Raw genomic sequence first — 57,671 nt, 5'->3', positions numbered from 1 at the left:
CCCATGCTCCCGGCGATGTGCTCAAGGCCAACGCGGCGTTGGCGGATATCCTGGTGCCAGAGTGGGCTGCTGCGCAGACAGAATTTCTTGCCTTGAAGCGCAACGGGGATGCTGACCTGTTAGCTGCGGCCCGCCAACGACTGCTGCTCACGGGGATGCCGGCATCACTGATTACTCAGGTAGGGCGTAGCGGCAAGGTTCAACCTTACCTGACTCTCACCAGTCCCATTGGTGGTGTGTTGCAAGAACTGAATGTCCGTGCCGGCATGACCGTGGCGATTGGCGACACTCTGGCACGTGTGAATGGCTTGAGCAGTATCTGGCTAGCCGTGGCCATTCCAGAATCGGAAACCGGAGCTATCACCGTAGGACAGACAGTCGAAGCGCGCTTACCTGCCTTTCCAGGGACAACACTCAATGGCAAGGTCAGCGCAATTTTGCCCGAGACCAATCCGGACAGTCGCACGATTCGTGTACGGGTGGAACTCCCGAATCTGGACGGTCGCCTGAGACCAGGTATGACAGCGGGGGTGAGCCTGAATCGTTCGACCGAGCAAAGTGTGATGTGGGTGCCAAGCGAAGCCGTCATTCGTACCGGTCGACGTGCCCTGGTGATGCTCGCCGAAGACGCCGGACGCTACCGTCCCGTGGAGGTACAAATCGGGCAGGAAAACGATGGCAGAACGGCAATCCTGAAGGGTCTGGAAGAAGGCCAGAAGGTAGTTACTTCTGGACAGTTCCTGCTCGACTCGGAGGCCAGTCTTAAGGGCATTATTGCAAGCTCAGAGGAAGCGTCACCACCCAGCGCAGCAGCCTCCAGTTTTCATGAGGCGGATGGGCAGATCGTGGAGATCAACGACAAAGAAGTCACGCTTGCCCATGGCCCTTTCAAGACGCTGGGCATGCCTGGCATGACGATGACGTTCCCGCTCGGCAATCCGGCGCTGATGCAGGGCCTCAAAACGGGCGACAAGGTTCGGATCGCGGTGAGCCAGACCGACGATGGTTTGCGGGTTGAGCGTTTGGATAAATCGGGGGGGCAGCCATGATCGCGGCCCTGATTCGTTGGTCAGTGGCCAACCGATTCCTGGTAATACTGGCGACACTGTTCGTCACGGCGTGGGGCATTTGGTCGGTGCAGAGCACGCCCATCGACGCGCTGCCGGATCTCTCCGATGTGCAGGTGATCATCCGGACACCTTACGCAGGCCAGGCGCCGCAGATTGTCGAGAACCAGGTGACATATCCGTTAGCCACCACCATGCTCTCGGTGCCGGGCGCCAGAACGGTACGTGGTTACTCCTTTTTTGGTGACAGCTTCGTTTACGTGTTGTTCGAAGAGGGCACTGACTTGTACTGGGCCCGTTCGCGGGTGTTGGAGTACCTAAGCCAAATACAAAGTCGGTTACCAGCCAGTGCCAAGCCGGCGTTGGGGCCGGATGCGACAGGGGTGGGTTGGATCTATCAATATGCACTGGTAGATCGCAGTGGGGGGCACGACCTGGCACAGCTTCGCGCACTCCAGGACTGGTTCCTCAAGTTCGAACTCAAGACTTTGCCCAACGTTGCGGAAGTGGCTACGGTGGGAGGCATGGTCAAGCAGTACCAAGTGCAGCTTGATCCGCTCAAACTGGCTAACCTCGGTATCACTCAAGTCGAGGTGAGCGAGGCTATTGGTAAGGCCAACCAGGAAACCGGTGGTGCCGTGTTGGAGATGGCAGAGACCGAGTTCATCGTGCGTGCGTCGGGCTACTTAAATACACTCAATGACTTTCGGGCGATCCCGCTGAAGTTGGGTGCGGGTGGCGTGCCAGTAACCCTTGGTGATGTCGCCACGATTCAGTTAGGGCCGGAAATGCGGCGGGGCATCTCCGAACTCGACGGCGAAGGTGAGACGGTCGGCGGCGTGGTGATTTTGCGCAGCGGCAAGAACGCTCGCGAAACCATTGCGGCGGTCAAGACAAAGCTCGATGAACTGAAAAGCAGTTTGCCGGCAGGTGTGGAAATCGTCACCACCTACGACCGCAGTAAGCTGATTGACCGCGCCGTGGAAAATCTCAGCCACAAGCTCATTGAAGAGTTTATCGTCGTCGCATTGGTTTGCGGGATCTTCCTCTGGCACTTGCGCTCATCGCTGGTGGCGATCATCTCCTTGCCGGTTGGTGTGTTGATTGCCTTCATCGTCATGCGCTACCAGGGACTCAACGCCAACATCATGTCCTTGGGTGGGATTGCCATCGCCATCGGCGCCATGGTTGATGCCGCCGTGGTGATGATCGAGAACGCTCACAAGAAGATTGAGGTCTGGCACCTAGCCAATCCTGGGGAGGAGTTGCAGGGTGAGCGTCATTGGCACGTGATGACCGAAGCAGCGGCAGAGGTAGGCCCGGCACTGTTCTTCTGCCTGTTGATCATCACCTTGTCGTTCATTCCGGTGTTCACGCTGGAAGCACAGGAAGGACGGCTGTTCGGCCCTTTGGCTTTCACCAAGACCTACGCGATGGCCGCAGCGGCGGGATTGTCAGTGACCCTGGTGCCAGTGCTGATGGGTTATTGGATTCGGGGGCGAATCCCCAGTGAGCAACAGAACCCGTTGAATCGGTGGTTGATTCGGATGTATCAGCCTGCCCTGGACGTAGTCTTGCGTCGACCAAAGATCACGCTACTGGTGGCACTCTTGGTTTTTGTCAGTGCGCTATGGCCAATATCGCGCCTGGGTGGTGAGTTTCTCCCCCCGTTGGACGAAGGCGACCTGCTCTATATGCCCTCAGCTCTGCCGGGATTGTCGGTGCATAAAGCGGCGCAGCTGCTGCAACAGACCGACCGCCTGATCAAAACCGTGCCCGAAGTCGAACACGTCTTCGGTAAAGCGGGACGCGCTGAAACCGCCACCGACCCCGCGCCGCTGGAGATGTTCGAAACCACCATTCAGTTCAAGCCATACGCGCAATGGCGCCCAGGCATGACCCAGGAGAAACTGGTGGAAGAACTGGATCGGGTGGTGCGGGTTCCCGGGCTGACGAATATTTGGATACCGCCGATTCGCAACCGAATCGACATGCTGGCCACGGGGATTAAGAGCCCCATCGGGGTGAAGGTTGCTGGCACCAACCTGACGGAGATTGACGCCGCGACTCAGGCGGTCGAGCGGGTGGCCAAGGATGTGCCGGGTGTCAGTTCGGCTCTGGCCGAGCGACTGACCGGGGGCCGCTATATCGACGTGGATATCGACCGCAAGGCGGCCGCGCGCTACGGACTGAATATCGCCGATGTGCAGTCCATCGTGGCTGGCGCTATCGGCGGTGAAAACGTCGGGGAGACCATCGAAGGTCTTGCACGTTTCCCGATCAACGTCCGTTACCCTCGGGAGTGGCGTGACTCGCTCGGTGCCTTGGAGCAATTGCCAATCTATACCCCGCTAGGTAGCCAGATCACCCTCGGCACAGTGGCGAAGGTCAAAGTCACGGACGGGCCGCCGATGCTCAAGAGCGAGAATGCACGGCCTTCAGGCTGGGTGTATATCGATGTGCGTGGTCGGGACATTGCTTCCGTGGTCGCCGATCTACGCCAAGTTGTCAATGAACAGGTCAAGTTGCAGCCCGGCATGAGCCTGAGCTACTCAGGACAGTTCGAATTTCTCGAAAGGGCCAACGCACGCCTCAAACTGGTGGTGCCGGCCACGCTGTTGATCATCTTAGTGCTGCTCTACCTGACTTTCGCCCGCTTCGATGAGGCGTTGCTGATCATGGCCACGCTGCCATTCGCACTGACTGGTGGAGCATGGTTCCTCTATCTGTTGGGATTCAACCTGTCGGTCGCCACCGGAGTCGGCTTTATCGCCTTGGCCGGGGTTTCTGCCGAGTTCGGCGTGATCATGCTGCTCTATCTGAAGAACGCCTGGGCCGAACGTGAAGACCTCGGCGACAGCACTGAGCGCGGGCTGGTTGCAGCGATTCGTGAAGGCGCTGTGCAGCGCGTTCGACCCAAGGCCATGACCGTGGCCGTCATCATTGCCGGTCTGTTGCCGATCCTATTGGGCAGCGGTACCGGCAGCGAAGTGATGAGCCGCATTGCCGCGCCTATGGTCGGCGGCATGGTTACGGCACCCCTGCTTTCCCTGTTCGTCATTCCGGCAGCCTATCGTCTGATGCGTCGTCGGCACCTCTCAGTTGCCCCCCTCAACCCTCAAGGATAAGTCGCATGAAACTGACCATGATTGCAGTTGCAAGCACCGTATTTTCGCTTTCACTTTTTGCCCACGCCGAGGACATGCCGGGCATGAAAATGGACGGTATGGAAGGCATGCAGATGGAGCAGGAAACCAAACAGTCTCCAGTCGCTAACACCGAGGGGACGATCAAGGCTATAGATACTACGAAGCAAACAGTGACCATCTCCCACGGCGCTGTTCCCGCCATGCAATGGCCGCCAATGACGATGGCTTTTTCCGTAACAGAGAAGCAGATGACAGGTCTGACTGTCGGCGACCATGTATCGTTTTCCTTTAGAGTAAAGGATGGCAAAGCCGAAATTGTTTCCATTAATAAATGAGACTGTAATGATGAAAAAACCGGCACGCATTGTCGTGCCGGTTTTTTCCGTCTACGCAGAAAAAATCTTGATGGAGATACGGCATTCCCGAAGTACTTCATAGTAAGCGGCAACGCTATGCAAATCGGCGAGTCATGGTGGTTGGCGGCGGCCATTTGGCGTTCAATGTCTTGCAAGACTTGGCTCGGCTTGCCCTACAGGAGCCGCGCACGAAAGTCTTTTGGGTGATTCGCGGCGCCTCCTTGGATCGCATATTGGGCGGTGGGGCAAACGACATGCTGGAGGAGCGAGGGAAACTGGGGCAGACGGTTCGCCAGCTGTTGAATGATGGGGGCATTGAGCTGTTCACCAACATCGCCATCGATAGGGTTACCGCAACCGACAATGGCATCGTTGTTGAGGCGGGCGGTCAAGCGCTCCCCGCAGTGGATGAGGTAGTGGTAGCAACGGGCTGCCGACCTAAATTGGAGCTGCTTGCCGAACTGCGTTTGGCGCTAGATTCGGCGACCCAGAGCCCCATTCATCTTGCTCCGCTGATTGATCCGAATGAGCATAGTTGCGGCACTGTTCGCCCAAATGAGCTGGTTCACCCCGATGAAGGGGTCTTCATCGTAGGAATGAAGAGCTATGGCCGTGCCCCGACTTTCCTGCTCATAACAGGCTATGAGCAGGTGCGTTCGGTGGTAGCGGCCCTGGCCGGTGATTGGGATGCGGCCAAGCGGTTGAATTGGTCTTGCCAGAGATGGGCGTGTGCAGTACGCAGCTCGATGATTCTGACTGCTGCGAGCGTGCCGCCAACTCAGACTGCTGCGAGCCAAGTTGTTGCACCGATGCGGCTGAGACTGCCGAAGTTGCGGCTGCGTCAACGGGTTCTTGCTGCTCGTGGCTGTGTGCAAATCTACATGCATTAGCCAGGCATTTGCATTCGTCCTGACCACCTATAGTTCGGTTCAATGGAGCCGGTCAGTGAGTCCGGACAGGATGCGCTGCTGGCACAGCTGGCACTGGCGAATTTTGCCTCAGTATTTGCCTTGAGCTACTCAAGCCCTTCCAGTGATGCGCTGGAAGTCTCATCGTTGTATCGACGCAAAGCATAAATAGTCCTCCGCAACTTTAAAGAGGGCTGCTCGAATCAAGTTGCACGCAGCTGATGTACTTACGAAGTCATCGACACAATTTGCGATTTTTTGCGCCAAACGAGAGCAGGTATTGCCCGGATGTAGATCAGTTCACCAACCAACTCAACCAATGTCTGGGTAATCACCGCAGCGGCAGCAAGCCCTCGAATTTCTTCAGGCAATGCCAGAGCCAGCGGAAGAACCACCAAAGAGTTACGCGTTGACGAGCTGAAGGTGACCGCTCTGGCCGTCGTGGAGGGCAGCTTGAAAACTCTTGAAGCCAAAGCGCCCATCAGCGGAGCCAACAACATGAAGCCGAGGTACACAGGGATGACTGGAGCAAGCTTGTCGATGTCGCGAACTACCGAGGAGATTTGGGAACCAACCACCGCGATCAGAACCGCTGCCATTGCTGGGACGGGTAGCCAGGCCCAGGCGGCGTTCCAGCCACCGACGATTTTCGACTTTTTGGCCAGGGCTGCTGTAACCACGGCCAACAACAAAGGCGCGACAATCAGCACGAGAAAGGCTTCGACAAAGGGGCCCACTGAGATCACGACTTCGGACTGCCCACCCAGCATGAAGGCCAAGTACACGGGTAGTAGTACAAGCTGAAGCAGCAACAAAATCGGTGTTGCCGCAAGGATCCCGCGAGAGTCGCCCTTGCCAATGTGCGTAAAAACCACCACGTAATCGATGCAGGGGGTCAGCAGCACCAGGAGTGCGCCGACAAGGATTGCCGGGTGATCCGTAAGACCTCTGGTGAGCCCCCACACCAGCAGCGGAATCAACACGAAGTTGGCGATAAGCAAAGCGGAAATGAAGCGTTTGTTGCTGAGGCCTTCGCGCAGGTCAAGAAAGGGGATCTGTAGGAACATCGCGTACATCAGCACGGCAATAGTCGGGGTCACCAACGCGTTCAGGCCTTGAGCTGCTGTAGGCGCCACCAACCCACCAATTGCAGCCGCTATCACTGCAACCAAGTAGATCGGTATCTGGTTCTGTTCAAGTGCATCCCTATCCATAGTGCTCTCCTCGGATATCAAAAAAGGCCGTCAGCCTAAACGGGCGCCCAAGTCAACGCGCTGTCATTCACCTGACCACCTGTTTGCATTCGACTTGACCAGCCATTTGCATCGGTCATGACTGCATTGCAATGAGCATATTCATGTGCGTTGTACGTGCAGATCGGATGGTCACGGCCTATTACTGGTCATGGTCGCGTAAATGATGCCCCTTGCAGCGATAGGAGGCTGCTGTACAGCGTCGAGTGTTCATTGGCGGGCTGTGCCTGTTCACTGCGGACTCTTTGGCGTCCGGCGTAAACAGCGAACTTCGGAGATCACCTCAGTAATGACATAAGTCAAGGTGGTTTTGGGCAGACCTGCTAATTATTGAGTGTAAACAGGCGATTGTCATGCTGAAGTCTATAATTCTCGGTGAGTGCGCTTGAACCCAAGCACCGCAATCGGTTGGCACATTAGATTTTGGTTCAGCTCACCTTCACAAAGGCAGCTCGAAATGAAAAATATCAAATTGGCCGTGCTTTTTCTCGCCGCATCGCTTTCCCCCATGTGGGCGTTAGCAGCAGAGCAACCTCAAACGACGCAGACGCAGCAACAAGCTCCGAATGTTGCCGAATTCGATAAGCAGATGACTCAGGCGCAAGAAACCTTCCAGAAGATGCAGACGCAGATGGAGAAAATTCAGCAGACCCAAGATCCCCAGCAGCGCCAGAAGCTCCTTCAGGAGCATTGGAATACGATGCAAAGCGGCATGGGCATGATGAACAACATGTGGGGGCCGGGAATGATGGGCTGCTGCGGAGGCGGCAGGATGGGCAATGGACACATGATGGGCGGCCATATGATGGGGTGGCAGGACTACTCAAAGTTGACCCCAGAGCAAAAAAGTCAACGCCAGTACATGATGGACAGGTACACAGGTATGCAACAGATGATGATGGATCACATGATGTGGCATCAAAACTATATGCAAGGGCCGTTACCGGCGAAGCCTTGAAAGTAAGTATTTGCTAGCTATTTAGATCGCAGAGTACGTTCTCCGCTGTTCGGACGTACTCCTAACTCGCCCTTTCGCCTAAGGCTTGCAGCTGGCCCGGCAGTGCCCTCTGCGGTTAAGGAAGCCACTTGCCTAGCGAAGGCAATTAGCCATACGCTGCGAAGCGTGAGAGGTCTCACGGATGTAAAAACATGAGCATGGAGCAAGCCCTGATGAAACTGTCCGCCATTTTGATCGCCGCTTTACTTTCGATTACGTCCGTTGCTGCCTTCGCGCACAGCGGCGGCACTGATTCAAAAGGTTGCCATCGCAACCATAAAACGAACGACTACCACTGCCACTAAACGGCAAAAGCCCAGCTTGAAGCTGGGCTTTAATGCAAACTGGCTTTCTCACATTTGTGGAGGCCAGTTAGACGTTCGCGATGAGTGTCCGGTGTTGGCCGATTACTTCATGTTTTGATGGCTGATAACCCAAAACGGACATTCTTAGAGAGCTTGAGTCCCTGTTTTCGGACAATAATCCATTGCCGAGCTAATCACGTTTCGACAATGACTCAATGATCCGGCATTGCTCGATCACACCACCCTGACAACAGACGGTCAGATGCTCCAGTTCAGCCTCCAGGCCCTGCAAGTCGCGAATACGCATTCGCACCTGCTCCAATTGTCCTTCGACTTTTGCGTCTACCCCGGCACAGGAAGCATCACGTCGGTCAGCAAAGCCCAATAATTCACGAATGTCATCCAAGCTGAATCCCAGTGAACGACTGCGGCGGATGAACAAAAGGCGGTCGCGCTCCTCATCGGTGTAGAAGCGATAGCCTGATGGCGATCTTCCGGCGGAGGGCAGCAGCCCCAGCTGTTCGTAATAACGGATGGTCACCGCTTTGGTGTCGGTTTCTTTCGCCAAGGTACCGACCGTGTACGTGGCCGCATTCATTTCGCTTGACCTTATAGTCGCTAGAACCTTCATTCTACCCAGATCAGGCGATAAGCAAATCCGTGCGCACGCCCTACCACGTCTAAAAAGGGCTTTACACCTATGCGAACCTCACATCAAAAGCCTCAATCCAAAGGCTGGGCGATCCTGCTCTGTGCCTGGCTGCTGGCCCTTGTTTCAACCATCGCCGTGTTATTCGTGGGTGAAGTCATGGGGCAAGAACCCTGCGTGCTTTGCTGGTTTCAGCGTGCCTTCATGTTTCCTATGGTGATTGTGCTGGGTGTGGCTTGCTGTATTTCGGACACGAGCGTCTGGCGATACGCATTGCCTTTGGCAGTTATGGGGTGGCTGATCGCCCTGTACCACAACCTGCTTTATTTCGGGCTGATCCCGGAAAGCATTAAACCCTGTGGATCGGGCCCGTCTTGCTCTGGCGCGGATATGACCATCCTCGGCGGTGCGCCGTTGCCATTGTTATCGCTGGGTGTATTTAGTCTTCTGATCCTTCTTTTCGTTCTTATCCGCCGGAGATTCACCCTATGAGCCGACGCATCCTTGTCCTCGCTATCAGTGTCATGGCCGTGATTGGCTTCGCAGTCGCTGCATTCTTTTATGACCGTGCCTCCACAGTGCCTCAGGCGACTGCTCCCGTGCAGGAAGCTGGCGCTTTGGTGCGATTCAATTCGCCAAGCTTTGGCCCTGCCAAGGCACCGGTCACTATTGTCGAATTCTTTGACCCATCGTGTGAGAGCTGTCGCGCCTTCTATCCCATTGTCAAAAAGATGATGTCCCAGCATCCAGGCGATGTTCGTCTGGTGCTGCGTTATGTTCGACTTCACGTCGGGTCTGAAGAGGCCATCCGTATCCTGGAAACCGCACGCAAACAAGGCGTGTTTGTGCCGGTGCTGGAAGCTGTCCTTGAGTCGCAGCCGCAATGGCATGATGACGCCAAGGCTATGGCGGCGTGGGACGCTGCCGACCAGGCAGGCTTGGATGTGGCCAAGGCACGCGAGGACATGATGTCTCCCGAGATCACCGCCACCATTGAACGAGACGCCGCCGATGCGAAAAAGGTTGGCGTAAGTGGTACGCCGACCTTCTTCGTCAACGGTAAGCCACTGACCAACTTCGGTGCCCAACAGCTTTATGACTTGATCTGGACTGAGATCAAACAGTCGCGATAAGCACAGTTAGTGATGCTAAGAACGGGTCAAAGCGCTTCACGAAGTGCTTGACCTTATAGTGGCTATAGGGTGTTCACTCTTCGCCATGACTTGCCGAGAGTGCACTTATGAAAAGCTGTTGCGGTGACAAACCAACGCCGGAAACTCAGGCTTGTGTCGAAGTTTTTGATCCATCCGCAGGCTCGGGCTGCTGTGCACCTGCCCCCACGGCTTGCGATCCTGGCGCAGCCAAAGTTCAGTCCGCAAGCAGTTGTTGTGCTCCGGAAGCTGCAGACGGGAGTACAACCCGCTCCAGACCAGAAGACGCAGGTCGTTGCGCGTCTTTGCCGGATGCCGGCAAATCATACTGCTCGGCTAAAACTGCTCCGTCCAACCTGCATGCCCTGGCGGAGCCGAGCAAATCTGTCGCTCTGGTCGGCAACGATCTTTTTACTGACGTGTGCTGCTCGCCATCTGACTTACAATCTCGTGAGGCGGAGGAGCTTCAGGTTGGTGTCGGGGACACGGCGCGCTTCAGTAGTTTCTGGATCGGACAAATGTGCTGTCCTTCCGAGCAGACTATGATCGAGGGCAAGCTCGCTCGAATGAGCGGCATTCGAAAGCTCGAATTCAACATGATGAACCGCACGCTGGGCGTCTGGCACGAACTGCCGGATACCTTGGGTATCGAAGCGGCGGTGCTGTCGTTGGGTATGCATGCAGAGCCACAAACGTCTGAGAGCAACGCACCTGTCGCCAATTCAGCGCAAGCCAAGTCGCAAGCTCCACACAAACCAAAAAGCACTTGGTGGCCATTAGCGCTATCCGGTATCGCTGCGGTGATCGCAGAAGTCTTGCACTTCACCCAATCGGCCCCGGAATGGGTGATTGCCGTCGTCGCCTTGTTCGCCATCGCACTCTGTGGGCCGACGACTTACAAGAAGGGCTGGGTTGCGCTCAAACACCTGAACCTCAACATCAATGCCCTGATGAGCATCGCGGTGACCGGCGCCGTATTGATCGGCCAGTGGCCAGAAGCGGCGATGGTCATGGTGCTGTTCACCATTGCCGAAATGGTCGAGGCGAAGTCGCTGGATCGTGCCCGCCACGCCATCAAAGGTTTGCTGGATTTGAGTCCCGAACGAGCGACAGTCCGTCAACTCGACGGCTCCTGGCTGGAAGTCGATGTGAAGTCGGTCGGGATCGGGGCTCTGGTCAGGGTGCGTCCCGGTGAGCGTATCGGCCTGGATGGTGACGTAATTTCTGGCACCTCCACTGTTAATCAGGCACCAATCACGGGGGAGAGCCTGCCCATCGAGAAGGCGGTCGATGATCCTGTGTATGCCGGTACCATTAATGAGTCGGGATCTTTTGAGTACCAGGTAACGGCTGAGTCCAACAATACGACGCTGGCTCGGATCATTCACGCGGTGGAAGAAGCCCAAAGTTCGCGAGCACCTACCCAGCGATTCGTCGACCAGTTCGCCAAGATTTATACACCGGGGGTGTTCTTCTTTGCCCTCGCCATTGCGGTCTTGCCACCTTTGTTCATGGGCGGGGTATGGACGGACTGGATCTATCGCGCCTTGGTGCTGCTGGTCGTTGCTTGCCCGTGTGCCTTGGTTATTTCCACACCGGTGTCCATCGTCAGCGGGCTGGCGGCAGCGGCCCGAAAAGGGATTCTGGTCAAGGGCGGTGTCTACCTGGAAATTGGTGCCAGGCTGAGTTTTGTCGCGCTGGATAAAACCGGCACCATCACTCACGGCAAACCGGTTCAAACCGATTACTTGCCGTTGACCGAGGTTTCAGACGCTACACCTCAATTGCTGGCCGCCAGTTTGGGGGCTCGTTCAGATCACCCGGTGTCGCAGGCAATCGCCAAGCACGTAGGACTGGATACCTCAACGCTCAGACAAGTGGAGAGCTTTGAAGCTATTCCTGGGCGTGGGGTGAAAGGCTTGATCGGGGGGCAGCTTTATCACCTCGGCAATCATCGCCTGGTCGATGAACTGGGGCTTGGAACACCGCAGTTGGAAGCCTCACTGAGTCGACTGGAGCGTCAGGGAAAAACGGTTGTAGCGTTGACCAACTCTACTCAGGTCTTCGCCCTGTTTGCCGTGGCCGATACCGTAAAGGACTCAAGCCAGACCGCGATCAAGGAACTGCACGAACTGGGCATTAAGACCATGATGCTGACCGGTGACAACGCGCACACGGCTCAGGCCATCGCCCAACGTGTCGGCATTGATGAGCCGCGAGGTAACTTGTTGCCAGCTGACAAGCTGGCGGCCATTGGCGAGTTGCAGAGCCGAAAGCACGTGGTGGGGATGGTCGGTGACGGGATAAACGATGCACCGGCACTGGCGAAGTCTCAGATTGGTTTCGCTATGGCTGCCGCTGGTACGGGCACTGCCATTGAAACGGCTGACGTTGCGTTGATGGATGATGACCTGCGCAAGATTCCGGCCTTTGTTCGCCTGTCGCGACAGACCGCATCGATTCTAAAGCAAAACATCTTCTTCGCCTTAGGGATCAAAGCTGTGTTTGTAGTGTTCACATTGATGGGTTTCGCCACCATGTGGATGGCGGTGTTTGCAGATGTCGGCGTCAGCCTGTTGGTCGTACTGAATGGGTTGCGCTTGCTGAAAAAATAGTCCGGAGGCTGAGCATGAAAGAGAGGTTGCATTACGCAATTCTCGAGGGCTTCGGCGAAGCCCGTGTAGCGATTCGTTCCCGGGATTATGGGCGCGCTTACCATTGGCTCGAGCGCACCCACATCCTTACGCAACGTCGCACCCTGCTACATGCAAAATCCCACGTCTTGATGTTGTTCGTGGGCATCAGGGCACAAGATCCCCGGGAGGTTTTGGGGCAAATACCACGTGTCATCGCTGCACTGCTATTTTCTAGAGTATGGGTGCCTCGTGGGAACACCGGTCGCGCCCGAATCAGCGCTTTTCAGGTGATGCCTCTCTCTCCGGAACTGGAATCCCTTCTTGACGAAGATTGACCCGCAGACGGTTTTCTGAGTAGTTGCCTCATCCTTTCATCCACCTGGAGAGTCATATGAGCGCTGGTCATAGTCACGGTCAAGCTCGTGCCGGACACGAGAAAAAGTTGTGGATCGCTCTGGCGTTAACGACAAGCTTCATGATCGCGGAGGTCATTGGGGCTTTCGTTACGGGCAGCTTGGCGTTGTTATCCGATGCGGCTCACATGCTGACCGATTCCACTGCCCTGGCTATTTCATTGATCGCTATTCAGATCGCCAAACGCGCTGCGGATAAAAAACGGACATTCGGCTACGCACGATTTGAGATCCTCGCAGCTGCTTTTAACGCGATCCTGTTGTTCATGGTGGCGGTGTACATCTTGTACGAGGCTTATCAGAGGTTTAAAACTCCGACAGAAATCCAATCGACAGGCATGCTGATCGTCGCGGTGATAGGGCTCGTTGTGAACCTTGTTTCAATGCGGTTGCTCATGTCTGCCAGTGCCGAAAGCCTTAACGTAAAAGGCGCGTACCTAGAAGTCTGGAGTGACATGTTGGGCTCCATAGGCGTAATAGGGGCAGCATTGATCATTCGTTTTACCGGATTGACTTGGGTTGACTCGATCGTTGCCGCAGCCATCGGCCTGTGGGTGCTTCCCAGAACCTGGGTTTTGCTCAAAGAAAGCATGAACATCCTGTTGCAAGGGGTTCCGGATGGCATCGATATCGCTGAAGTGGATGCGAGCATCAGGGCGGTTGAAGGCATTGAGGATATCCATGATCTGCATATCTGGGCCCTGACCAGCGGCAAGAATGTCATGAGTGCTCACCTTGTCATCCAGCGCTCCTCCCGTGCCGAGCAAGATATATTGGCTGAGGTGACGCGACTGATGAGCGAGGTATTCCATATCAGCCATACGACTCTTCAATTAGAAAACTCGCAGTTTCATGCGGGACTCGAAGAAAACGAAGGCATGCAGCACTAGAGCGGGATCTTGTGAACATCCCATGTCGGGGTAGGGGCTGCTGATGTGCTGAGAACCCAACGGACATAAAGCCCTGACCGCCGGAGCATCTCCAGCGGTGCAGGGAAGGGGCGGGTTATACAAGCTAGTTGCGGGAATTTACCCTTGAGCCTTTCTAGCCTGTTGCCAGGTGGTCTGTCCATCGAGGTTTGGGAAGTTCAGCCTGAAAACGGTCATGCTGCCAGGCATGCTTTGAACGTCCGCCGTTCCCTGGTGGAGGCTCATGATCGATCGAACAATGGCCAAACCAAGACCGGTACCACCTTCTGCACGTGAACGACTGGTGTCGACCCGATAAAAGCGGTCGAACAAGTGCGACAGATGCTGAGGCTCGATCCCCGCGCCAGGGTTGCCGACAAGTAGCGAGACTTGATCGGCATGGTTTTCGATAACGATTGAAATGGATTGTCCGGCCGGGCAGTGACGTATCGCGTTGGACAACAGATTTGATATTGCTCGCTGAATCATCAACCTGTCGCCAATGGTCTTGCCGTTTCCGGCGACGCTCAGGCTGATCCGTTTTTCTTCCGCAGACAGTGAAAACAGATCGATGACTTTCAACGCTTCATCTTCCAGGGTAATTGTCTCGAACGGGACGAGCGCGGCGGGGTGACTGACCTGAGCAAGGAAGAGCATATCCGAGACAATTCGGGTGACACGCCCCAACTCTTCGGTGCATGACCCAAGCACTGCTTTGTATTCTTCTGCCGGACGCTCCCGAGACAGGGTAACCTGGGCCTTGCCCATCAAATTGGTGATGGGGGATCGCAATTCGTGGGCTAAGTCATCCGAGAACTGCGACAGCTGCTGAATACCGCTGTCGAGTCGGTGCAGCATGAAGTTGATGCCATGGGCCAATTCACTGAGCTCTTGAGGCATTTTGACCTCAGAGAGTCGATGGCTGAGGTCTTGAGCAGAGATCATGGCGGCGACCTTCCGGAACTCTCTCAGGGGAGCAAGTCCTCGTTGCACAACGGCCCAGGCACTTATTCCAATGAGTATCAGTAAAAGAGGCAGAGCAATAATCGTCGATCGAAGATACGCGCTGAGCAGCGCTTCATCGTTCGCACAATCCATCGACAGCAATACGGGAACGCTCACACCGTTCTTTAATCGGATGAGCTTGGATGCGGTAAGGAAGTGTCGACCCTCACCATCGGAATTGGTGGAGTATGAAATCTTGTCAACGGCAGCAGTCGCAGCTTTCAACTCAATCTGCGGATCCGACAAACCAGACCCGAATTTCAGTAAGGGTGTCCTGAGGTTTGTCAGGTCATAGATGGCCAGGTTCAGATTGTCATGCCCCATGACTTGATCCAGCAACGAGTGCGGTGTCGAGTTTACGTCAGCCGTGTCCTCGTATAGTGAGAGGCTGTGCTCAACTTGCTGCATTTTATTGTACAGGCTATTTTTCGCCAGCTTATCCAGCTCATGCGTCAGGGCGAAAAAGGCCAGGATAGCCAGAAACACCACCAACAATGCTCCCAGAATACTTACCGTCAAACCTAGTCGCATTGACAGGCTGACCGGCTTCATTCGCGTGCCTCCAATACGTAACCAACACCGCGAAGGGTGTGGATCAATTTGTTATCGAAGGGGTCGTCTATTTTGGCCCTCAACCTACGGATTGAAACCTCGACAACGTTGGTGTCGCAGTCAAAATTCATGTCCCAGACCAATGAAATGATTTGGGTACGGGAAAGCACTTCTCCAGTGTGACGCATCAGCAGGTGCAGAAGCGCAAACTCCTTGGTCGTCAGGTCTATGCGCTGATCTCCACGAAAAGCACGGTGGCGTCCTTGGTCGAGCTCCAGATCGGCTACCTTGAGTACCTGCGGGACAGGAATGTGCTCACTGCGACGCATAAGGGTTCGTACCCGTGCCAGTAGCTCAGGAAACTCAAACGGCTTGACCAGATAGTCATCGGCGCCTAAATCTAGTCCGCGGATTTTGTCCGCCAGGCGCCCTCGGGCCGTCAACATCATGACCCGGGCATTACTGCTTTGGCGCAGACGTTCAAGAACACCCCAACCATCAAGTTCTGGAAGATTAACGTCAAGTATCACCAAGTCATAGACATGTTGACGCGACAGATGAAGTCCATCCGCGCCAGTTATTGCACGGTCAACGACATAGCCACTTTCAGTCAGCCCCTGATGCAAGTATTCGGCAGTTTTAGGCTCGTCCTCAATTACAAGGATTCGCATGATATGTCACCATTTTAATAGGATAATTAATATTAGTTAATTAAAAAAGTTAGTATTTATAAGGGTTTCCGACCGAAACAATACGACTTTGAAACTGTTAAGCTGTTTTTGCGTCTCAACGTCCGTTTGCTCGGTAATGATCATCACCCTAAAGCCTATAGCTGCTACAGGGTCAAGCCAAAGCTCCGCTCTTGAGCCATCAAGCCAGCGTCTTGCGACAACGTGTCGCACAAAACACTCTTGAATTTAGCTATAAATGACAACGCGCATGGTTTTCGAGCTTCGGCAAGTGCTGTTCGGAAGATATTGGTTGGTATTTGTTTCGTCATGTTGCCGACCTTGTGCATCTATTTTTTAACACCTCATATGCTAATGCAAAAAATACAGCCAGATCGGTTGATAACGTATTTGTAATTTTTCAGTCACCTTGCTGATAAGTGGAAAACTCTACCATTTGTGCATAGAAAATATTGGCTTTAAAGGAACTATGAAATTGCGGCGGCATATAAAATTAACTGCACCCTTTAGCATAAAAAAAGCCTTACTGATTGTAGGCTTCAGTTTTATGCTCTCACTGGCAGGCCCCAGTTTTGCCGCAGTTTCGTCTTCGCAGACGCTAACCATCGATCAAGCACTGGAAACGGCTTTTGCCAACAATCCCGATCTGGCTGCAGCACAGTGGGAAATTGGTATCGCTCAAGGAGATCGACAGCAAGCGGGCTTGATTCCTAATCCCGAACTGTCCTGGGAGGCTGAAGATACTCGACGAAATTCACGGACTACGACGGTAATGATCAACCAGCCGATTGAGCTGGGTGGCAAGCGTGGGGCCAGGATAGATGTTGCCAGCCGAGCTCAGGATGCAGCTGGGATTGAATTGGAGCGCAAGCGTAATGTTTTGCGTGCCGATGTCATTCAGGCGTTTTACAACTCATCAACGGCCCAGCAAAGGTTGCTCTTGGCACGTCAATCCCTTGAGCTCGCCGAGCGTGGTTTGCGTGTCGCTCAAGGTCGTATCAAAAGTGGCAAATCTTCACCTGTTGAGGGCACACGAGCTGAAGTCCAGTTGTCGGAGGTGCGCCTAGAGTTGAGACGGGCCGAGCGGGATGAGGCCAGTGCCTATCAGCAGCTCGCTCAGGTAATGGGGGCACCATTGCCTGCGTTCGTGTCTGTGGGGGAAACCGGTCAATCGATGCCAGATGTGCCGAAACTCTCGCTGTTGATTAACCGCATCGGCGAGACCGCAGAGCTACGGTTGGCAAAGCTTCAAATCGACCAGCGAGAAGCATCCCTTAGTTTGGAGAAAGCTCAGCGTATTCCAGACCTCACCGTGAGTGTAGGTAGCCAATACGATGAACGGGAACGGGAGCGGGTCAATGTCGTGGGGCTGTCGATGCCTATACCGTTATTCAACCGTAACCAGGGCAATGTACTGGCAGCTGCTCGCCGTACCGATCAAGCCCGCGACCTTCGCAATGCCAGTGAGTTACGCCTGCGCACAGAAATTCAAACCACTCTGGATCAGTGGATGACGGCAAACACTGAAGTCGCCTCGTTCAATCAGACCATCCTGCCTGCCGCACAAAATGCAGTCGACACCGCTACGCGGGGGTTTGAAATGGGCAAGTTCAATTTCCTGGACGTGCTCGATGCTCAGCGCACCTTGATCAGCGCACGCACTCAATATATCCAGGCCATTGCTGAGGCGACAGACGCCTGGGTGCGCATTGAGCGAATTTTTGGTGATGTCGACCAGCTTTATCGTACCCCTTGAATTTTCAAATAACTTTTTTTCACCGTTGCTCGGTGTTGCAGTGCCACGGTATTTCGTGGCTGCCAACCGAGTTGCGCAGGGAGTCTCCATGGATAAAAAACAAATCCTTGTCACCGCACTGACCCTGACGGTGGGCATAGGAATCGGTTCCCTCTGGATGGGTAGCTCCTCGGCACCGTCCAGTGAGGCTCAGGCGCAAGAAGAACAGGGCCACGACGGTCACGACGAACACGGCAACGAGGGTGCCTCAAAGGAGTCAGCTGAGGGCGAGCATGCCGAAGGCGAGGAGGAAGAAGGTCATCTGACACTGAGCGACGAGCAGATCAACTCGGCTGGTATTCAGTTGGTCGAAGCCAAGGCACAGAGCATCAGCCTTTCATTGCCCTTTCCTGGAGAAATTCGTTTCGACGAAGACCGCACAACGCATGTTGTGCCCCGGGTACCCGGTGTCGTCGAGTCGGTACATGTCAATCTGGGTCAGCAGGTTAAAAAAGGCCAGTTACTGGCCGTCATCGCCAGCCAACAAATTTCTGACCAGCGCAGTGAGCAAGCTGCTGCGCAACGCCGTCTTGAGTTAGCGCGTACCACCTACGAACGTGAGCGCCAGTTATGGCAGGACAAAATCTCCGCCGAACAGGATTTTCTTCAGGCTCGTCAGGCATTACAAGAGGCCGAAATCGCTCTCAGCAATGCTCGCCAAAAAATCAGTGTACTCAGTGGTAGCTCGGTGGCCAGCGGCGGTAATCGGTATGAATTACGTGCGCCATTCGACGGCGTCGTGGTCGAAAAGCATCTGGGTCTCGGTGAGGTCGTCAGTGAAACCACTAACGCGTTTACGCTCTCTGACTTATCACGCGTTTGGGTGACCTTTGGTGTCTCTCCCAAAGATTTGAGCAAGGTAGTGGTTGGTAAGTCTGTCACGGTCAGTGCAACAGAGCTGAACGCCGAAGTCACTGGAACCGTGGCTTACGTCGGAAGCTTGTTGGGTGAGCAGACCCGCACTGCAACAGTCCGGGTGACCTTGACCAACCCAAACGGTGCCTGGCGTCCGGGGTTGTTCGTGACCGTGCTGGTTGAGACCGATACCCGACAGACGAGAATCGCGGTGCCAGAAATCGCCATCCAGACGGTCGAGGACAAACCAACCGTTTTCGTTCGAACCGATGACGGATTTCAGGCGAAGCCGGTGGAGGTGGGTAGCCGTGCGGCGGGTTTGGTCGAAATCACAGGGGGCTTGGAGCCCGGTGTTCAAGTTGCTGCTGCCGGTAGCTTTATTCTGAAATCAGAACTGGGTAAAGCCTCGGCTGAACACGCCCACTGATCCGCCACTTCCACGAGAAGGTTCTCATGTTCGAACGCCTGATCCAATTTGCCATTGAGCAGCGCATTATTGTGCTGCTCGCGGTTTTCCTCATGGCCGGCCTTGGCATAGCCAGCTACCAAAAGCTTCCGATCGACGCCGTACCCGACATTACCAACGTCCAGGTACAGATCAATACTGGCGCCGCAGGTTTCTCGCCACTAGAAACCGAGCAGCGCATCACTTTCCCCATCGAAACCGCGATGGCTGGCTTGCCCGCTCTTGAGCAGACACGTTCCCTCTCACGCTCCGGCCTATCGCAAGTCACGGTGATCTTCAAAGAAGGCACCGACCTCTTCTTTGCCCGGCAATTAGTCAACGAGCGTTTGCAAGTAGCCAAGGAGCAACTTCCCGAGGGTGTGGAAGCGGTCATGGGGCCGATCTCTACCGGTCTGGGTGAGATTTTCCTGTGGACGGTCGAAGCCGAGGAAGGTGCAGTCAAGGAGGATGGCACTCCATATACGCCGACCGACCTGAGGGTGATCCAGGATTGGATCATCAAACCCCAGTTGCGCAATGTTCCGGGAGTCGCAGAAATCAACACCATTGGCGGCTTCGCCAAGGAGTATCAGATTGCTCCCGATCCGAAACGTTTAGCGGCTTACAAACTGACACTGACCGACCTTGTGACAGCGCTGGAGCGGAACAACGCCAACGTCGGTGCTGGCTACATTGAACACAACGGCGAACAACTGCTGATTCGTGCGCCTGGCCAAGTGGCGACTACCGACGACATCGCCAACATTGTGATGGCCAACGTCGATGGCACGCCAATCCGCATAAAAAACGTCGCGACCGTGGATATTGGGCGTGAGTTGCGCACTGGCGCGGCTACCGAAAACGGTCGTGAAGTTGTACTTGGCACGGTCTTCATGCTGATTGGCGAAAACAGTCGAACCGTGTCTCAGGCCGTTGCCGCTAAACTGGAGCAAATCAACCGCTCACTGCCAAAAGGTGTGGTGGCGGTCACCGTCTATGACCGTACCAATTTGGTGGACAAAGCAATTGCCACGGTTAAGAAGAACCTGATTGAAGGTGCGATCCTGGTGATCGCGATTCTGTTTCTGTTCCTTGGCAATATTCGCGCCGCGCTGATCACAGCCATGGTCATTCCACTGGCCATGCTCTTCACCTTCACCGGTATGTTCACCAACAAGGTCAGCGCTAACCTGATGAGTCTAGGGGCGTTGGACTTTGGCATCATCGTCGATGGTGCGGTAGTTATTGTCGAGAACGCCATCCGGCGTCTGGCCCATGCGCAACAACATCATGGGCGAATCCTCACTCGCTCAGAACGCTTTCACGAGGTCTTTGCAGCAGCCAAGGAAGCCCGACGACCGCTGATTTTTGGTCAGTTGATTATCATGGTCGTGTACTTGCCGATTTTTGCACTCACCGGCGTCGAAGGGAAAATGTTCCACCCAATGGCGTTTACCGTCGTGATCGCTTTGTTGGGTGCTATGCTGCTGTCCGTTACTTTTGTTCCTGCGGCGATTGCCATGTTCGTGACTGGCAAGGTTAAGGAAGAAGAGAACGCGGTCATGCGAGGGGCGCGCCGAGTCTATGCCCCCGCGCTTGCCTGGGTCATGGGGCATCGGTCTCTGGCATTCGCCATGGCACTCGGCGTTATCGCTGTGTGCGGTGTCGTCGCCAGTCGAATGGGTAGTGAGTTTGTGCCGAGCCTTAGCGAAGGGGATTTGGCCCTGCAAGCATTGCGTGTACCGGGCACCAGCCTGACACAATCGGTAGAAATGCAGCAGAGTCTCGAAAAACTTGTACTGACAAAGGTGCCTGAAGTTGAACGGATGTTTGCTCGTACAGGTACCGCAGAGATCGCTTCTGATCCAATGCCGCCCAACATCTCTGATAGCTACGTAATGCTCAAGCCCAAGGATCAATGGCCTGATCCCAATAAATCCCGAGAAGCTTTGATAGCCGATATCCAAAAAGCTACGTCCGCTATGCCCGGTAGCAACTATGAGCTTTCCCAGCCCATTCAATTACGTTTTAACGAGTTGATTTCAGGCGTACGTAGTGATGTGGCGGTCAAGGTCTTTGGCGATGACATGGCTGTGCTGAATAGCACCGCTGCCAAAATTGCCTCGTCCATGCAAAAGGTCGATGGTGCTTCCGAAGTCAAAGTTGAGCAGACAACGGGGCTGCCGGTGCTGACCATCAACATCGATCGTGACAAAGCCGCACGTTACGGTTTGAATGTTGGCGACGTACAAGACACCATTGCGGTGGCGGTGGGTGGCCGCCAGGCCGGCACTATGTACGAAGGAGACCGTCGCTTCGATATGGTGGTGCGTTTATCCGACGCCATGCGCAAAGACCTCGAGGAATTGGCCACGCTGCTGATTCCGGTGCCGGCGCTGCTTAACGGCAACGCCGATCAGATCGCTTTCATTGCGCTCTCAGAGGTGGCAACCCTGGATCTGGTGCTGGGGCCGAACCAGGTCAGTCGTGAAAACGGTAAGCGTCTGGTAATTGTGAGCGCCAACGTGCGTGGACGGGATATCGGCTCATTTGTACAGGAAGCCAGCAGCGTCATTGATCAGCAGGTGCAAATCCCGGCCGGCTACTGGATAAACTGGGGTGGGCAGTTCGAGCAACTCCAATCAGCCGCCAAACGCTTACAGATTGTCGTCCCGGTAGCCCTGCTCCTTGTATTCGCCCTACTGTTTATGATGTTCAACAATCTTAAGGATGGCCTTTTGGTATTCACGGGGATTCCCTTTGCGTTAACGGGCGGAGTGATGGCTTTGTGGCTGCGCGATATCCCGCTGTCGATTTCAGCGGGAGTTGGTTTCATCGCGTTATCGGGGGTGGCGGTGCTGAACGGTCTCGTGATGATTGCGTTCATCCGCAATCTTCGAGAGGAGGGATATTCGTTGAGTTCCGCGATCAATGAAGGGGCACTTACACGGTTACGCCCAGTGTTAATGACAGCACTGGTAGCCTCCCTGGGCTTTATTCCCATGGCACTCGCTACTGGAACCGGGGCGGAAGTCCAGCGGCCATTAGCTACCGTTGTGATCGGAGGTATCCTGTCTTCAACTGCGTTGACCCTACTGATACTGCCTGCGCTGTATCACTGGGCACACCGTCGAGATGAGGATGAAGCAGAGGAAGACAAAAAAGCAACCGTATAGCTCTTTGATTTCAAAGCCCACTACGAGTTTCGGTAGTGGGCTTTTTTACGAGAGTTAAATTACGAATATGTAATCTCGACGCCACCGTGGTGATAGGTTCGGATTGATACCCTAATAGCGTTATCTATATGAGGTGTCAGAATGAATTTTACTCAAATATGTGCTCTTGCAGGTGCTTTAGTCTTTTCTTCGGTTGCGTTGGCGGAGGGTGGCGGAGATAGAACCTTCGAAAAAATGATGGCGGCGAATGACTTGGCAATGGAGAAATATTTAGCCAGAGAAGGGAGGAGTGCCCCAGTGGTGTCAAGTGATGCAAAAAATTAGACGGCAAAAGAAATGTAGTGATGCACGTTGGGAAGAACCCGTCTCCAGATTGCTGGTGGCGGGTTTTTTTATGGATAGCTAGCTTACATACTTGTAATTTTCGTGCCACGCCGTCGCAATGTTTAGGTTGATATTCTCGTAACTGTTATTAGATGAGGTACAGAATATGAAATTTATGAGCATCTTCGCTGTAGTCGGAGGTTTAGTTATTTCCTCAAACTTGCTTGCTGAGGGTGGGGGAGATAAAACATTTGAGAAAATGATGGCTGCCAATACTAAAGCTATGGAGCAGTACGCGATCAGCCAGGGAAAGAGCGCTCCTGTGCCGAGGCCATACGAATACGGGATGAAGGTGGATGTGGTGAAGGTGATCAGTGTGGTGCGCCCTGCGAAAGTCTGCGCAGTAGTGCCCGCCGCAATGACTTATGAAGATTCCGAAGGACAGCTCAATACGATCACTTACACGGTCGCTGGAGACTGTCGCAAACGAGGCGGTTAATAGCTGCGTTGCTATCGTACGAATCATTAACGCGCGACCAACTTCGTTATTTAAGGGTGTCGGGCGTTTTTTATTTGCTCAAGTTTCGACAGGCCAAAAAAAGACGTCCCGGAGGACGTCTTAAAAATTCACCTTTTCCAAAGGAGCAAAGGAGCTTCCAAAGGTGAACGGATGTTACAACTGAACAGCATTGAGTTCAGACTTTCACAGACTAGCTACTTGTCTATAGAATCCCAGCCAGATGCGCTAGCTAGAACTCTATCAACTCACGGTAAGTATAAAAAACGCAACCTAACATGAAGGTGATTGAAAAATGACATTTCTGTAACTTTTCGGAGGAGCGGGACGCTCGCAACACGAGTCGCCCCGTTCGATATCACAGGATCGCTAATGGATACTCAACGATCACACGTACTTCATCCAGGTCAGACTCAAACGCGGTTGCACGAGTGTTCATTTGACGCAGGCGGAAAGACATGTCTTTCAAGGAACCTGTCTGAACGACGTATTTTACTTCGATGTCGCGCTCCCAACGTTTCTGTTCAGTCAACGGGTTCCCCTCAGCATCACGTCGCATGTAGGTTGCGTTAGCGTTTGAGTAATCAGCGTCAGTGCCGCGACCGTAGCGTGTCATAAACGTCAAGCCAGGCACGCCATAGGAACTCATGTCGAGGTCGTAACGAACCATCCATGAGCGTTCTTTCGGCGAGTTGAAGTCGCTATACTGGATTGAGTTGTCAAGAAAGATGGAATCCGATTGACGCAGATAGTCGAAGTCGTCGTTACCATTATTTCGTTGGTGAGACAGTGCGACAGAGTGTGCGCCATACTTCACGCCGACTTTAGCACTCCAAATATTGTTGTTGAACTCACCCAGCAGTTTTTTGCCTTCGTCGACGGCTTTGTAGTAGTTCGCACCGCCGAATACGGAGAGTTCATCCGACAGCGAGTAGTTCAATCCCGTGCCGGCATAATATTGATTCCATGCGTCTTTGAGACGGCTGGAATAGAGGCTTACAATCACGTTCTTGTTCAGATTGTAGTCACCGCCAAAGTAACCGACCCACGGCGAGTTAACAGGCCCGGCATAGAATGTCGCGAAGTTATCGCGCATATTGCTGGAAGTTGGCTGGCTCATGGCGTGCAAGCGACCGCCCTGAACGGTCAATCCGTCAATGCTGGTGTTGGTCGCCGTTACACCAGTGAAGCTTTCTGGCAGAAGTCTGGAGTCACCCGCGGCAACAACTGGGTTAGATGGGAATACGTCGCCGACCTTTACTACAGTGTCAAAGGCGCGAACTTTTGCCGCGCCACCAACTTTGGTGTATTCGTCACTAGCCTGCCCTTCACTATTGACGGGGAGTACATCGAACGAACTACGGCCGCCATTACGGCCGTCACCCGTGTCGAGTTTCAACCCTAACATAGCGAACGCGTCGACGCCCACACCCACAGTGCCTTGTGTAAATCCAGACTCAAATTTACTGATAATGGCGTGCGCCCATGCTTCGGAATAACCGTTGCCTGTCGCGCTTGATTGACCGTTGCGATTATCGCGGTTGAAGTAGAAATTTCGGTTGAGCACAGTTAGGCTGCTATCTTCTATAAAGCCCCCAGATTTTTCCTCAGCAAAAACCATGGATGGCCCGGTACTCACAACCACTGCCAACGCGGCCATCGAAAATTTTGTGTTGTTATTCATCCATCACTCCTTAGGTTCGGCAGAACGAGAACGTTCATCGGCTTAATTTTATTTTCTACAGGAAGTGAATTGCCCTCCCATACGGTTGCCGATTTATATCGTGGCAATCTGGAGATAACGGGGACATGATCAGATGATTACAATTTCGTAATGTTCAACCGCTTTTAATTGACTTGCGTAGCATGCACCCAGCCGATACGTGGATGCCGTAGTGGCTTGTCTCGAAAAAAACAAGTTGCCTTTTGACGACCGCCTGCTGTCAGGCAAGGCACCGCGACGAGTCATGGCCGGGCTATGGCGAGGAGTCGCAACGCAGCATGGCGGCGACAGGCAGTCGTCAAGAGGCAACTTATTTGCGAGACAGGACACTGGTGCTAATCGCGCATCAGCGGCCAGGCGGCAATAAGACCCCGGCCTATGAACACAAGAATTAGAAACCACAGGAGCAATACATGTACAAATCCAGCTTGGCGTTTGCCGTGGCCTCCGGGGTATTGGCCCAGCAAGCCGGCGCTGCCGGCTTTATTGAAGACAGTAAAGCCGCGCTCAGTTCCCGAACCATGTATTTTAACGCCGACAACCGTGAAGGCGGTGCTGACCAGCGCGAATCGGCCCAGGGCTTTAAGCTCGATTACGTGTCCGGCTTTACGCCAGGTACCATAGGTTTCGGTTTCGACGCTCAAGCGTTGTGGGGTATTCACCTCGATGGCGGAAAGGGGCACCACCCGGACAGCAACACCTTCTTCCCAAGTGACACCGATGGTTCGGCGGTAGATGAGTGGAGCCGTGTCGGCGGCAACGTCAAGGCACGCATCTCCAAAACTGAAGGTCACCTTGGCAGTGCCCTCGCGCCAAACCTACCGATCCTGATCGCGAACGACGGTCGCCTGCTGCCGCAAACCTTTGATGGTGGCATCGTCACCTCCAAGGAAATCGACAACCTGACCATTACTGCCGGCCAGCTGGAACACGCCTATGGTCGTGCTTCGAGCAACCGCACCGGCCTTGCCGTTTCCGGTGGTACCCAGGACAGCAACCAGTTCCGTTTTGGCGGTGTAGACTGGAAGGTCACCAAAGACCTGACCCTTCAGTACTACTACTCGAACCTGGAAAACTACTACACGCAAAATTTCCTGGGCCTGGTTCACGTCTTCCCCATCGGCACTGACCAATCGTTCAAGACCGACCTGCGCTACTTCGACAGCCGTTCCGATGGTAAGAACGGCCAAGCCGGTTATGCCTTCGACAACAATGGTGGTTTTGCCACGGACACTGGCGAGGTCGCCAACAAGACCTGGAGCGCCATGTTCACCTACACCCTGGTTGGTCACGCGTTCTTGCTGGGCCACCAGCAAGTTGGCGACGATGGAGGTTTTGTCTGGCTTAACCAGGGTAGCGTACGCGACAGTAACAACCGCCCTGAAGGCGCCGGTGGTTCTAGCTTCTACCTTTTCACCGACAGCATGGTCAACCAGTTCGCCCGCGCTGGTGAGAACACCACTTTCGGCCAGTACTCCTATGACTTCGCCCGCCTCGGCGTGCCAGGCTTGAAAGCGTCGATCGCCTATCTGAGCGGCGACGACATCAAGAACAAGAGTGGCAACGGCGATTACTCTGAGTGGGAACGCGACATGCGTGTCGACTACTTATTCCAAACAGGTGTGCTCAAAGGCTTCGGGGCCACTGTGCGTCACGGTACTTACCGTGGCAGCGGTGAAAGCATTGCCGACCAAGACCAGACTCGCCTAATTTTCAACTACACGTATAGTTTCCTGTAATCACGCGTAAAAAAGTGCTCGATGAGACCTTTTTATTGTGAGTTGGTTTTTATCCCGGGCGGCCGCGAAGACTGAGCGCAACACCTCACCCTCCGGTAAGGTGCCGCCCTGTCCTATACAGGGGAGGATGCAGAAAACGGAGATTTTGTACACTAAACCCGTGTGATGGCTGTAAGCAGCAACGTGCATAGGCTGCGTATAGTTTCCCTCATGGTCATGTTGAACAGTATGGCAGGGCTGCAGGGCGAGCGAGTCTCGCCCCCGGACATTTTCTCCGGCAAGCTCCTAACTACGAAACACCCGCTGAAAGATTGAACCAATGCTGTTGCATCGACCGGTTGAATCCCAAGCCGTTAGCTGTCTGTCATGAAGAGTCAATCCGGCGTCATCAGCACCGCAAGCGCCACGCTGTTCGACCCACAGCGTCAACTCCATGTTTACGGCTTCGAGGGCCAATTGGTTCTGATTGATCCTGAGCAGTAGGGAAGGGAGCAGGACTGCGTTCGACATGGTGATTCCTCCGTGGAAGAGCTCAGCGTACCAGTGGGTGAGTTTTAGAAACACAATTCTCGAACCCTTAAACGACTTTAGCCAGCGCCAGTGGCCGGTCGTGCCCCTCATCGGAAACCGATGTTCCATCCTTGCTATGGTGGCTAACAGCCGCTAATAGTTAAGGGGAATTGGAGAGGGCTTGAAGATGATTTCGAGATTTGTTGTTGTCCCTGCAATACCAACAGAAACGGGATCAATGCGTAACGGAGCACGCTTCTACTGCAAGACTGCACCCATAGGTTTCAACATCTATGACAACGAAGAGAAGCTACGACTGACGGCTACCTACCAAGCTCGAGAAGAAGCCGAAAATGAGTGTCAGCGACTGAATCAAGAATGCCTTGAAAACATCCTTTCCGAACGCGAGTCCATGACTGCGCTCTAGGCATTAGCAGTTCTACAAAACATCAGCGCTTGGCGTTCCGACTCGAGTGGATCATAGGCTCAGGGACGCACGACCTACACTATTCTGACGTGGATGCTCTGCATTCAGAATCGAACAGACGGCGTCTGCCTCTCCCCTGATCTTGAACACCCCATGCTTGCTAGCTGAGCCTCCCTCGACGAGATCTACAATCCGATATTGCTTAACGCCATCGTCCAGTCTGGTGGTCTCGATCACCTTGAATCTTGGTTGCATGGTGCGTTCCCTGCTAAAGAATGGTGTTCTAGGAGTACCGGTATGACTCCATAATTCCAACATTTATGCTGGACTGAGCTGCGACAATTTATGACAGGGCGCTGTGATCCTCTGCTTGAGAGCAGAGACCTCTCGGGAGCTGGGAAGGAAGGTTGTGTTCAAATCATTCTGTGTGCGAGTCATAGCATGCCTAGAGCTAAGCTGAGGGGTGACCTAAATGGGAAGTCGCTCCTTCGGCCCAATGGGCTCGGCTGACCTAATCAGCCGAGCATCTCCTTGATGATGGATGCAACGTTCCTAGCATCGTCGATCCCTCGGTGATAGGTACCCAGCCAAACCAAGCCCAACGACTCTACCGTTTGCTTAAGTGATTTCGGTCGATCGTCATATAAGCCGGCATGCCATTTCCTGGCATTGAAATGTGGCAAGCCTTCGAGCAGGGAAGGGCACCCAGCTAAACCAGCATCACGCTCAAGCTGTCTTGCATCATAGTCACCCCATGACACCCAGGCTGCATTTGGATAACACGCAGCGAACGGTCGTAGCTCTTCGCCAACCTCTCGATAGGTTCGGGCACCGTCCACGTCTGCTTGTTGAATGGACGTAAGCTTTCTGCAGAAATCGGTGAGGGTGGGATTGATCAGAGGCCGGACGAATCGCTGGAATTCATCGACGATCTCAAGTGACTCCAAATCAATCATCACCAGGCCAATCTCAATCGTTTCCATCTGATCGGGAACGACTGCGAGCGGCCTTGGCGATTCCGACTCATCAATCTCATCACAGGTTGCCTCAAGGTCTACGCAATAGAGGTAGCGGTATGGCGCGAGGAGGTTTTGGATCGCTTGAAGGTGAAGAAGCTTTGCTTGAATGCTCATGGCATGGATGCCCTAATTTTGATCTGTCCAAGGTTCATCGACACATGCACACAGCCTCATTCTGAAGACATTGGTAAGGGGCGTGTTTCTTTTACTCCGGCGCAGATGCTACAGATCACATCATCACAAGCGTTGGAGATCACCATTCATTCGGTACAGTGGCCGCTGGCTTCAAACCGGGATAATCATCAAGTGCAAGATTAGGCTCTCCTTTCCCCGTCTGCAGACGCTCTGGGTTACGTACTACTCCGGCTTCAGCATCGGCTCGCATCTGATCAAGCTCTTTGTCAAAAGCCTTATCCTGGACTGTGCGTTTACTAACGTAGGGCTTCCGCTCAGGGTCTCGCTGCGCTGCATAAGTCGTTAGCGCGTCCGGATCGTCCAGTAGCTTTTGTTGAACCTGAGATTCGAGCATCGCACGAAGCGAGTCTTTGTCAGGACGGTTTAGCATTTTCATACTCCTTTCGGTCGCCCAGATCCTCCAGCAAATGGTCGGGCAAAATGGGGCAGTGGTAAGAACAGATTCGATCAATAGGTTTTTGGGTGCTGAAGACACGGATGGCTCCGGGCACGCTCTATAGTCGACTATAAAGTCTTTTTGAATCCAGCAGCCAGCGAAGCCAGAGTCCTTTGTTCTGGGAAGCTAAAACGATGATGCCTGTCGTTCCTTCGGGCTTAAGCCCGGCTCGACGTCCTCACGTCATTTGGCCTACCCACGACGCCCAAACCCACTGCTGAATTTTCTTAGGAAAACGCAGACTCGATAAATGCCTCTAGCGCTTTATCTTCCAGTATCTCAATAGAGAAGTGCCCGAATCGTTTGGGCAACCAAATGATGCGTGCCCCAGACGGGGATTGCAGGTTCGCACGAGCCAATGGCTTTCCATTTTCGTCTTCTGGCTGAACACCTGCGGCCATCAATTCGTCATAGGCTTTCTCGATGTCCGGTGTCGAGTAGCAGTGGCGGTAAATCATCCCTTCACCCGACGTATCCAATAGCTCTTTCAGGTTCCCCGCCAACGGCTGTACCAACATGAAGCGCTCTTGGCCCATCAACGCAATCGCGTAGCGCACATGCAGACCACCTCGTTCCCAGACGAGCGTTTTAGAGATCCTGGCGTTAAATATCTGCGCGTAGTAAGCACAGGCTTCGTCGAGATTCTTGACCAGTACATCTACGTGACTGAATTTCAGATCCATTTGCAGTCCTCCTGTTGAAACGGCGTCCATGATAAACACGACATAACGTTTTCCTCGTTGCTTCGCTGATCGAACACGTTTATCCAAAGTCGTAGTGAAATACCAAAGCGACGCTGATAATGTCTTGGCTACGTTCGTCAAACCATTAAGGGATGGAGGCGAAAATAGAAGCCCTGGAGCCGCGAACCTCCGGGGCTTTGTTTTTCTAGCCGGCAATCACGTAGGCAATCAACATATAGCTTCACAGCGGGCTGACGTGACTGGCTCCGACAGCGTGTTTATCGGGCCATAGCTGTAGGCAACAAACTCGACCAGTTCAACCTCTTCGTGTTGTCGCCTTTGATCGTCCCGCGTGTGCCGAGGAAGCCATCTCAATCCTTTTCTGACGCCACGCGGCCTTGCTGGTGAGGCGTCTGGACAAGTCCAACGAGAAAGGCATTGCCGACCATGCCAAGCGGTAGGTCTTGTGGGCGAAGGTGTGGATGTGATTTTTTGCGTTCCAATCATCGCGGCCCATCGTCCAGCTGTGTTTTGATTTAAGCAGTAGAGGCCATTCGGAATATCAACGTGATTGAACGGAGTTTTAGAATTCGATTTTCCGAGATCGAAACCACTGTGCCTACGGCACCAGGGCTTTATGAGATCGTGACTGATGAAGGCGGGCTGCTGAAGGTGGGTATCAGCGGCAACCTGCGCAGACGACTGTCTCAGCACAGGCAATCCCGGCAGTCTCGTCTCAAGCTTAAGGAAGGAGGGGATTGGAGCAACCCGAGTGACGTGATGAGCAAGCAGTCGATACTAGCGAAGCATTTGTTCTTCTATTCACCAGCCACTGGCTTCGATTTGAAAACAGAAGCTGGTAGGCAGGCCTTTCTAGAGCAGCGGTGTCATATCCTGGTGAAAGTAACTTCGACTCGGGAGGAGGCTCGCGAGTTGGAACGGGACATGGAGCAGAGCGCTACATATCGTTTCATGGGTATAACCAACAGTTTCCTGTCGTGCTGACTCCCATCCCTGTTCAGCTTTCAGTTACGCCAAATATGTTTCGCGGGCGGAGGCGACTGCTGGTTCGGGCTTATCTGGCCTGGCTCAGCCAGTAATGAAAACATCGTTAATCTACAGCGGTATTGATCATAATCTGATCTTACGAAAAAAATATTTCTCTTCTACGTTAAAGCCTGCCCTCGACCCGTCCGATTAGATGTTTAAGAACATTAGTGATGGTGACATTTATGAGTGAAGATAGGGCGCAACCAGCAGTGTTTTTTGCAGAACGCGAATTCATCTGTTGGCGTGGACGGGAATATGACGAACTGTATTCGTGCCAGGTATCCAGACAGGGAGATCACTACGTCAGGGTAAATTTAGACATCATGCCTATTAGGTTCGTCGACGCCGTAGCAGAGGATATCGCACGCTGTCTTTACGATGCTGTGCTCATTACCGTAGGAAATCTCGCAGGGTTTGTGCCAACGCCAGCAGATCGCGAATGTATGTTTGAGAGGACATATCGTAAAAGAGTGTCCGGAGAGTGGAGTTACTGCGCCAATGGCAGGTTTAACTGCCACGAGACAGAAGATGAAATCTATGTTGTTGAGCTCGCGATGGAGGAGAGCGACAAAACTGAGCGGGTGAGGGTCTACACGGTTGAGGACGGTGGAGTAGAGCTTGTTTTCGATTTCATGTGCTATTCGTTCAGCATGCACGACGCAGTGTGGCTTTCTAACGCTTTGATGGAGGCCATGGGACGTGAGCCTTTGGATACCTTGGAGACAACAAGTAAAAGTTGCAGGCCGATGGCTGGTTTCTATCCTGCTGAACTCTGTTTGAATGGTAGGTAGTCCGCTAGGATCCTAGCTAGGCAACCCATGCGCTGTTGCGGCTTGACCTGGTGATTACACGGTGTGGTCGATCTGGTTGAAATTCCTGCGCGCACCGCCTGCATACCTAATGGAAGTTAGGAAGGAGATCGAGTGCAATCTAGGCCGGTAAGCTTGATGCATCCTTCAGGATTTGTAGCTCACTGTAGTGGAGAGTGCTTCCGCCATGATGCGTTTGCCGAGTGACATGCCCCTTAGTGCCAAACTTCGCGGCAGTGAGAGGAGAGGTTGTATTCAAAGTGCTCTGCGCTCGAGTCGTCGCTTGAACAACGTTTCGGACGTTATCGATACGTCAATGATATGTCCCTTGCCGCTTTCAAAACACCTTCTCCGAGCACGTCTTTGCATCTCTAGTAGCAGTAACGAAAATATTTCTGATTAAATCATCTTTATTTGCGGTTTCTGCAGCGAGTTGATCTCTCTCGACGAGTCACGGCTAAACGCGGCGAAAGTATGGCAAAACGCGGCGTTTCGGGTTTGCTGTATAGGCACAGTTAAATCCCTCGACTAGTCTCTTGTTTTCAGCCGAGCCAAAGATTTGAGCATGAGCACATTTGAGCGTTACCACGACCTGATCAGCAACCCGAAGGCCTCGTTCTACGGGAATCCCATGTCCAACAAGCTGCTTGTCTCCACGGATGGACGCTTCCAGACCTTTTACGCCCCCTTCGACCATATCAACCGCGACGCCAAGGTCGTGATCTGTGGAATCACCCCCGGCAAACAGCAGGCGCTCAATGCGCTGGAGGAAGCGCGGAAGTCGCTACTCAACGGGGACAGCGTTGAGGTGGCCAAGGAGAAGGCGAAAAAAATTGGCAGCTTTTCAGGTGGTATGCGTCCCAACCTGGTCGCGATGCTCAACCACATTGGACTTGACGATCTGCTGGGGATTACCAACTGCTCAGACTTGTTTGGGGCCTACAGCCATCTTGCCCATTACACCTCGGCATTACGCAACCCTGTCTTCTTCGATGGTGATGACTACGGTGGCAAGCCATCCATGGTCAAGCAGCCAGCCTTGCTGAAGCAGATCGAGCTGACACTGGTCGAGGAGATCCGACAATTGGGCCCGGATTGCCTCTACGTGCCCCTTGGCGACGAGGTGTCGAAGGTGTTCACCCACCTTGAGTCGAAGGGCCTGGTAAACCCAGCTCAGGTGCTGAACGGTCTTCCACACCCATCGAATCGGAGTATTGAGCGAGTGCACTACTTCCTGGGCAAGAAAGAGCGGGCTTTGCTCTCACCGAAAACCGACGCTGACAAGATCGATGCCAATAAGGCGTCCATCCAGGCCAAGATGAAAGCCATGCGCTCGCGGTAACAGCGCAAGTACTGACGCTGATCGCGATTTCAGTCGTTCTCGCAAACCCGCTGGTAGTAAGCGGATTCGATCCCTGCAGATGATGGTCGCACCGGAGATGACCGTCCTAGAGATATGCGTGCCTTGACGCATCCAGTTGGTCATTAACAGAATGGCCGACTGCCACCTAGCTGCTGAATAGGAATGAGTCGTTTGCCATCATCAATCGTCACCCCGCCTATGTCTGAGCTCGACCCTTCGTCTGAGCTCGAGTCAGACCACGTCACATCCGAAGCTCTCTACCCGGATCCGGCCCGAGTCCCTCCATACGTTACCGCTGTAGAAGCCTCTTCCTTCGAGGGTAAACCGTTGGGCCAGGTCGAGGTTGAGATCGTGCCTATGACTGCCGACCACGTTGCCTGGTGGCATGACACGATGCAGCCCATGATCAAAGCGAGTTTTCGCACCGCTGTTGACCGAGCTGCTGATCCTGCAAAAAAGATCCGTGCTGATGTGAATTGGAATTGGAAGACTAATTTCTGGTTGCTGGACGTGCACAACCATGGGCATTTCAGTACACGTAATGCGCACCGAGCTTTTGGTCTCACGATGGTTACACGTAACGCGCTTGGCGAGCGCGTGCCCGTTGGCATGATGACCCTGGTGCCACGCTACCTGTGCAATTCAAACCAGTATGGTTCCAAGACCTATACGTGGTTCATTTCCTCTGCTCCTGAAGGCTTTTACAAGGAGTACTTCGGGGAACTGAAGCTAGAAGGGGTGGGTAAGGTGCTTTTTGACGCGGCCATCATTGCATCATATCGGGCTGGCTTAGATGGTTCGCTGCTCCTGCATGCTTCGCCGGGAGGTGGTAAGGGTTTGACAAGGCTTTACGAGAAATTGGGATTTGAGTCGATCGGCTTCAAGGTCTTGCCAATTACCCTATATCGCTGGCTAAACAGAAAGGGGTACATGCTGCTCAAAGCTGAGGGGGCAGCGAAGATCATCAAGGACAACGACTTGTATCGTCGTAAGGGCTACGTTGCTGACTGAGTGCATGGGCGATACAGAAACCCAGTATCAGATGTGCGGAGGCATTTGATTGATGCCAGACCCCTTTACGTCGGCTAGACCGCACATGCTAGGCTGAAGGAACACGGGAGAAGAATTAATGAACAGCGATGACGGCAGCATGAACCTTTTTGCCAAGGCCGTGAGCATGGTACTGGGGCGGAAATTCGACACTGGCAGTGACCTGGGTCTGGAGGAGCTCCGTGCGTTGGCGCGTGAGCTGGCGGCTAATCCTGATGCGACTGAGACCGAGCGCGTGTTGGAGGTCATGGAAGACCTCGGAGGCGGACATGAACCTGCGCTCAAGGTTACGAAGGGCGTGGCTCCCCTTGTCATTCAGCTGGATATTCCTGAGGCGCAACGGGTTCTGAAGAAAGGCCGGTCTTACGTCAGTAACAAGAAGCCTGATTTGTATCTTGGGATGTAGGCCATAGTCCTTAATGCTGGAGTTCGAGAGGTGCGTTCCCGGAACCCTTATCGGCCATTCGGGCTCAAGCACCTGCTAAATGAAAATCATGAAGTAGATCGAGTGCAAACCAGGCCGGTAAACCAATCTCCAGCCCATGTAGGTTAGATGGCGGGATCACCACTATCCCGAGCTTGAGTAGCCGGTTGAGTTGATCATTCGCTGTTGCACGTGGAAGGCCGGTGAAGGTTACGAATTCGGCGCGGGGTAGTGTGCCTTGGATTAACAGCGCTAGGAGCGCAGGCATCGTGTCTGGGCTGACGCCAGCTTTCGTCAATCGCGAGTCTGTTCTGTACGCATGGGTAACGGACTCACGAAGCTGGTGACGACTCAGAGCGGTTGTCATGTAATTTACTTCGTCATGGCAGACATCAAGCATGAAGTCGATGAAGGCTAGCTGCCTTCCGTCTGTGCGTTTTTGAGCACCCTCGAGTCCATCTTCACCAATGGGCTCATTCATAGCAGTAGCAGACTGGTACTCGCCCAGCCTACGGCCCAAGCCGCGCGAAAGCGACCACAGATGCGGGTGAAGTCCAAGCAGCGCGAAATGCTCGAACGTAAGAGCCCGAGCGAAAGCTCCGATGCCATTACGGGATGTTCGCCTATGGAGAAGCTTGTAGTGCTGACACACGGCCACGACGATGCGTCGACGCAGCTCCGGGATGTCACTGAAGGCGCGCTGATGGTGCTCAAGTACGAATTCACGCTCCAGCGATTCTGGCTCAGAAGGGTTCCCATCAATCAGGCTTGAATAATGGGCGTTGGTGATTTTCAGCAGTTCACTCAAGCATGCAGCTGTCTCTGGTGCGACCAGGCCAGCGAGGAAGGCAGTCTTCCTTACAAGCTCATCTGCTCGAGCCAGTGTCGCTGTAGGAATTGAACTGGGAGTGATGGGGTGGAGCCGGTGCTCAGTCATCTGCGCGAGTATCTGTAAAAGGGCATTGCTTCACTCATCATCCGCCGAAAGCGGAGAGTTGATGTCAACATCCATACCGCCGATCAAAGATTCGAGTCGAGCAATGAACGACGAGTCCAGAGCGATTAGACCCTCAGGGTTGCTCAGAATGTCGTCTTCCAACAGAGTCAGAAAATCACAAATATCCTGGTCATCCTTGAAGGCATCTGCGCGCTCTGATTCATTGCGAGCAAGGTACCTGGTAACAGGTGAGGGCTTTGAGTTGTTCATGGCAGTGACATTATCTACGCTTGAAGCTCTTGTCATGCTCTGGTTTCGTAAGTCGCAAAGTGGTGCCTGCTGCCGAGGGGGATGTCGCTGATTCGGGCCCTCGGCCCGGCTTGTCTGAGGTCTGTCAGAGGGACATTTAGATGCTGTTATCGATCAAGGAATATCAACCTGGCTCGCCCGCCTCTGATTGCATATGGTCTGCTTTAGGACTGCCTTCGCGCGGAACCAGACTGCATGAGCACATACACCAAGGCCTGCCTTTCGAGCACCTAGATAAGATTGCGACCCTACTGCATATGCAGCGAGGAGTGATCTCCAGATCCATTGGCTTGTCGCCCGTAACGTTGGCGCGTAGGGCGAAGACAGGGCGATTTACTACGTTAGAAAGCGACCGCTTGGTTGCACTGATAGCTGTCTTTGTGCAAGGCCTTCTCCTATTCGAAAACGATGCTGTTGCTGTTGCGCAATGGATGAACTCGCCGATTCTTGGGCTTGGATCGAAGCGACCTTTGGAGATGGTGGGGACTAGAGTAGAAACTGATGCCGTGCTCGATCTTATCGGTCGGCTGGAGCAGGGAGTTCTTGTGTGACGTTCCTCAGGCCCGGGCTTAACGCATCTCCTTATGCGCGGCTGCTCACAGACGTAAAAAACAGCGCCAATCCCTTCGGATCTGCGCGCGTGACTGAACCGGCAGACGACTGAGTGTGCGACCAGAGTCGATGCAACGGATCTGTGGCAGTGCGATCAGATTGTCTGGGATCGACCGCTCTTTTCGTCCCACGTCTCCAGAACGAATGCAGCGATGGTATGAGCCGCATGGATCGCCAGCCGAGCATGTCGTGGTTTGAGCTTGTAGGGTCGTTTTCCCGCACCGTGCGCCGAGCTGGCGTGAGTGCGCAGTGCACCAATGCCATGGACAGTCGCCACCACCCCCGTCACGATCTCCTGCAGGTCTCGCTCCTCAAGTATTGATGCGTCTAACCCCAGATCAGCCCTGACGATCTTCCAGACAGCCTGCAGATCCTGCTTGGCGGGCATGATGAGGTGGTCATGCTCTTCGATGTACACCTTGAACACCGATTCGAGGATGTTGCACGCTGCCGACACGGCCTCCCGTGGGCTCGACTCTATGTTCTTGATGGCACGCTCGAATTCAAAGTCGATGGCGCCGATATTGCGGCTCTTGATGAGCTCGGACAGCGTCTTGGTCGCTAGCCCCTCGCCCTTGGTGAGCATTCCTCCTGGGTTGTAGGTGAGTCCGGCACGCTCCAATCCATCCTTGATCCTGTTGATTTTTGCCTTCCGCTCTTTGGCTTGCTGCGGATTTATCCAGAAGCGCCCAGAGGTGTCTTCCTCATCTTCCATATACTTCTCGATAATGCGACCGACGATGGGTAGTGCATCCGCGCCGCATTCCTTGCTGATCCTGCGCAGCCACTCCTGCGCTTTGACGGCCTTGCTACCCTCCGGGGGATCGCCTGGAGCGTTGGCGTACATGAACAAGCTGTCCAAACTGGCATGAGTTTCAAAGGTTGAAACGGAGTCGGCAACTGCAGATATTAAGTATTGAGGAATAGTGTAAGTTTCCATATGTTGTCCTGACATTCCTAATGAGCATGCACTGAGTGTATCAGCGCTTCTTTTGAACTCTGGCTACTCTCTTGGCCTCGCCCATCAGCCAGTGCGCCACGCATTTCTTGTTACCCCTTCGGATACAAGGGATACCTTAAAGATACTCTCCAAATAGCCTTCGGGTATCCAATGGATATCCCTTTGATAGTTCGATGAAATTGGCTCGGCTCAATTGCTTGATAGCCCTTTGCGATCATCGAGTTTGAAGTGCTACCATCCAGTGGATTCAATATGAAAAGCTGTATTTATATACAGTCAAGTGTCGAATTTGGGTAATGTTTTACTGTCTATTCGTACAGTTATTTTCCGCCGCCAAGTGCTGTGGAAAACGCTGATCATCTCGCCATCAGTGCAGTCAACTCATCTGCTCGTGCTCCGAATGCGGTCGTGGAATTTTTATGGATAAATTGCCAGATAAGTTACCGTTTGATGCTACGAAGCTTTTCGAAGCACTCACGTATCAGCTTGTGGTCGCGCTTGAGTACTGCCACAAGCTGAAGAAGGGAAAGCGCTTGTGGGTCGAGGTTTTCGGGGATGTGACTCTGGAAGACGAGGCCCAGGTTGAGGTCAAGCTCTACGCCGATGCTTTGAGGGATGGCCACCAGAACATCTGGAACACCCTCAACAACTGGCTGAACAAGGCGTTTGACCATACGGCGTACGAAAGCCTGATATTGGTGACGAACCAGGAGTACTCGCCAAAGTCGACGCTGACCGATTGGAACAGCTGTGCCGCTGCCAATAAGCTCGCCTTGCTCACTGCGATCTACGACGGTGCCGAGCAGCGGTTTGTCGCTTCCAAGGCGAAAAAGCCTTCAGAGACCTTGGAGCTCTTACGATCCGTGATGGCTCCAGAGCTGAGGGATGATCTGCTTGAGGTGTTGGAGAGGGCGGTGTTCATCACTGGCTCGCCTTCGCTCAAAGAAAGGCTCGATGCTTACGAGCTTGATCATCTGAGGGTGATACGAGAGTCGAAGCGTCAATCCTACATCGATGACATCCTGGGCTTCATTGGCAGCACCCGGTATATCGATACCGGCTGGGAAATCACCTGTGAGGAGTTCACCGCCAAGACTGTTGAGCTGACCAAGCGGTACATGAAACATTCGAGCGTCTTCCCAGAGGTGGATGCTGAAGCGCTGAAGCAGACGATTGTGCTTGATGAGATTGCCAATCGGCCTTTCGTGCAGAAGATCCGCGAGATCGATGGCGAGTCACGCGTCAGGCACGCTGCTCTGCAGCTTTTGATTGCCGGTGAGGTCATTGATGAGCTGTACCAAGACAACCTGGCCTCGGATTTTGATATCAAACGCTATCAGAAAAACCATCTGGATCGTCATCTGGATGGTCGGCTAAGTGCGATGGTCGACTGGATGGACGAGACATGCCCCATCCAGCTGAAGCGTCAGTCACTGAAGTTTTTCTTCAAGCAGCACTCTGCAGAGGTGGTGCAGCTGAATACTTTCGAAGACACCACGACCGATTTCCGAAATGGCATTTATCACATGCTTGCTGACGTGAAGTCCGATGACGAGGAAAGAGAGTTTTACTGGAGGTTATGGCCGTGAGTATGAATGCCGCAGATCATATTTACACGTTGCGCCGAACGCCATTTGCCCTCGCGCCGATAATCCACTCCTTTTACGATCACTGGGATCCGACCGAGAAAGATATCCTACTGAGCTACTTGGTTTTGCCCTTGATCACCTACAAGCCTATCCACAAGTTTCTCCATTACGCGGGGAAAAATAGCTCGATCCGTACCTTGATGCAGGAACCCAGCCGGATTCTCGGTTTGGAGTCGCGGATCGAAGAATACAAGCCGATCACGAATGCTTCCCTACTCATCCTTAACTCGGAGCGGAGCATAAAGATCAATGAGGATATGTCGGTGGCTCCGCAAGGCAAAATCAGAGCGGAAAATGCCGATGCACAGTTGTTGAAGTACGCTCGGAAACTCGCAGTGGTGTTTACGGGTGAAAATGTCGTTTCTGTTTATAGGTCATTGGGGCTGAAATCGCTATGAACTGCTATGTAAGATATATCGGCGTCGTAGACAAGGATAAAAGACTTCACACTGTGGAGTTTTCCCGTGGCCTCAATATCATCACCGGTAAGTCGTCTACCGGGAAAAGCGCTATTCTGGAGATCTTTGACTACTGCTTGGGTAGCAGTGAAGACACTATTCCGGATGGTAAGCTGACTGAGCGTGGCGATACGTTCTTCACCGTTCTGCAGTTCCCGAGTCTGACGCTTGTGCTGGCGCGAGCAGCGGCATCCAAACGTTGCTTCCTACGCGAGGTCACCGGGTCAGAAGGAGAGAATGTCCTAGAACTCATGGGGCATGTTGAGTGTTTCTTTGACGATCGATATTACATCCATAAAGATGCATTCCTAAAGAGTCTCGGAAAGTACTTTGGCGTAACGCTGGAGAACATTGATAAAGACCCGATGTACAAAGAGGTCACGGGTAGCAAGGGTGCCACGCCATCTGTGCGCAGCTTCCCTTCGTTTATGCTTCAACACCAGAACCTGGTCGCGAACAAGCACGCCATTTTTTACCGATTCGATGAGAAGGTTAAACGGGATCAGGCCATCGATCACTTCAAGATATTCATGGGTATCGTGAAGGAAGAGTATTTTGATATCGCCAAGGATCTTACCGAAGCAGCCTATGAGCTTCGTCGGGTTGAGCTGAAAATCCCCAAAGACGAGAAAGTCAGGGAAGAAACAGTTGGGAAGTTCGGCAAGCTTCTCTCGGAGTACCAAGCGCTCGCTGGAGTCCCCCTATTCGAGATGACGGCTGATGAGATTTTCATCAAGCCAAGTCAGGCGCTCAGGCTGATGAACAGCACCCCAGTCTCTGTGGATGGGCTGGCCGATGATTACGAGAAGAGGCTCAACTCGTTGCGTGACCAAAAGGCCAAACACGTTGCCGACCTGCGTTCGGCGATCGGTCGTCTCAATCTACTTGAGCGTTCTGTCGAGCAGGCGAAGGGAATTGGTGTCTCGTATGCCTCGCTGACGATTCCCCGCTCCACTGACCTTGAGCACACGTTCTGCCCGGTGTGCGAGTCACACTCCGATATCCCGGAGGATCAGGCCAACAAGCTGACACAGGCCATCGAGTGGCTGAACACTGAACTGAAGCTTTCGTCGTTTGCGCGGGAGAGCCTGGGGCAGGAGAGTCGCGATCTGAGGAAAGATATCAAGGAATTTCGTCAGAAGCTCAAAGAAGTCCAGACCTCCCTCAAGCCTTTTGAAGAGCAGGAAAAGCGACTGGCCCAGGCCAGCTCGTTGGAGGATGCTCCGAAGAAAACGAAGCTGCTGCTTGAGATCGAAATCGACAGGTTCATCGAGAACCCGCCTTCTGACTTGAAGAAGATGAAGGATCATTGGGAGGCGGAGGTTAAGAAATACCAGGCCCAACTTGATGAGTATGATGTTGATATCGAGCTGGACAGGCTGGCGAGAGACATCAACAAGAAAATGAAAGAGCTTGGTAAGAAATTCCACTTCGAAGAAACGTACAAGACGGGTTCTCTAAAGTTTGACGTAAACAGCTTCGACTTGTGGCATGAGAAAGAAGCCTTCAAAAAGGTATTTCTCAGGTCTATGGGGAGTGGTGCAAACTGGGTTTATTCGCACCTTACTTTGTTCATGGCGCTACATTATCAATTTGCAGCCAGGGCCGATAAGTGCAAGATTCCGCCGATTCTATTCCTTGACCAACCTACACAGGTTTATTTTCCTGCCAAGGACGATGGCAAGACTTTTGTAGCTGATAATTTAAGGCCTGATGACACCAAGGGTGTCGCATTGCACGACGACATCGATGCGGTGTCGAACATGTTTACTCAACTTGCTAAGTTTTGTGATGATACTGCAGAGCAAACTGGTGTGAGGCCGCAGATTATCGTTTGTGATCACGCCGACGGACTCGACCTTGGGGAAGGTTATAACTTCGGTGATTTTGTGAGGCAGCAGTGGCGTACGCGTGGTTTTATCGCTGACTGACTTGCGGCTTTGAAATGTTTGCTCACAAACCGAAGGTTTAGAGGCTTCAGGTACGTAATGCGCAAGTAAATTGCGTGTTATGAAGCCTCTAATACTTTTTGAGATTCATCAGTTTGGTTTGCCTTTAGGAAGAAGCACGAATCCTAGACATCATCAACCTGGTGAGTCGGTGCTCGTTGGCGATCTCGGTCAGCGATGCAGAGATCTTCGAGAGCCAAAAGGCCGACTATGACCAATTCGAGTTCGGCCTGTAGGTTTTGAGGTCTACGATGTGAAAGTGTCCCGCTGGGATCGTACCAGCAGCACGTTCGTGTACGGGCAAGCCCACAACCCCAACTTCGCGGGTGGTGAAAGGCTCAGGTGACCCACTCGATCTTCGTTCGTCGCAAGACCTCGTAACGTTTCCGTTGTACCCCATCTACAAAGCCCGGCCTCACAACTGGGCTTTGTTGTTTCTGCACTCCTTGCTCATCTGGCGAGGCAAGGAAATAGAGCCATTGTTGGAGGCGTGCTCGGCCATGGAGATTGGCCTGCAAAGGCTGGTGGCAGTTTGATTGTGCAGCGCTTACCCTCCGTGCAATGCATGGAGGAAACGACTATGGATCTGATTCGTCAAATGGAGTACTCGCGTATCAAGGCGTTCTACAGGCTGCTGGTCGACAGGCTTGGCGAGCAGGCCTGGGCTAAGCGCAAGGCTGCCTATGAGGCGCGCGTACGTGAGAAGGAATATAACCTGAATCTTGCACTTCCGATCGAGCCTCAGCTCTTCGAGCCTGAAGACGGTGATGTGGACTGGTACATCTTGGCATGCGAGCTGGCCTATGACGTGCAGCAAAGCGATTCCGCCTATAGCAGTAAGCGCGTTTATCCTTATGCCCTGGCGATTGGCTCTGTCGCTGAGCAAGTCCGCAACATTCCGAACGTAGATAGCGTTATGGACAAAATGTTGGCGAACAACAACCAGCCCGACACCCAGCTCTTTGAGCTGTTGACCGCCTCGTTCTACCTGAAAAATGGATACAAGGTTTCCTTTCTTCCGGAACTGAGCATCACCTGGCCGGACGGAAAGACCAAGAAGACACCCGATCTACTCGTTCAAACAGGTGAAGAAGGCTTTTATGTCGAGTGCAAGCGAGCTGCTCAGCAAACTAGATACTCGCTGGATGAGCGGAATGCTTGGGCTCAAATCTGGGCGGTACTGAGCCTTCACATGTTGAGGGTCGCGCCATGGAGCATTGTTGATATCACTTTCCATGACCAGGTCAAACATGCGTCGGCAGAGGAAGTGATCAGGGTTGTGGATTTGGTACTTCAGAAGGGCGGAGGCCGGGTAAGAAACGGATCGATCAGTGTCGAATTGCGCTGGGTTGATCGGGGGCCTCTTGAGCGTCATTACCGTCGCTTCTCAGTCCGACCCAACTGCCCACAGCATGAGTTTTTGGTGTTCGGTGACGTAGACAGCAATGAAAAGCGCAGCATTGCAACGATCGCAGAAAGCATCGTGCGCGCCGGCACTCCCGATAGCATTCTCAACATCTTTGTCCAGGACGTTGCTAACTGCGTGGCTGCTCAGTGGCGCTGTGATCATGAGATATCGCTCGGGCTACGTTCGAAGCACTTCAAAAGCCTAATCAACGACGCGGTGACTCAGATTCCACCGGACAAACCTGGAGTCGTTCACGTGTTCTATGAAACCCGCGATGGCATTGCGATTGAGGAGATGAGAAGAGCGAAAAACATCGACAACATCGCGAACTACGATGCGTCCGGTACAACTGTGGCGGGCGTGCTCATGCACGCCGTGAACTATTACCCCTTGGAAAATGGTTACCAGTGGGCTGAAACCACGCAGGACTTCGCCCGCGTCCCTAATTTCATGGATATTTACCCTGTGCAAACCTTGATGCTCTCCTCTGGGGCTGCGCGTGAAGTCGAGGGTGATACCCATTGGCGGCAGGACAAAGCCTCTAAAAAGCCGCGATAGTGCTGTAATAGAGCTTTGGCTTAAGGTAGTGACACCTACCCCCAGCGTCGCCAACCCGAGGTCGTTGTAAGGTCTGGCAGAGCAGGGCAGGGCGGTCAGAATGACCATTAAAATCTGTGGCAGAATGGCGACGCCCTCAGGGACTAGCCACCACTGGATGAAGAACACTTGTCAGCATTGATGCCCCTTGTGCCGCTGTTTGATTACGCGACCCTGGACAAAGAGGTTTGCGTACCGCACCCAGTCACTGGTTTGCTCAGCTATGGCTATATCGAACCCTACAGTAGTCGTAACCTCACGTTGCCCGGTGGCGAGATCTACCTGCGGGTAGGCAAGCATCATGGTTTCAGTAAAGGCTTTGGTGTTCGCCATATCTGGGAAGGTCACGGTCATGAACTGGTCGGTGCTGGCTGCCCGAAGATCGAAGATGTCCCGGCTTTCGTAGCGGCAATTCTGTCGCAGGGGGCGCAGATTCTTTGCGAGGGGTATCAAACCCGTGATGGTTACCGTTTGACGATTGTGAGGGGCGCGAAGGGGGTTGTGATCCTCTCCCCACAGCTGGATGCCGAAGGCGAGAATTTCTATTCTGTAGTGACCGCTTACAAGGTTCTGAAGAAGCAGAGCGCGATGAAGGTCGGCACGCTGAAAGCAAAAAAGGCGCCGTAGGCGCCTTTTTAGAGAATTCATTGAGGGCTGGTAGTCGCAGCGCTTGCTTAGCACGTCCAGGCAGAGCTGCCTGAAAGGGGTCGGAAGCTAACCATTGTTGCCGGTTACCGCTACCGCACAGGTGGCGACCTGCGCAATCCACACTGATCTGCCAATATCGCCATGATCCAGATCAGCCCTGCTCTTATTGAGCCCTCGTGATCATTCTTGAGCAACGAGGGTCACTATGTCAACACAGAAAGTGGAAATTACTTCGGCAACCGCCCAGGTTTTGGGCTGGAGCGCCCCCGTCAAGCTGCTTGACGAGGATCACGCTGCAGAGCGCTCGCAGGCTATCGGCAACCATCTATCATAACGCTTCCCCCGCAGGATGCGGCAGCGAAGTCGACGTTCGGCCAAGATACTCTAGAACCCTTCCATGCGCCCCCGGTTCGCAGTGCTCTTCGCGGGTTACCAATCCCTGGCTTGGGCGAGCTTCTCGGTAATCTCGGGAACGAGGAATGCGATCAGTCGGTTGAGGCTGGGATCTTGCCGGAACGCCTCGTCATGATTCCTCATACCGTCCTTGATGACCTCAATGCGCCGAAGCCACGTACCTTTGGTGTCCTGCTCCTTCAGCAGATGCTCGGTATCGCATAGTTTGAGCGCCCAGCCAAACGGGTAGAGGTACTGCTTGTAGTGGTCGAACGCAGTGTTGGCAACGTTCAGTAAGCGCGGCAGGTTGTAACCGACAGGCCGGCCAAAGCGGGCGCTCAGCATCAGTGAAATCGCTCCATGAAATTTGCCCGTGCGGTAGTCCGTTGGCAGGTGCAAGCGCGGTAAAGCAACGCGCATCTTTTCCCGCAGAATAACCCAGGCGGCATCCGTTTCCCGGCAATCATTTGGGGCATGTTCGAACCAGAAGTCATAAAACGCCTGGCGGGCTTTCGAGATATCCAATGAGCTTTCCAACTCGGCACGAATGGCATCGTAGTCCTTGAAGAACACCTTCTGTGCCTTGGTATCTACAGTTAGCTGGTAGAGGAAAACCTCCTCCATCACCCACTCGTTGATGATCGTCTTGCCCCTCAGGTGCGGTACCGCATACCAGCAATCCATGGCCATGTGTTTCGCGTGTCGCGATCGCTCCAGTGTTGCCTCATTCACGATGAAGACGTTGTGGTTGTTCAGGTAGAAGATGTCTTCCTCGGAGGTTCGAGTGATGCTTGGATCGAAGCTCTGGAATACCCAGACCATGCCGCCGTTGTTCATTCGGTAGAATTCGCGCCGGCCTACGATCTCGGTTAGATAGGTGGTCGAGAGCTGCACCTCGAATGCCAGTCGCTGGCCGGCGTGTTCTACCTGCACATCCGGCTTGCGCCACTGCGCTCGGTCAGCAAGCCGCATGCCCTTCCAGACAGCTTCCACTTGCGGCTCGCTGCAGTTTTCATCGGCAATCAAGCTGTCTCGAATGATGCTCTTGAGCCTGAGGTGAGCAGAGCTTTCCTTGGCTGCGTTGTACTTAATGCAGTTGATCTGCTCAGCACTGAGTTGGCCACGCGTGGAAATCGAACACTTCTGCTCGACCTCCTCTCGCGGGTGGTGGCGGAAGTGAAAACGCCGACCTTTGGTGCGTACCAGGATGACCGGCGCCGAGCATAACTGGCAGACCAGCCAGGGTTCTTCGGGATTGCGTGCATACCTGCTGGCCAGCTCGCCCCGGTCTTTGATGACCAGGCTCAGCTCGCGGCTCAGGAAAACCTGCAGGTCGACGTTTTCGCCGTTCTCCATGTCGAGGATCTCGGTCAGGAGCATGGTGTCGGTGGGCTGTGCGATTTCATGGGTGAACATACGGCTTCCTTTCGTGGGGTCTCCTAACCAGCCTCCGGAAATCAGCGGCCCGCTGCCACCGAACCCTTTACACTTACTCACACCCTGATTTGCACACGGTCAGCGTCCACTGGTGCGCCATCTAGAAATCAGCGGACTCTCGTTCGCAGGCGGCATTATCGATCCTGGATTTCAGCTCTTCAGCAAATTCACGAATGGTGCGTATTGCCTGTTTAACCTCTTCCGTAGTGAGCTCGATCGGCTGATCGTCGACAGTCTTACCATTGCGGTGGACGATGTCATGGCGCTTGCTGCAGATGCGACCGATCTCGCCCACCTCCAAGCTGTCCATGTGTTTGCCAAACATCGCACCCAGCACCTCTTTCACCGTTCCGACGTTGTGCAGCGTCAGCTCCTTCAGTGTGGTGAGGACGATGCTCTCCACGAGCTTGGGCTGCTCGGCAACCTCCTTGAGGTTGATCGTGCGCGTACTCAGCTTCCGGTACCCAGCCACCAGATTGATCAGCAGCCCCTTGTCACTAACGACGAGCTTGCAAACGACAGAACTGATAAGCGCCTCCATCAAGGTCACGGCATGGGCATACACAAGCTTGTTCAGTGTATCGGTGTGCTGCTCACTATCGCCAAGCGTCAATAGGCTGGATGCGGTCGCAAGGTCTTCGGGAAAGTTGAGGAAAAACTCGCTATGCGTATGCCGGTTCAGCCATTGGAACTCAGCTTCTTCCTCTTCTCCGTCAAGCATGGCTGAGTACTCGGCGGCCAGCTCCGCCCAGCGCTCATCATCCTTGTCGATGTCGATTCCATATACCTGTTTGATCCCCTCAATGCAGCCTTGCTGTTGCAACTCGAAGAAGTGTTCCTTGACGCTGCTAATACGATGTCCTGTCCTGTGACGTTCATGGAGGGGTGTCGCTGTGCGTGGAAGCTCACGCAACGGATCGGCAAATCAGGTGTTGGTCTGCGGATGATCATCAGCGATCATGCCGAGCTTCCACGTACTTGTACTTTGCCACCATTATGCAAAAGGACGATGAGCACGCGATGGCTGAAAATGTAAATGTGTGTTCCGAGTGTGCATTCGATTCTTTTCTTGGCGAGCAGATCCGGCTCAAAGGTAGCGCCGTTGTGTGTGGGCTCTGTAACTCGACGCGTACGTGCTCACCGCTCAGCGAGATCGTTACCTGCGTGGAGGACGCCCTCGGTAAACACGTTTGTGTAGGAACTCACCGTCACGTTGGTGGCGACGGCGACTTCTTCGTAACGCATGGCGATAACATCGAGCACTGGATCATCTCGATGTTTGGTTGTTCAGCTAGTGAGCCAATCGTGGGCGCGGTTTGCAGCAACCTGACGTCCTTCCGGCGCGACGACGAATACCTGAAGAGGTCTTCCACACATGATCATATTGGCTTGAAATGGGGAGAGTTTGAGGAAGGTGTAAAGCACGGCAGTCGCTTTTTCAATCAGCAAGCCAGAGAATACTTAGACTGGCTATTCGAAGGGCTGCATAAGTACTCAGAAGAGTCAGAGGCTCTGTCTGTGGTGCGCGTGCTGACTCCTGAAAACGCTCCACCAATTTACCGCGCCCGCACCTGCATGACGTCGTCAAGCGTTGATGAAATCAGCGCCGATCCCGCGACCAAGCTCGCGGCGCCGCCTAAGGCGCTGGCAGGCGAGGGGCGAATGAACCCCAATGGCGTACCGGCATTTTATGGTGCCTTCAAGCGAATAACCTGCGTGGCTGAACTTCGACCTCCGGTAGGTGGGACTGTCGTCAGCGGGGAGTTCAGATTGAACAAATCGGTTAGCGTGCTGGACTTCGAACGATTCGAAAATGCCGATCTTGGGCTCGAGCCGAGCGTCTTCGATCCCGACTACTTCCGAAAGTCCGGGCGCAGGGAATTCCTCAAGTACCTGCACGATAAGATCACCGCACCAGTGCTCCCAGGATCGGAGAGAAATTATCTGGTATCTCAGTTCATCGCCGAATACCTGGCCACCTGCGTAGAGCCTCGTATCGATGGCGTCATCTTCAAGTCGGTTCAGGATCCCTCGGGAAGTAACATCACCCTGTTCTCGCATGTCGTCTGCGTAGAAACGGCATTGCAGTGGGAGTTCGACGGCAGCCATGGAGTGCGGGGGCCGAGACAATCTGACCCCCCTCGCATTGCGTATGTAAACGCAAGCCTCGTTCAGCACTCTATCAAAGCAGTGGAGTACCGCCCCATCGATAAAGCCCTCTCGGAGAGGGCTCAGGGCTGCGAGAGTATTTAGCCGGGGCGTTGCAGCAGCCAGGCGGCTGCTTAGCGGGTTGAGGTTACTGGCGTCGATGCTGACGCCGACTCGACTGGCAGGTCGGCTTTCGGGGCGGGTCTGATCAAGATGCCGACGCCGAAGGTTTCGGCCAAACCGGAAATGATCCGTTCCTTCGTACTCTGTGCGAAGTCGTCGCGGGTGACGCTGGACGCCGCCCCGAACAGAACAAGGATGACGATAAGGGTCGTGAGTGCATTGCCTACGACACCGCCGATGCCTCCAAAGAACAGCGCTTTGGAGCCATGTAAGAACTGCTCGAATTTCGACTCAGGCTTGTGCCGCTTGATGAAAAGCCAAAGCTCAGCCTTGTACTGCTCCTCCATCTCATCCAGCTTGTCCTGGATAGCCTGAGCCAGATAATCGTTGAACAGGTTGTTGGCGGTGTCTTTGTACATATCCACGGCAGGTAATTCTGCACAATGGACGTGGTTGCGGACTTCCGCGTCGCTGGGCTGCCTTTTGTTTCGCGACGCGAATTGCTGGAGATACTGCTGCTTGCTCTGCTTGTACATACAATAGGCGAGCTGCCCCACGATGTCATCGGGGTTCTCGACCAGCTTTTCGTACATGACATTGTGCTCCACCACCGACTCGTCGTCGTTGGCGGAGGGCTTGGGTAGGAAGGGCTTGGGAGGCGCTTTTTTGGGGCCTTTCTTACGCATCCTATCGAGAAGCCACACGCTTGACCTTCGCGAAGCGAGCGTTGATGGTGGCTGCACTCTCTGTGCTCAGACCGCGCGCAAAGGCACTCACAGCCTTTTTAGAGCTGTGGCGTTTCAAGACTTTGGACACAAGGTCGTTTTTGCCCATAAGGCTTTTGAGGAAAGCAGTCATAAATCCTCCTGATTCATAGGGCATTGTACACCAAACCCCGCAGCCTACCAACGGAGCGGAGGAACGCTGCGCCCTCTGCAGACGACCGTTCAGTGGCTGCCACGCAGGTAGATTAGGTGAAGCGCTATCTCTTATCAACGTCTGCTACCCGGTGCGCTGATGGAAAGCTCCACGAACTGCGTCTGGTAGAGCTGGCCAATAAGAATCAATGCACCGCCCAGAATATACGGCGGGCGGGGCGTATCGCAGCAAAGCCGATTTCTGCGGAGCCACCCCGGAGCGGATTCACGAGATCTTCATGTCCTCAGAGTGGCAAGCGGGTAGGCGGGATGGAGGCTGATGGTTATTTGACCAGATCCTAAATCTCCACAGGACGTAGCCAGAGAATCTCTGGGCGTGTTCGCTCGTCCGTACCTTTGGTGTATGTCGATGACTTGATGGATGATTCTAAAATCATCTACCCACGACGCTGACCCTTCTAGAGCCCATCGCACGTACTGTGCGGAAGCATATCAATCGATCTCTATTTTGCTCCTGAGCAAACAGCCTAGGGCATGTAAACTATCGAAAATTCCCCCTCCTGAATGATAGTGGCACAAATCTTTTTTGGGGGACGCGCTTGTGCCATCATTCCGTTCCGGGCAGCGCTTATCAGAAATTGAAGCGTATTGTCCTAAGCCTGCAGCTTGTCTTCTCCAGATCTATTGGGGCAGGAATTTTGACCGTTGAGCTGAATGATTCGGCTTTGTGTTTTGATGTCTAGGAGCGGAAATGAGTGGGCTCTCATCGTCAGTAGAAAATAGGTTGAGTAAGTTCCAGCCACCAGTAGACCATAAGGAATTTGAAAGGTTATGCGTAGACGTCTTTGAGTTTATCCTCAAGGCGCGAAATATTAAAATATTAAGTAAGTTGCACAATCGCGTGCACGCGTATGGGACTACCGGGGACAAGCAGTATGGTGTTGATGTAAGAGATCCGGCCACTATGGCTGTGGCGCAGTGTAAGAGGCAGGTTGACATAACTACAACCACGCTTCAGCGTGAGCTTAAGCTGCTCATGGAGTACGAAAAGGACGTTTCGCACTATTTTTTCTTGATTAGTCATTCGGATGTCAAAAAGTCATTGTCTGATTGGGTGGAAAAGAAAAATACCAAGGCGAAAGCAGAGCGTGATGACTCCACACCTTTTCCCTGCCTTCCTTCTGTTGCATTGCCAGAGCTGCACATACTAGGTTGGGATGAAATCAGGAGCTACCTTGGTCAAAGCACATTCCTGCTGTGGAAGTGGCAGGTGTCAATACCAGTCGGTCAAAACTTTCATCTGGATGGTTTAGATATTAATGGTCTTGATCGGGAAGTTAGAAGATTCAAGGATGAAATTGATCCCGCTGAAACACCTCTCTCTCAAGAAGCGATTGATGCAATTGAAAGCTTACTCTCAACAATCGACATTGAACGAATTCTTACTATAGGTGCTGGCCCGCTGATTGACGTAAAGGTAGTTAATGGAATCGGTACCTTTATAAATGAACTGGCTGAAACCTATAGAGTCATCCGCACATATCCCGAAGCCATCAGAAAAATCGATAAAAGAGACTTGATAGTAGTAGAGCAGGGGTATTCGTTACTTAATGATTTGGCTAGACAGAAGGCGCGGATTTCTGCGTATCCATACCTGCGAAGGATTCTATTTGCTTGCCAAGCTCTCCGTTGGTGCTTGACTCGACCTGAGTGCTATATGTGGGAGCCTGAAGAAGTCATTGACGAATGTGGAGATCAGCATGTGGTGGACGGCGTAACTCAGTTACGATTCAACTTTACCAAAAAGGAAAGTACATACTATGGAATAGCTTACACTGATCCAAAGGAAGTAATTAAGCTGACTGGGAAAATTGTCAAGGGGATAAGGTATCTCACTTCTTTTAGTTGAGGGCCCACCTAGGTATCTAATGGTGTAGTCGGTGTTAAATTAGCCTTTGGAATGTGTTTTTTGGCAGTGCCCGCCCCCACCGCTCGATTTTGCTTGAGGGCGGGGGGCTGAAGTCGCAATATCATTTAGCTGGCGACAGATTTCGCTTCAAGAATGTGAGTTCTTCTTCCTGCAAGGCGAGCGCGTCCTGCAGCTTACTGATTTCATATGTTTGCTTATTGATATTTTCTAAGTGTTCTCGTGATTGTTTCATGTAGAAATTTCTGCTCGCTTCGGTTTCTTTAAGCTTTTTGATCAGCGAGTTATTGCTATTGCGAGCGTCCTGAAGCTGTGTGAACCAATAAATAACCTCAAGCCGACTTAGCTCCAGAAGCTCCTCTGGTGTTTTTTGGCCAGCCTTGATAATAGCGTCATCTTTCTTTTGCTGAACGCGATTTTCTTTGATTACGTTAAGTTTCTCTAGTGGCCATTTGCGGTTATAAATGGTATTTCGATGCACACCAGATAGCTTGGCCAGCGATGAAACAGACGCAGATAGTGAAGAATCCTTTTCTAATTTACGCAGCGCCTCATTAAGTTGTCGCGTTACTGCCTCAAATAATTCTTCGTTCTTTTCATCGTATGGAGAAGAGCTCATACTACCAACTCCTCGCCCAATCCTTGCAGTACCGCCTCAGCCTCAGCGATTGCCGCCTTCATCTGCGCAATCGATTTCGCAAAGCCACCATAAATAAGCTGATCGGATGACTTGACCTCCGACTCGAGCTTTCTGACTGCAATCGTGTTTTGCACATAAATCTCGCGCCACTTGGGTGCATTGGCCTTGGTGACCACAGCGTTTTTGCAGCGATATGGGTTGCACCGAAGCGAACCGATACAAGGGAGCGATGCGTCGAAGTCCTCTGTAGCGTCGCCATAGCAGTAGCCTTGACCCACGTTGATGATCGCAAAGCCGAGCTCAACCATCCGATCAAAGATTTCGTCTCTGGTGTAGCCTGCCTCAAGATAGCCTTGGAAGTATTTCTTCAATCGCTCCCGATGGGCTCCGGCATTTTCACCCACGTAGCCGCCATCGGGATCGCAGGCATTCATGATGAATTCTTTTTCGGCATCGTGCCGAATGGCATTTGCGGCGTCGCGCCCCGCGTCGGAGGTGAGTGCTGAGCCGATATTGCCATAGTCAATCGTGACGGCGCTTAGGCGGTTTTGCCCAATGCCACTCACAAGATTTCCAAAATGCTTCAGTTGGTAGGAGATGAAAGGAAGTCCTACGGAAGCACGAAACATTTGATGCGCCAGGGAGTGACGCAGGGTATAAGCGGAGACATCAAGAGTTTCTAGTTCTTCGAAATCTAAGACTTCTGATAGGAACGCCCACAAAGTGTGGTCAAAATTTCCGATCGAATTTGCGCTTCCCTGTTGCCCAGGGGCCACGGTATTCATATTGGCTATCAAGTACGGGTTCTGCTTGAACCGGTTTAGTATTTGTAGTGTCCTTACGGCATCCATGACGATAGGAATCGCTGCCCATTTATCGCCAAAAAGTTTTCCAAACGCCTCGCGATTTTTAATGACTGTGCTCAGGATTAAATTGTGACCAAACTCACTTGTCGTTAGGCATCCTTGCGCCATTATGCCTGAGAGCTCGGATGGCCTCATGCCAGTGTATTGAGCGATTATGTAATATGCGCTGTTGCTGATGTGTGTAATGTACTGATAAAAGTCCTCATCCATCTTAGCCTTGGTCAATTTGCAGATGGCTTCCTTATCCTTAAACATTCCTTCACGTTGGAGAGACCAGTATTCTGGGTCGCTGTAGTAAAGGAACGGTTCGATTTCTTTTCCTGTATATCCTCTAGAAGTCAGACGAATGGCTACATAGATGTCAAAATTTTTCTTGGTGAGTTTGGCTATGGCTGCAGCGTCGTAACCACTAACCTTTACTCGTTCAAGGCCATCTTTGTCACAAACAGGTTCCTTCAACGCTTTCAGGAAGTCGACAACCGCGAAAGTGGCTTTGCGTGAGCATTTCTCAAAGATGTGGTTGTCAAAATGTTTTTGTTTTTTACGGATTTTAGGATCAGTAATGCTGTTTTGTGGCCACTCCAGAGTATGCATTTCTACAAAAGGCAGTGGCTTCGCAAACAGATTTTCGAGTAAAAAATGTGAGCGTAGGAGTGTGAATCCTAAATTCGTGACGTTCCGAAAAGCACGATCGTATACTTTGGCTTCTACAGCATAATCATCTTCACCGAAGTCTGCGAGGCTGTAGTAAGAAAGCTCGAAATATTCATCGCCCTGTTCACAACGTTTGCGAGCACACATTTTATCAATGAACGGGATGACTGACTTGAAAATATCGATGATGGTGTGCGGCTTTAAAGTTTTAAGCCTTTCTCCAGTTCGAATGGCCCCTGGCATTTGAAGTGCGCAGACGAATGCAATTTTCAACTCGAAGAGAATCGTTGAGTTAAGGTTTTTGTAGTTCCCAAAGTCAATCCTAGACTTTGAGCCCTGAATATTTCTCGCCAGAAGATGCGGTTCGTCATTGAAGTCCCATACCAAGTCCCTGATGACGCTGAGCTTACTCACGGGAAGATTCATAAGTGCATTGTGGATCGCAACAGGGTCGTAGCCGACGCTGGGCTCACCATGGCTGAGTTGGCCGGAGCTACTAAGTCCTTCGGCAAGAACGTTCTGAGCACTGAGTAGGCACAGGAATTGATCTCTTGCCGGTTTAATCTGGTAGATAAGGGTATCGAGCGAAGTCATCAAAGGGTCATACCTTCTACCAGGGTGCTTGTAATGATGTGTTCAGATAGTCGCTCGGCATACTCCAGTTGCTCGATATCGAAACCCTGCGCCGACGGTGTCAGGATGGAGTTCAGCGTTTCTAGGTTCTCCCGGATGATTCGCCCATAGGGAGTTTGCGCGACGGCGCTGGTCTCCATCATCGCGTTATAGTCCCTTCGCATAGCGAACAGGTCAGGCAGGTTAGAGACCGTAATGATGCTGTTTCGGCAGGAAAGGCATTTGTTCAGAAGCGAGCATGGGTTCCCTTCCTTATAGCTTGGCGATTTCCTGATCTCTGGTGGGGGATCGTAGACATTTCGACACTCGACCAGTCCAGTGCTGATGGTGACTGCTGGGGAGCTGAGGTCGTTTGGGGTATCGATGTTGGTCTTGGGAGCGTTTACGCTGCTCGCTTCATCCAGCACGAATTCCTTGTGTATCTTCAGCAAAGCTTCATCAACCACTTTCTGCGCGGTTTTGCTGAACTCTAACTGGTCGAGGTAGTTGATCGTGGTGGAGATGCTTCGATGGCCGAGAATCATTTGAATCTCACGCAGAGAAACACCCTGATCGACCAGTTCTGCTACAAGGCTAGGCCTTAACCTTGAAGCAGAGATTGCCATGTCGTCACCATTGTCTTTCTTCAAGTTATGATCTTTAGCAAACCGATTCATCACCAGGTTGATGATGTTGGAGTTCTCAATCGATTTGATCTCGCGATACTCGGATCTTTTCAAGGATTCATAAATAAAAAGCTTCTCTCTAACGGGAGGGGCAGCGCGGTCACGGATGTGACGAGTTAAGTAGATCACATCGTTGAAGATCTTCTCGACTTCAACGCTCTGAGCAACACTAAGCCAAGTGACGTCAGCATCCATGAGATCAAGGCCAGCATTCATGAGATCAAGGTGGTAGAGTTTTTCTCCGCCTGATCGCTCCTTCCAGTAGCGCAGGTAGGGCCGCTTGGTGATTTCATGGCATTTGATGAAGTCATCCACATCCAGAGATTTCACAGAGTCGGCATTGAGTCCTGTTACTTGTGCTAAGCGGATTAAATAGGGGGCGAGTAATCTGGATGTATATTCGTAGATGACACCCCAGCTCTTATAGATATCGATGATGCCAAATTCTGAATAATCCAGGATTTTGCAAAAAGCTTTCTCGTAGAAGTTATTTTGGTCAGCAAATGCACGGCTAAGGCGTTGGCAGTTGAGTTTGTTTTCAAAAATCCATCTGGCATTTTCTAGTGTGCCAAGGCCGCTCTGAATATGACCTTTAGCATTGACGGGGTCGCAGCCGCCATTAAACTGCTGGTAATCCGCCGCGAGTCGATTGGTTTCCTGGATTTCTAACTCGCAGGCCTCTTTGATTCTGATTCGCTCTGGAGAAGTATAGGGGCGATACTCATCGGTGCTTCTGCTTGTTTCGAACCCTTGAGTGTCCACAAAACTACTGAAGCCAATTCCTTTGATTTTCAACGAGCGCTTTAACATTTTGCGTGTGCATGAAATGGCATTGTCAGCTATATGCGATGTCGTTGCCCCAATGCTAAGTTGCTCTACCATGTAGTTTCGAAGCCGAGTCAAGTAGTTTGGCGTGATGCATTGCAATGCATGCTCAGTGCCGGTGTAGCCAACTTCTTGCAAGTGTTGACTGACATACCTGAAGCCTTCGACAAAATTGCGCTGCCCAGACTCAGACCTGGTAGCCATCGATGCTGCGGCAAACATGTGGAAGATTTGAATGAATGGGCGTGCGGGGTCAACCGGTACCAGGTCTTCGACATGCGAGAGCGGGATTGATCGCAGCGTATTCAGCTGCTTTTCCCAAGTCTCACCTTTTGGGAATTGCTCTTTCTTTTCGTCGATCTCAAGATTTCGCTCAGCAACTGTTTTGTAATTGGCGTCTACGACACCGCGTTTTTCTAGATCTAACAAGATGTCGCTGAAGGTTTGCTCTACAAGTGGGATATTCAAACGTGCCCACTTGAGATTTCCCATTCCCGGTACATTCTGGAGGCATCTGCGGACTGAAATGGTATTGCTTACAATCGGGATGGCTTGCTTCTCGGCATCCGTCATACCTTCATACCAGCACAGCAGCTTGCGACGCCATTCATTGGCAATCGAATTATGCCCGGGGATAATAATTTCCTCATCAATCATTCTTTGGATGACTGAATTTAGGATTGCGGTTCTCGTTTTGAAGACGCCATAGGATGTGTCCAGCTGGGTCTCTAAATAAGTGGGTGCGATAGCCGGCTCGCCCTTTTGATTAAGCTGCACATTAAGAAGGCTTGACCGGCTGGATTTGATCTTTTCGGCCCACGAGTCGATCTCTTTCGTGATATCGGCCTCCAAGCGCTTCTTGCGCTTTATCGGCTCTTGGGCGGCCTCTGTAAGTTCGCCTTCAGGAGATTCATATTTCATTTTTTGTCTCCTGTACGGATTCGCTTGGTAGTTCTTTCACGGAGTAGTTCCATCTCGCTGGCTTTGGTCTTTTCCACGGAATTAGGGTCGGCGAGCTTTTTATACAAATCATGAGGGATCAGCGTGTAACCCTCAGATGTCGTCTCCCGATTGTGCCCATACGACTTCGTGAGCGTAACGAGACGATCGACGTAATCATTGCCTAGGTCAGGGCTGTTGAGAATCGCGTATGCGCCGCCGTGGCGCAGCTTGTGCGGCGAGATGAGCCGCCTGGTTTTCCTCGCATTCCTGGCCCGCTTGGCGACGCGGTCAAAGAGCTTCTCGATGCTCTTGGTCTTGTAGGGCTCACCATGTGAGTTGAAGAACGCGGGTGTTTCTTCTGGAGTCGGGTATCGATTAGCAGAGCGCCGGTATAGAGGAGTCCTGTGGTAGTTCTCGATGCGTTCCAGCGTCGTCCGGCTGACCAGCGTCACACGCGGCTTGATCTGATTCTTTCTGCCCTTGCTCCCTTGGATATGGAGCGGGCAGTACTCCGCCTTCAACGGTCTTGCGTGAGACAATCCTGCGGTGATGAACTGCAGCTTCTGAAAGTCGAGCGCATCTCGTACCGCCTGCAGCGTAACGCGAGGTACTTCTGACTCCCGCATTCCAGTGTCGTATACGGCCTGGATCAGGCACCGCTCACGCTCCGATTCAGCGTGTAGGATCAACTGCTCCAGCTCATCCATGCTGCAGGGTTGAACGATACCCAGGGTGTTTGCTTTGCCACTCCAAATTAGGCCTGTCTCGTAGGGATTGTCCTCTCGGAGCGCCGGGCTCTCATCAAACTGCTTGCATAGAAACGTTGTGAACAGGTGATGATGGGCTGAGTCCCTTCCTTTAATTGTTTTGGGCGCAAGGCCTGCAGTGTTCAGGCCGGCCAGATAACTCTCAAGCCTACCTATAGTGACGCTCAACAACGCTTCGTCTCGGTCACTGCTCTCAAACTCCACCTGGGTCTTCAGGTCATCCAGAAGGTACCCAATACGGTACGCGTAGGACTTGGTGCTGGCATCAGCCAGTAGGTTATTCCGGTAGTTGCGGCAGAGATATTCCGAGGTCAGGGGTTGGAGTTGCTCGCCACTCCCTATCAACACGCACCCGGTGACCTTCACTTCGAGATGTTGAGCTTCAGGTTGGGACAAGAACTGCTCCCGATACTTGCCTTCAGTCAGGACAGAATTTCTTAGGTCTAGGAGCTTTCCCTTGACTGCAACCATCTTCATCAACGCACCACCTTCGGTTTCCATTTCAATCAGTTGAGGAACCAGCGGTGTGCATTATGAGTGGGGAGATAAGGTAAGGGGAAGTGGGTAGGACGGGGGGTACAGAGGGTGTTGTGCAGTTTAGTGTAGGGGGGTAGAAATCACAGCTTCCGCGGCATGATCGGTGCCAATCACCAGGCCATGGGCCGCG

At 52.9% G+C, this 57,671-nt stretch carries 50 protein-coding genes and 1 pseudogene (2 of these 51 running past the window's edge); 30 read left to right on the top strand and 21 right to left on the bottom strand.

All coding sequences use genetic code 11. The annotated features are described in order from the left end of the window. From PG5_RS13430 to PG5_RS13415, 4 genes are all read left to right on the top strand, one after another. Positions 1–1,049, top strand: partial view of an efflux RND transporter periplasmic adaptor subunit gene (locus tag PG5_RS13430; protein WP_020797671.1) — the 3' portion only. The gene continues 436 nt to the left of window position 1, outside the view; the window shows 1,049 of its 1,485 coding nt (coding positions 437–1,485); the start codon falls outside the window, past its left edge; its stop codon occupies positions 1,047–1,049. Then, a complete protein-coding gene (locus PG5_RS13425; RefSeq protein ID WP_020797670.1) occupies positions 1,046–4,195 on the top strand; it encodes an efflux RND transporter permease subunit in 3,150 nt (1,049 codons plus the stop codon). Before PG5_RS13430 ends, PG5_RS13425 begins: the two co-directional genes overlap by 4 nt. 5 nt (positions 4,196–4,200) lie before the next feature. Further along, positions 4,201–4,551, top strand: coding sequence for a copper-binding protein (locus tag PG5_RS13420; protein ID WP_020797669.1), 351 nt, complete (start codon positions 4,201–4,203; stop codon positions 4,549–4,551). Between the two features lie 155 nt (positions 4,552–4,706). After that, entirely contained in the window at positions 4,707–5,462 is a 756-nt protein-coding gene (locus PG5_RS13415; protein ID WP_256228288.1) for a hypothetical protein, read from the top strand. Positions 5,463–5,707: 245 nt separating this feature from the next. Here the strand turns inward: PG5_RS13415 and PG5_RS13410 are convergent, their stop codons facing one another. Further along, entirely contained in the window at positions 5,708–6,694 is a 987-nt protein-coding gene (locus PG5_RS13410) for an arsenic resistance protein (protein ID WP_020797666.1), read from the bottom strand. A 496-nt stretch (positions 6,695–7,190) separates the two neighbouring features. On the opposite strand from PG5_RS13410, the gene PG5_RS13405 reads away from it, so the two are divergent. Next, complete coding sequence (locus tag PG5_RS13405) at positions 7,191–7,691, top strand: hypothetical protein (RefSeq protein ID WP_020797665.1); 501 nt, start codon at positions 7,191–7,193, stop codon at positions 7,689–7,691. Positions 7,692–7,882: 191 nt separating this feature from the next. Next, positions 7,883–8,035: a YHYH domain-containing protein gene (locus PG5_RS34185; RefSeq protein ID WP_020797664.1), complete on the top strand. Its 153-nt coding sequence runs from the start codon at positions 7,883–7,885 to the stop codon at positions 8,033–8,035. A gap of 190 nt (positions 8,036–8,225) precedes the next feature. On the opposite strand, the gene PG5_RS13400 is transcribed toward PG5_RS34185, so the two are convergent. Then, a complete protein-coding gene (locus tag PG5_RS13400; RefSeq protein ID WP_020797663.1) occupies positions 8,226–8,633 on the bottom strand; it encodes a helix-turn-helix domain-containing protein in 408 nt (135 codons plus the stop codon). A 102-nt stretch (positions 8,634–8,735) separates the two neighbouring features. Here PG5_RS13400 and PG5_RS13395 point away from each other — a divergent pair, with 102 nt between their 5' ends. From PG5_RS13395 to PG5_RS13370, 5 genes are all read left to right on the top strand, one after another. Next, positions 8,736–9,176 (top strand): disulfide bond formation protein B, encoded by a 441-nt coding sequence (locus PG5_RS13395; protein ID WP_020797662.1) that lies wholly within the window; start codon positions 8,736–8,738, stop codon positions 9,174–9,176. Beyond that, positions 9,173–9,817, top strand: coding sequence for a thioredoxin domain-containing protein (locus PG5_RS13390; RefSeq protein ID WP_020797661.1), 645 nt, complete (start codon positions 9,173–9,175; stop codon positions 9,815–9,817). Before PG5_RS13395 ends, PG5_RS13390 begins: the two co-directional genes overlap by 4 nt. 536 nt (positions 9,818–10,353) lie before the next feature. Then, positions 10,354–12,450 (top strand): heavy metal translocating P-type ATPase, encoded by a 2,097-nt coding sequence (locus PG5_RS13380; RefSeq protein ID WP_042955384.1) that lies wholly within the window; start codon positions 10,354–10,356, stop codon positions 12,448–12,450. 14 nt (positions 12,451–12,464) lie between these two features. Continuing rightward, positions 12,465–12,806, top strand: coding sequence for a DUF3703 domain-containing protein (locus PG5_RS13375; protein WP_042955383.1), 342 nt, complete (start codon positions 12,465–12,467; stop codon positions 12,804–12,806). 56 nt (positions 12,807–12,862) lie between these two features. Further along, entirely contained in the window at positions 12,863–13,774 is a 912-nt protein-coding gene (locus tag PG5_RS13370) for a cation diffusion facilitator family transporter (protein ID WP_042955382.1), read from the top strand. A 138-nt stretch (positions 13,775–13,912) separates the two neighbouring features. Here PG5_RS13370 and PG5_RS13365 read toward each other — a convergent pair whose 3' ends face one another. Both PG5_RS13365 and PG5_RS13360 read right to left on the bottom strand, forming a co-directional pair. Next, complete coding sequence (locus tag PG5_RS13365) at positions 13,913–15,349, bottom strand: heavy metal sensor histidine kinase (protein ID WP_020797657.1); 1,437 nt, start codon at positions 15,347–15,349, stop codon at positions 13,913–13,915. Then, positions 15,346–16,020 carry a heavy metal response regulator transcription factor gene (locus tag PG5_RS13360; RefSeq protein ID WP_020797656.1) on the bottom strand — a complete coding sequence of 225 codons (675 nt, stop codon included), beginning with the start codon at positions 16,018–16,020 and terminating at the stop codon, positions 15,346–15,348. Before PG5_RS13360 ends, PG5_RS13365 begins: the two co-directional genes overlap by 4 nt. 487 nt (positions 16,021–16,507) lie before the next feature. Between PG5_RS13360 and PG5_RS13355 the strand changes: the two genes are divergently transcribed. From PG5_RS13355 to PG5_RS13340, 5 genes are all read left to right on the top strand, one after another. After that, the gene (locus PG5_RS13355; RefSeq protein WP_020797654.1) at positions 16,508–17,794 is read left to right on the top strand and encodes a TolC family protein; all 1,287 of its coding nucleotides are present in this window, start codon (positions 16,508–16,510) and stop codon (positions 17,792–17,794) included. An 88-nt stretch (positions 17,795–17,882) separates the two neighbouring features. Next, complete coding sequence (locus PG5_RS13350) at positions 17,883–19,115, top strand: efflux RND transporter periplasmic adaptor subunit (RefSeq protein ID WP_020797653.1); 1,233 nt, start codon at positions 17,883–17,885, stop codon at positions 19,113–19,115. Between the two features lie 26 nt (positions 19,116–19,141). Further along, the gene (locus PG5_RS13345; RefSeq protein WP_020797652.1) at positions 19,142–22,309 is read left to right on the top strand and encodes a CusA/CzcA family heavy metal efflux RND transporter; all 3,168 of its coding nucleotides are present in this window, start codon (positions 19,142–19,144) and stop codon (positions 22,307–22,309) included. 141 nt (positions 22,310–22,450) lie between these two features. Further along, positions 22,451–22,633 carry a co-regulatory protein PtrA N-terminal domain-containing protein gene (locus PG5_RS33450; protein WP_081648155.1) on the top strand — a complete coding sequence of 61 codons (183 nt, stop codon included), beginning with the start codon at positions 22,451–22,453 and terminating at the stop codon, positions 22,631–22,633. Between the two features lie 166 nt (positions 22,634–22,799). Next, a complete protein-coding gene (locus tag PG5_RS13340) occupies positions 22,800–23,132 on the top strand; it encodes a DUF2790 domain-containing protein (protein ID WP_042955381.1) in 333 nt (110 codons plus the stop codon). 376 nt (positions 23,133–23,508) lie between these two features. On the opposite strand, the gene PG5_RS13335 is transcribed toward PG5_RS13340, so the two are convergent. After that, positions 23,509–24,834, bottom strand: coding sequence for an OprD family porin (locus tag PG5_RS13335; RefSeq protein ID WP_020797650.1), 1,326 nt, complete (start codon positions 24,832–24,834; stop codon positions 23,509–23,511). A gap of 452 nt (positions 24,835–25,286) precedes the next feature. Between PG5_RS13335 and PG5_RS13330 the strand changes: the two genes are divergently transcribed. Then, on the top strand, positions 25,287–26,612 hold the full coding sequence (locus PG5_RS13330; protein ID WP_020797649.1) for an OprD family outer membrane porin: 1,326 nt from the start codon (positions 25,287–25,289) through the stop codon (positions 26,610–26,612). Between the two features lie 285 nt (positions 26,613–26,897). On the opposite strand, the gene PG5_RS34880 is transcribed toward PG5_RS13330, so the two are convergent. The 4 genes from PG5_RS34880 to PG5_RS13300 form a co-directional block, all read right to left on the bottom strand. Next, a complete protein-coding gene (locus PG5_RS34880) occupies positions 26,898–27,122 on the bottom strand; it encodes a hypothetical protein (RefSeq protein ID WP_146023686.1) in 225 nt (74 codons plus the stop codon). Positions 27,123–28,064: 942 nt separating this feature from the next. Beyond that, complete coding sequence (locus PG5_RS13310; RefSeq protein ID WP_020797647.1) at positions 28,065–28,682, bottom strand: 3'-5' exonuclease; 618 nt, start codon at positions 28,680–28,682, stop codon at positions 28,065–28,067. 139 nt (positions 28,683–28,821) lie between these two features. Next, positions 28,822–29,133, bottom strand: a complete 312-nt coding sequence (locus PG5_RS13305; protein ID WP_042955377.1) for a hypothetical protein — start codon at positions 29,131–29,133, stop codon at positions 28,822–28,824. A gap of 293 nt (positions 29,134–29,426) precedes the next feature. After that, positions 29,427–29,882, bottom strand: coding sequence for a VOC family protein (locus tag PG5_RS13300; RefSeq protein WP_020797646.1), 456 nt, complete (start codon positions 29,880–29,882; stop codon positions 29,427–29,429). Between the two features lie 567 nt (positions 29,883–30,449). Here PG5_RS13300 and PG5_RS13295 point away from each other — a divergent pair. The 5 genes from PG5_RS13295 (at position 30,450) to PG5_RS13275 (ending at position 34,560) form a co-directional block, all read left to right on the top strand. Then, entirely contained in the window at positions 30,450–30,887 is a 438-nt protein-coding gene (locus PG5_RS13295) for a hypothetical protein (protein ID WP_256228286.1), read from the top strand. Between the two features lie 227 nt (positions 30,888–31,114). Beyond that, positions 31,115–31,723 carry a hypothetical protein gene (locus PG5_RS13290; protein WP_042955401.1) on the top strand — a complete coding sequence of 203 codons (609 nt, stop codon included), beginning with the start codon at positions 31,115–31,117 and terminating at the stop codon, positions 31,721–31,723. Positions 31,724–32,306: 583 nt separating this feature from the next. Further along, positions 32,307–33,083, top strand: coding sequence for a hypothetical protein (locus PG5_RS13285; RefSeq protein ID WP_020797645.1), 777 nt, complete (start codon positions 32,307–32,309; stop codon positions 33,081–33,083). 378 nt (positions 33,084–33,461) lie between these two features. Continuing rightward, on the top strand, positions 33,462–34,115 hold the full coding sequence (locus PG5_RS13280) for a GNAT family N-acetyltransferase (RefSeq protein WP_146023685.1): 654 nt from the start codon (positions 33,462–33,464) through the stop codon (positions 34,113–34,115). 118 nt (positions 34,116–34,233) lie between these two features. Next, entirely contained in the window at positions 34,234–34,560 is a 327-nt protein-coding gene (locus tag PG5_RS13275) for a hypothetical protein (protein ID WP_020797643.1), read from the top strand. A gap of 64 nt (positions 34,561–34,624) precedes the next feature. On the opposite strand, the gene PG5_RS13270 is transcribed toward PG5_RS13275, so the two are convergent. After that, complete coding sequence (locus PG5_RS13270; protein ID WP_146023684.1) at positions 34,625–35,386, bottom strand: hypothetical protein; 762 nt, start codon at positions 35,384–35,386, stop codon at positions 34,625–34,627. A 159-nt stretch (positions 35,387–35,545) separates the two neighbouring features. After that, the gene (locus PG5_RS13265; protein WP_052024686.1) at positions 35,546–35,785 is read right to left on the bottom strand and encodes a type II toxin-antitoxin system PrlF family antitoxin; all 240 of its coding nucleotides are present in this window, start codon (positions 35,783–35,785) and stop codon (positions 35,546–35,548) included. Positions 35,786–35,925: 140 nt separating this feature from the next. Here PG5_RS13265 and PG5_RS13260 point away from each other — a divergent pair, with 140 nt between their 5' ends. Further along, positions 35,926–36,375 (top strand): antitoxin Xre/MbcA/ParS toxin-binding domain-containing protein, encoded by a 450-nt coding sequence (locus tag PG5_RS13260; RefSeq protein ID WP_042955374.1) that lies wholly within the window; start codon positions 35,926–35,928, stop codon positions 36,373–36,375. A gap of 155 nt (positions 36,376–36,530) precedes the next feature. Here the strand turns inward: PG5_RS13260 and PG5_RS13255 are convergent, their stop codons facing one another. Continuing rightward, positions 36,531–37,376 (bottom strand): abortive infection family protein, encoded by an 846-nt coding sequence (locus tag PG5_RS13255; RefSeq protein WP_042955373.1) that lies wholly within the window; start codon positions 37,374–37,376, stop codon positions 36,531–36,533. A 440-nt stretch (positions 37,377–37,816) separates the two neighbouring features. Between PG5_RS13255 and PG5_RS13250 the strand changes: the two genes are divergently transcribed. The 5 genes from PG5_RS13250 (at position 37,817) to PG5_RS13230 (ending at position 44,085) form a co-directional block, all read left to right on the top strand. Further along, complete coding sequence (locus tag PG5_RS13250; RefSeq protein WP_020797640.1) at positions 37,817–38,986, top strand: hypothetical protein; 1,170 nt, start codon at positions 37,817–37,819, stop codon at positions 38,984–38,986. Next, on the top strand, positions 38,977–39,444 hold the full coding sequence (locus PG5_RS13245) for a three component ABC system middle component (protein ID WP_042955372.1): 468 nt from the start codon (positions 38,977–38,979) through the stop codon (positions 39,442–39,444). Before PG5_RS13250 ends, PG5_RS13245 begins: the two co-directional genes overlap by 10 nt. Next, positions 39,441–41,435, top strand: a complete 1,995-nt coding sequence (locus PG5_RS13240) for a DUF3732 domain-containing protein (RefSeq protein ID WP_042955371.1) — start codon at positions 39,441–39,443, stop codon at positions 41,433–41,435. The genes PG5_RS13245 and PG5_RS13240 overlap by 4 nt, the downstream gene beginning before the upstream one ends. A gap of 598 nt (positions 41,436–42,033) precedes the next feature. Further along, complete coding sequence (locus PG5_RS13235) at positions 42,034–43,419, top strand: hypothetical protein (RefSeq protein ID WP_020797636.1); 1,386 nt, start codon at positions 42,034–42,036, stop codon at positions 43,417–43,419. 168 nt (positions 43,420–43,587) lie between these two features. Next, the gene (locus PG5_RS13230) at positions 43,588–44,085 is read left to right on the top strand and encodes a hypothetical protein (protein WP_256228284.1); all 498 of its coding nucleotides are present in this window, start codon (positions 43,588–43,590) and stop codon (positions 44,083–44,085) included. A gap of 450 nt (positions 44,086–44,535) precedes the next feature. Here the strand turns inward: PG5_RS13230 and PG5_RS13225 are convergent, their stop codons facing one another. Next, positions 44,536–45,915 (bottom strand): DUF6035 family protein, encoded by a 1,380-nt coding sequence (locus tag PG5_RS13225; RefSeq protein WP_020797634.1) that lies wholly within the window; start codon positions 45,913–45,915, stop codon positions 44,536–44,538. A gap of 121 nt (positions 45,916–46,036) precedes the next feature. Next, positions 46,037–46,759, bottom strand: a complete 723-nt coding sequence (locus PG5_RS13220) for a HEPN domain-containing protein (RefSeq protein WP_020797633.1) — start codon at positions 46,757–46,759, stop codon at positions 46,037–46,039. 197 nt (positions 46,760–46,956) lie between these two features. Between PG5_RS13220 and PG5_RS13215 the strand changes: the two genes are divergently transcribed. Next, positions 46,957–48,189, top strand: a complete 1,233-nt coding sequence (locus PG5_RS13215; protein WP_219736431.1) for an RES family NAD+ phosphorylase — start codon at positions 46,957–46,959, stop codon at positions 48,187–48,189. A gap of 29 nt (positions 48,190–48,218) precedes the next feature. On the opposite strand, the gene PG5_RS13210 is transcribed toward PG5_RS13215, so the two are convergent. Next, positions 48,219–48,893, bottom strand: a complete 675-nt coding sequence (locus PG5_RS13210; protein ID WP_256228281.1) for a hypothetical protein — start codon at positions 48,891–48,893, stop codon at positions 48,219–48,221. Between the two features lies 1 nt (position 48,894). Further along, positions 48,895–49,065, bottom strand: a complete 171-nt coding sequence (locus PG5_RS34445) for a hypothetical protein (RefSeq protein ID WP_020797630.1) — start codon at positions 49,063–49,065, stop codon at positions 48,895–48,897. Positions 49,066–49,836: 771 nt separating this feature from the next. Between PG5_RS34445 and PG5_RS13205 the strand changes: the two genes are divergently transcribed. Next, complete coding sequence (locus PG5_RS13205) at positions 49,837–50,994, top strand: hypothetical protein (RefSeq protein ID WP_020797629.1); 1,158 nt, start codon at positions 49,837–49,839, stop codon at positions 50,992–50,994. Positions 50,995–51,115: 121 nt separating this feature from the next. Here the strand turns inward: PG5_RS13205 and PG5_RS13200 are convergent, their stop codons facing one another. The 5 genes and pseudogenes from PG5_RS13200 to nadE all read right to left on the bottom strand — a co-directional run. Further along, positions 51,116–51,631 (bottom strand): hypothetical protein, encoded by a 516-nt coding sequence (locus tag PG5_RS13200; protein ID WP_020797628.1) that lies wholly within the window; start codon positions 51,629–51,631, stop codon positions 51,116–51,118. Beyond that, positions 51,628–53,766, bottom strand: coding sequence for a hypothetical protein (locus PG5_RS13195; protein ID WP_020797627.1), 2,139 nt, complete (start codon positions 53,764–53,766; stop codon positions 51,628–51,630). The genes PG5_RS13200 and PG5_RS13195 overlap by 4 nt, the downstream gene beginning before the upstream one ends. Continuing rightward, on the bottom strand, positions 53,766–56,216 hold the full coding sequence (locus PG5_RS13190) for a tyrosine-type recombinase/integrase (protein ID WP_020797626.1): 2,451 nt from the start codon (positions 56,214–56,216) through the stop codon (positions 53,766–53,768). Before PG5_RS13190 ends, PG5_RS13195 begins: the two co-directional genes overlap by 1 nt. Further along, a complete protein-coding gene (locus PG5_RS13185; RefSeq protein ID WP_020797625.1) occupies positions 56,213–57,481 on the bottom strand; it encodes a tyrosine-type recombinase/integrase in 1,269 nt (422 codons plus the stop codon). Before PG5_RS13185 ends, PG5_RS13190 begins: the two co-directional genes overlap by 4 nt. Positions 57,482–57,619: 138 nt before the next feature. Continuing rightward, a pseudogene (nadE, locus tag PG5_RS13180) lies at positions 57,620–57,671 on the bottom strand (NAD(+) synthase); its annotated part runs 473 nt beyond the window's last position; the annotation flags it as partial.

It is taken from the genome of Pseudomonas sp. G5(2012) (genome assembly GCF_000408945.1).
GTDB lineage: Bacteria > Pseudomonadota > Gammaproteobacteria > Pseudomonadales > Pseudomonadaceae > Aquipseudomonas > Aquipseudomonas umsongensis.
Note: the sequence above shows the minus strand (reverse complement) of the source record. Positions and strands in the feature narration are given on the sequence as shown.

Bases quoted from the DNA above. Each gene is read 5' to 3' on its own strand.
- PG5_RS13345 (WP_020797652.1), top strand. From the start codon at position 19,142: ATGTTCGAACGCCTGATCCAATTTGCCATTGAGCAGCGCATTATTGTG.
- PG5_RS13370 (WP_042955382.1), top strand. From the start codon at position 12,863: ATGAGCGCTGGTCATAGTCACGGTCAAGCTCGTGCCGGACACGAGAAA.
- PG5_RS33450 (WP_081648155.1), top strand. From the start codon at position 22,451: ATGAATTTTACTCAAATATGTGCTCTTGCAGGTGCTTTAGTCTTTTCT.
- PG5_RS13405 (WP_020797665.1), top strand. From the start codon at position 7,191: ATGAAAAATATCAAATTGGCCGTGCTTTTTCTCGCCGCATCGCTTTCC.
- PG5_RS13280 (WP_146023685.1), top strand. From the start codon at position 33,462: ATGACTGCCGACCACGTTGCCTGGTGGCATGACACGATGCAGCCCATG.
- PG5_RS13305 (WP_042955377.1), bottom strand. From the start codon at position 29,133: ATGCTAAACCGTCCTGACAAAGACTCGCTTCGTGCGATGCTCGAATCT.
- PG5_RS13380 (WP_042955384.1), top strand. From the start codon at position 10,354: ATGTGCTGTCCTTCCGAGCAGACTATGATCGAGGGCAAGCTCGCTCGA.
- PG5_RS13410 (WP_020797666.1), bottom strand. From the start codon at position 6,694: ATGGATAGGGATGCACTTGAACAGAACCAGATACCGATCTACTTGGTT.
- PG5_RS13425 (WP_020797670.1), top strand. From the start codon at position 1,046: ATGATCGCGGCCCTGATTCGTTGGTCAGTGGCCAACCGATTCCTGGTA.
- PG5_RS13235 (WP_020797636.1), top strand. From the start codon at position 42,034: ATGGATCTGATTCGTCAAATGGAGTACTCGCGTATCAAGGCGTTCTAC.
- PG5_RS13265 (WP_052024686.1), bottom strand. From the start codon at position 35,785: ATGAACAACTCAAAGCCCTCACCTGTTACCAGGTACCTTGCTCGCAAT.
- PG5_RS13355 (WP_020797654.1), top strand. From the start codon at position 16,508: ATGAAATTGCGGCGGCATATAAAATTAACTGCACCCTTTAGCATAAAA.
- PG5_RS13375 (WP_042955383.1), top strand. From the start codon at position 12,465: ATGAAAGAGAGGTTGCATTACGCAATTCTCGAGGGCTTCGGCGAAGCC.
- PG5_RS13400 (WP_020797663.1), bottom strand. From the start codon at position 8,633: ATGAATGCGGCCACGTACACGGTCGGTACCTTGGCGAAAGAAACCGAC.
- PG5_RS13215 (WP_219736431.1), top strand. From the start codon at position 46,957: ATGGCTGAAAATGTAAATGTGTGTTCCGAGTGTGCATTCGATTCTTTT.
- PG5_RS13240 (WP_042955371.1), top strand. From the start codon at position 39,441: ATGAACTGCTATGTAAGATATATCGGCGTCGTAGACAAGGATAAAAGA.
- PG5_RS13330 (WP_020797649.1), top strand. From the start codon at position 25,287: ATGTACAAATCCAGCTTGGCGTTTGCCGTGGCCTCCGGGGTATTGGCC.
- PG5_RS13340 (WP_042955381.1), top strand. From the start codon at position 22,800: ATGAAATTTATGAGCATCTTCGCTGTAGTCGGAGGTTTAGTTATTTCC.
- PG5_RS34880 (WP_146023686.1), bottom strand. From the start codon at position 27,122: ATGTCGAACGCAGTCCTGCTCCCTTCCCTACTGCTCAGGATCAATCAG.
- PG5_RS13390 (WP_020797661.1), top strand. From the start codon at position 9,173: ATGAGCCGACGCATCCTTGTCCTCGCTATCAGTGTCATGGCCGTGATT.
- PG5_RS13290 (WP_042955401.1), top strand. From the start codon at position 31,115: ATGAGTGAAGATAGGGCGCAACCAGCAGTGTTTTTTGCAGAACGCGAA.
- PG5_RS13225 (WP_020797634.1), bottom strand. From the start codon at position 45,915: ATGTTCACCCATGAAATCGCACAGCCCACCGACACCATGCTCCTGACC.
- PG5_RS13285 (WP_020797645.1), top strand. From the start codon at position 32,307: ATGAGCACATTTGAGCGTTACCACGACCTGATCAGCAACCCGAAGGCC.
- PG5_RS34445 (WP_020797630.1), bottom strand. From the start codon at position 49,065: ATGACTGCTTTCCTCAAAAGCCTTATGGGCAAAAACGACCTTGTGTCC.
- PG5_RS13395 (WP_020797662.1), top strand. From the start codon at position 8,736: ATGCGAACCTCACATCAAAAGCCTCAATCCAAAGGCTGGGCGATCCTG.
- PG5_RS13310 (WP_020797647.1), bottom strand. From the start codon at position 28,682: ATGAGCATTCAAGCAAAGCTTCTTCACCTTCAAGCGATCCAAAACCTC.
- PG5_RS13420 (WP_020797669.1), top strand. From the start codon at position 4,201: ATGAAACTGACCATGATTGCAGTTGCAAGCACCGTATTTTCGCTTTCA.
- PG5_RS13275 (WP_020797643.1), top strand. From the start codon at position 34,234: ATGAACAGCGATGACGGCAGCATGAACCTTTTTGCCAAGGCCGTGAGC.
- PG5_RS13250 (WP_020797640.1), top strand. From the start codon at position 37,817: ATGGATAAATTGCCAGATAAGTTACCGTTTGATGCTACGAAGCTTTTC.
- PG5_RS13205 (WP_020797629.1), top strand. From the start codon at position 49,837: ATGAGTGGGCTCTCATCGTCAGTAGAAAATAGGTTGAGTAAGTTCCAG.
- PG5_RS13255 (WP_042955373.1), bottom strand. From the start codon at position 37,376: ATGGAAACTTACACTATTCCTCAATACTTAATATCTGCAGTTGCCGAC.
- PG5_RS13335 (WP_020797650.1), bottom strand. From the start codon at position 24,834: ATGAATAACAACACAAAATTTTCGATGGCCGCGTTGGCAGTGGTTGTG.
- PG5_RS13245 (WP_042955372.1), top strand. From the start codon at position 38,977: ATGGCCGTGAGTATGAATGCCGCAGATCATATTTACACGTTGCGCCGA.
- PG5_RS13360 (WP_020797656.1), bottom strand. From the start codon at position 16,020: ATGCGAATCCTTGTAATTGAGGACGAGCCTAAAACTGCCGAATACTTG.
- PG5_RS13195 (WP_020797627.1), bottom strand. From the start codon at position 53,766: ATGACTTCGCTCGATACCCTTATCTACCAGATTAAACCGGCAAGAGAT.
- PG5_RS13190 (WP_020797626.1), bottom strand. From the start codon at position 56,216: ATGAAATATGAATCTCCTGAAGGCGAACTTACAGAGGCCGCCCAAGAG.
- PG5_RS13185 (WP_020797625.1), bottom strand. From the start codon at position 57,481: ATGAAGATGGTTGCAGTCAAGGGAAAGCTCCTAGACCTAAGAAATTCT.
- PG5_RS13210 (WP_256228281.1), bottom strand. From the start codon at position 48,893: ATGCGTAAGAAAGGCCCCAAAAAAGCGCCTCCCAAGCCCTTCCTACCC.
- PG5_RS13200 (WP_020797628.1), bottom strand. From the start codon at position 51,631: ATGAGCTCTTCTCCATACGATGAAAAGAACGAAGAATTATTTGAGGCA.
- PG5_RS13350 (WP_020797653.1), top strand. From the start codon at position 17,883: ATGGATAAAAAACAAATCCTTGTCACCGCACTGACCCTGACGGTGGGC.
- PG5_RS34185 (WP_020797664.1), top strand. From the start codon at position 7,883: ATGAGCATGGAGCAAGCCCTGATGAAACTGTCCGCCATTTTGATCGCC.
- PG5_RS13300 (WP_020797646.1), bottom strand. From the start codon at position 29,882: ATGGATCTGAAATTCAGTCACGTAGATGTACTGGTCAAGAATCTCGAC.
- PG5_RS13365 (WP_020797657.1), bottom strand. From the start codon at position 15,349: ATGAAGCCGGTCAGCCTGTCAATGCGACTAGGTTTGACGGTAAGTATT.
- PG5_RS13260 (WP_042955374.1), top strand. From the start codon at position 35,926: ATGCTGTTATCGATCAAGGAATATCAACCTGGCTCGCCCGCCTCTGAT.